Annotated in this window: 45 protein-coding genes and 4 pseudogenes; 18 read left to right on the top strand and 31 right to left on the bottom strand. The window is 63.3% G+C overall.

Going from position 1 to position 56452, the window contains the following annotated elements; all coding sequences use genetic code 11:
* Nucleotides 1–111: 111 nt before the first annotated feature.
* A pseudogene (locus tag C487_RS19250) lies at nt 112–615 on the top strand (glycosyltransferase); the annotation flags it as partial.
* Between the two features lie 10 nt (nt 616–625).
* Here C487_RS19250 and C487_RS03780 read toward each other — a convergent pair.
* Nucleotides 626–886, bottom strand: coding sequence for a winged-helix domain-containing protein (locus C487_RS03780; protein ID WP_006184347.1), 261 nt, complete (start codon nt 884–886; stop codon nt 626–628).
* Nucleotides 887–1124: 238 nt separating this feature from the next.
* On the opposite strand from C487_RS03780, the gene C487_RS03775 reads away from it, so the two are divergent.
* A complete protein-coding gene (locus tag C487_RS03775) occupies nt 1125–1538 on the top strand; it encodes a hypothetical protein (protein WP_241431060.1) in 414 nt (137 codons plus the stop codon).
* A gap of 13 nt (nt 1539–1551) precedes the next feature.
* Here C487_RS03775 and C487_RS03770 read toward each other — a convergent pair whose 3' ends face one another.
* The 7 genes from C487_RS03770 to C487_RS03740 form a co-directional block, all read right to left on the bottom strand.
* Nucleotides 1552–4008: a hypothetical protein gene (locus C487_RS03770; protein WP_006184345.1), complete on the bottom strand. Its 2457-nt coding sequence runs from the start codon at nt 4006–4008 to the stop codon at nt 1552–1554.
* 105 nt (nt 4009–4113) lie between these two features.
* A complete protein-coding gene (locus C487_RS03765) occupies nt 4114–4941 on the bottom strand; it encodes an undecaprenyl-diphosphate phosphatase (protein ID WP_006184344.1) in 828 nt (275 codons plus the stop codon).
* 77 nt (nt 4942–5018) lie between these two features.
* On the bottom strand, nt 5019–6821 hold the full coding sequence (glmS, locus tag C487_RS03760) for a glutamine--fructose-6-phosphate transaminase (isomerizing) (protein WP_006184343.1): 1803 nt from the start codon (nt 6819–6821) through the stop codon (nt 5019–5021).
* 2 nt (nt 6822–6823) lie between these two features.
* Complete coding sequence (locus C487_RS03755) at nt 6824–8002, bottom strand: sugar phosphate nucleotidyltransferase (RefSeq protein ID WP_006184342.1); 1179 nt, start codon at nt 8000–8002, stop codon at nt 6824–6826.
* A 270-nt stretch (nt 8003–8272) separates the two neighbouring features.
* Nucleotides 8273–9301, bottom strand: coding sequence for an NAD(P)H-dependent flavin oxidoreductase (locus C487_RS03750; RefSeq protein ID WP_006184341.1), 1029 nt, complete (start codon nt 9299–9301; stop codon nt 8273–8275).
* Nucleotides 9302–9314: 13 nt separating this feature from the next.
* A complete protein-coding gene (moaC, locus tag C487_RS03745) occupies nt 9315–9821 on the bottom strand; it encodes a cyclic pyranopterin monophosphate synthase MoaC (protein ID WP_152422463.1) in 507 nt (168 codons plus the stop codon).
* Nucleotides 9814–11241 (bottom strand): bifunctional ADP-dependent NAD(P)H-hydrate dehydratase/NAD(P)H-hydrate epimerase, encoded by a 1428-nt coding sequence (locus tag C487_RS03740; RefSeq protein ID WP_006184339.1) that lies wholly within the window; start codon nt 11239–11241, stop codon nt 9814–9816. Before C487_RS03740 ends, moaC begins: the two co-directional genes overlap by 8 nt.
* 99 nt (nt 11242–11340) lie before the next feature.
* Here C487_RS03740 and C487_RS03735 point away from each other — a divergent pair, with 99 nt between their 5' ends.
* Nucleotides 11341–11838, top strand: a complete 498-nt coding sequence (locus C487_RS03735) for a hypothetical protein (protein ID WP_006184338.1) — start codon at nt 11341–11343, stop codon at nt 11836–11838.
* A 219-nt stretch (nt 11839–12057) separates the two neighbouring features.
* On the opposite strand, the gene C487_RS03730 is transcribed toward C487_RS03735, so the two are convergent.
* Entirely contained in the window at nt 12058–12336 is a 279-nt protein-coding gene (locus C487_RS03730; protein ID WP_006184337.1) for an acylphosphatase, read from the bottom strand.
* A gap of 309 nt (nt 12337–12645) precedes the next feature.
* Here C487_RS03730 and C487_RS03725 point away from each other — a divergent pair, with 309 nt between their 5' ends.
* Entirely contained in the window at nt 12646–13860 is a 1215-nt protein-coding gene (locus C487_RS03725) for a COG1361 family protein (protein WP_006184336.1), read from the top strand.
* A gap of 40 nt (nt 13861–13900) precedes the next feature.
* On the opposite strand, the gene C487_RS03720 is transcribed toward C487_RS03725, so the two are convergent.
* Nucleotides 13901–14782 (bottom strand): DNA-3-methyladenine glycosylase family protein, encoded by an 882-nt coding sequence (locus tag C487_RS03720; protein WP_006184335.1) that lies wholly within the window; start codon nt 14780–14782, stop codon nt 13901–13903.
* Between the two features lie 142 nt (nt 14783–14924).
* On the opposite strand from C487_RS03720, the gene C487_RS03715 reads away from it, so the two are divergent.
* Nucleotides 14925–15395, top strand: a complete 471-nt coding sequence (locus C487_RS03715; protein WP_049907877.1) for a DUF555 domain-containing protein — start codon at nt 14925–14927, stop codon at nt 15393–15395.
* A 173-nt stretch (nt 15396–15568) separates the two neighbouring features.
* On the opposite strand, the gene C487_RS21960 is transcribed toward C487_RS03715, so the two are convergent.
* The 4 genes from C487_RS21960 to C487_RS03700 all read right to left on the bottom strand — a co-directional run bounded on the left by C487_RS21960 (nt 15569) and on the right by C487_RS03700 (nt 17874).
* Entirely contained in the window at nt 15569–15814 is a 246-nt protein-coding gene (locus C487_RS21960) for a UPF0058 family protein (RefSeq protein WP_006184333.1), read from the bottom strand.
* A 285-nt stretch (nt 15815–16099) separates the two neighbouring features.
* Nucleotides 16100–16279, bottom strand: coding sequence for a DUF7836 family putative zinc-binding protein (locus C487_RS03710; RefSeq protein ID WP_006184332.1), 180 nt, complete (start codon nt 16277–16279; stop codon nt 16100–16102).
* A 110-nt stretch (nt 16280–16389) separates the two neighbouring features.
* Nucleotides 16390–17370 (bottom strand): transcription initiation factor IIB, encoded by a 981-nt coding sequence (locus tag C487_RS03705; protein WP_006184331.1) that lies wholly within the window; start codon nt 17368–17370, stop codon nt 16390–16392.
* 216 nt (nt 17371–17586) lie between these two features.
* On the bottom strand, nt 17587–17874 hold the full coding sequence (locus C487_RS03700) for a DUF357 domain-containing protein (protein WP_006184330.1): 288 nt from the start codon (nt 17872–17874) through the stop codon (nt 17587–17589).
* Nucleotides 17875–17997: 123 nt separating this feature from the next.
* On the opposite strand from C487_RS03700, the gene C487_RS03695 reads away from it, so the two are divergent.
* The 3 genes from C487_RS03695 to C487_RS03685 all read left to right on the top strand — a co-directional run bounded on the left by C487_RS03695 (nt 17998) and on the right by C487_RS03685 (nt 23750).
* On the top strand, nt 17998–19323 hold the full coding sequence (locus C487_RS03695; protein WP_006184329.1) for an FAD-dependent oxidoreductase: 1326 nt from the start codon (nt 17998–18000) through the stop codon (nt 19321–19323).
* Between the two features lie 317 nt (nt 19324–19640).
* Nucleotides 19641–21263 (top strand): COG1361 S-layer family protein, encoded by a 1623-nt coding sequence (locus tag C487_RS03690; protein ID WP_006184328.1) that lies wholly within the window; start codon nt 19641–19643, stop codon nt 21261–21263.
* Nucleotides 21264–21266: 3 nt separating this feature from the next.
* A complete protein-coding gene (locus tag C487_RS03685; protein WP_006184327.1) occupies nt 21267–23750 on the top strand; it encodes an efflux RND transporter permease subunit in 2484 nt (827 codons plus the stop codon).
* A gap of 609 nt (nt 23751–24359) precedes the next feature.
* Here C487_RS03685 and C487_RS03680 read toward each other — a convergent pair.
* From C487_RS03680 to C487_RS03670, 3 genes are all read right to left on the bottom strand, one after another.
* Nucleotides 24360–25952, bottom strand: a complete 1593-nt coding sequence (locus tag C487_RS03680) for a DUF7827 domain-containing protein (RefSeq protein ID WP_241431059.1) — start codon at nt 25950–25952, stop codon at nt 24360–24362.
* 462 nt (nt 25953–26414) lie between these two features.
* Complete coding sequence (csg, locus tag C487_RS03675) at nt 26415–28892, bottom strand: HVO_2072 family ArtA-dependent S-layer glycoprotein (RefSeq protein WP_006184325.1); 2478 nt, start codon at nt 28890–28892, stop codon at nt 26415–26417.
* 468 nt (nt 28893–29360) lie between these two features.
* Nucleotides 29361–29966: a TetR/AcrR family transcriptional regulator gene (locus C487_RS03670; RefSeq protein WP_006184324.1), complete on the bottom strand. Its 606-nt coding sequence runs from the start codon at nt 29964–29966 to the stop codon at nt 29361–29363.
* Nucleotides 29967–30232: 266 nt separating this feature from the next.
* Here C487_RS03670 and C487_RS03665 point away from each other — a divergent pair, with 266 nt between their 5' ends.
* Nucleotides 30233–31843 carry a COG1361 S-layer family protein gene (locus C487_RS03665; RefSeq protein WP_049907873.1) on the top strand — a complete coding sequence of 537 codons (1611 nt, stop codon included), beginning with the start codon at nt 30233–30235 and terminating at the stop codon, nt 31841–31843.
* Between the two features lie 3 nt (nt 31844–31846).
* Nucleotides 31847–34384 carry an efflux RND transporter permease subunit gene (locus C487_RS03660; RefSeq protein WP_006184322.1) on the top strand — a complete coding sequence of 846 codons (2538 nt, stop codon included), beginning with the start codon at nt 31847–31849 and terminating at the stop codon, nt 34382–34384.
* A gap of 172 nt (nt 34385–34556) precedes the next feature.
* Here C487_RS03660 and C487_RS03655 read toward each other — a convergent pair whose 3' ends face one another.
* Nucleotides 34557–35366, bottom strand: a complete 810-nt coding sequence (locus C487_RS03655) for a hypothetical protein (RefSeq protein ID WP_006184321.1) — start codon at nt 35364–35366, stop codon at nt 34557–34559.
* A 106-nt stretch (nt 35367–35472) separates the two neighbouring features.
* Between C487_RS03655 and C487_RS03650 the strand changes: the two genes are divergently transcribed.
* Entirely contained in the window at nt 35473–35868 is a 396-nt protein-coding gene (locus C487_RS03650) for a CopG family ribbon-helix-helix protein (RefSeq protein ID WP_006184320.1), read from the top strand.
* 173 nt (nt 35869–36041) lie between these two features.
* Here C487_RS03650 and C487_RS03645 read toward each other — a convergent pair.
* Nucleotides 36042–36353, bottom strand: a pseudogene (locus C487_RS03645) (DapH/DapD/GlmU-related protein); the annotation flags it as partial.
* Nucleotides 36354–36897: 544 nt separating this feature from the next.
* Between C487_RS03645 and C487_RS03640 the strand changes: the two are divergent.
* On the top strand, nt 36898–37227 hold the full coding sequence (locus C487_RS03640; protein WP_006184318.1) for a hypothetical protein: 330 nt from the start codon (nt 36898–36900) through the stop codon (nt 37225–37227).
* Here C487_RS03640 and C487_RS03635 read toward each other — a convergent pair whose 3' ends face one another.
* From C487_RS03635 to C487_RS03620, 4 genes are all read right to left on the bottom strand, one after another.
* Complete coding sequence (locus C487_RS03635; RefSeq protein ID WP_049907871.1) at nt 37228–38442, bottom strand: inorganic phosphate transporter; 1215 nt, start codon at nt 38440–38442, stop codon at nt 37228–37230.
* A gap of 326 nt (nt 38443–38768) precedes the next feature.
* Entirely contained in the window at nt 38769–39104 is a 336-nt protein-coding gene (locus C487_RS03630; RefSeq protein WP_006184316.1) for a chorismate mutase, read from the bottom strand.
* Nucleotides 39101–39973, bottom strand: a complete 873-nt coding sequence (locus C487_RS03625; RefSeq protein ID WP_006184315.1) for a shikimate kinase — start codon at nt 39971–39973, stop codon at nt 39101–39103. The genes C487_RS03630 and C487_RS03625 overlap by 4 nt, the downstream gene beginning before the upstream one ends.
* Before the next feature lie 46 nt (nt 39974–40019).
* Entirely contained in the window at nt 40020–40250 is a 231-nt protein-coding gene (locus C487_RS03620) for a hypothetical protein (RefSeq protein ID WP_006184314.1), read from the bottom strand.
* Between the two features lie 34 nt (nt 40251–40284).
* Here C487_RS03620 and C487_RS03615 point away from each other — a divergent pair, with 34 nt between their 5' ends.
* Together C487_RS03615 and C487_RS03610 are read left to right on the top strand one after the other, a co-directional pair.
* Nucleotides 40285–40716 (top strand): DUF5796 family protein, encoded by a 432-nt coding sequence (locus C487_RS03615; RefSeq protein ID WP_006184313.1) that lies wholly within the window; start codon nt 40285–40287, stop codon nt 40714–40716.
* Nucleotides 40716–40961, top strand: coding sequence for a DUF7508 domain-containing protein (locus tag C487_RS03610; protein ID WP_006184312.1), 246 nt, complete (start codon nt 40716–40718; stop codon nt 40959–40961). Before C487_RS03615 ends, C487_RS03610 begins: the two co-directional genes overlap by 1 nt.
* Here C487_RS03610 and C487_RS22170 read toward each other — a convergent pair.
* Nucleotides 40863–41144, bottom strand: coding sequence for a DUF7128 family protein (locus C487_RS22170; protein ID WP_449406426.1), 282 nt, complete (start codon nt 41142–41144; stop codon nt 40863–40865). The genes C487_RS03610 and C487_RS22170 overlap by 99 nt on opposite strands.
* A gap of 40 nt (nt 41145–41184) precedes the next feature.
* Entirely contained in the window at nt 41185–42087 is a 903-nt protein-coding gene (locus C487_RS03605; RefSeq protein ID WP_006184311.1) for a ribonucleotide-diphosphate reductase subunit beta, read from the bottom strand.
* 86 nt (nt 42088–42173) lie between these two features.
* Between C487_RS03605 and C487_RS03600 the strand changes: the two genes are divergently transcribed.
* Nucleotides 42174–42812, top strand: coding sequence for a helix-turn-helix domain-containing protein (locus C487_RS03600; RefSeq protein ID WP_006184310.1), 639 nt, complete (start codon nt 42174–42176; stop codon nt 42810–42812).
* Between the two features lie 89 nt (nt 42813–42901).
* Nucleotides 42902–45136 carry an AAA family ATPase gene (locus tag C487_RS03595; protein WP_006184309.1) on the top strand — a complete coding sequence of 745 codons (2235 nt, stop codon included), beginning with the start codon at nt 42902–42904 and terminating at the stop codon, nt 45134–45136.
* A gap of 281 nt (nt 45137–45417) precedes the next feature.
* Here C487_RS03595 and C487_RS03590 read toward each other — a convergent pair whose 3' ends face one another.
* The 4 genes from C487_RS03590 to C487_RS03575 all read right to left on the bottom strand — a co-directional run bounded on the left by C487_RS03590 (nt 45418) and on the right by C487_RS03575 (nt 51270).
* Entirely contained in the window at nt 45418–47646 is a 2229-nt protein-coding gene (locus C487_RS03590) for a CDC48 family AAA ATPase (RefSeq protein ID WP_006184308.1), read from the bottom strand.
* Nucleotides 47647–48166: 520 nt separating this feature from the next.
* Complete coding sequence (locus C487_RS03585) at nt 48167–48787, bottom strand: hypothetical protein (protein ID WP_049907868.1); 621 nt, start codon at nt 48785–48787, stop codon at nt 48167–48169.
* A 1057-nt stretch (nt 48788–49844) separates the two neighbouring features.
* Nucleotides 49845–50060, bottom strand: coding sequence for a hypothetical protein (locus C487_RS03580; RefSeq protein WP_006184306.1), 216 nt, complete (start codon nt 50058–50060; stop codon nt 49845–49847).
* A 424-nt stretch (nt 50061–50484) separates the two neighbouring features.
* On the bottom strand, nt 50485–51270 hold the full coding sequence (locus C487_RS03575) for a hypothetical protein (RefSeq protein WP_049907867.1): 786 nt from the start codon (nt 51268–51270) through the stop codon (nt 50485–50487).
* A 435-nt stretch (nt 51271–51705) separates the two neighbouring features.
* On the opposite strand from C487_RS03575, the pseudogene C487_RS21405 reads away from it, so the two are divergent.
* Nucleotides 51706–52086: pseudogene (locus C487_RS21405) on the top strand (transposase); the annotation flags it as partial.
* A gap of 779 nt (nt 52087–52865) precedes the next feature.
* Here the strand turns inward: C487_RS21405 and C487_RS03565 are convergent.
* The gene (locus C487_RS03565; RefSeq protein ID WP_006184303.1) at nt 52866–53252 is read right to left on the bottom strand and encodes a hypothetical protein; all 387 of its coding nucleotides are present in this window, start codon (nt 53250–53252) and stop codon (nt 52866–52868) included.
* A gap of 742 nt (nt 53253–53994) precedes the next feature.
* Between C487_RS03565 and C487_RS03560 the strand changes: the two genes are divergently transcribed.
* Complete coding sequence (locus tag C487_RS03560) at nt 53995–55509, top strand: hypothetical protein (protein WP_006184302.1); 1515 nt, start codon at nt 53995–53997, stop codon at nt 55507–55509.
* A 156-nt stretch (nt 55510–55665) separates the two neighbouring features.
* Here C487_RS03560 and C487_RS03555 read toward each other — a convergent pair.
* Nucleotides 55666–56352: pseudogene (locus tag C487_RS03555) on the bottom strand (hypothetical protein); the annotation flags it as partial.
* Nucleotides 56353–56452 lie beyond the last annotated feature (100 nt).

The following is a 56452-nucleotide window of genomic DNA, read 5'->3' as shown; positions in this document are numbered from 1 at the left end:
GGAGCGAGGGTGGTGCACAGACTTCTCCTCCTCATTCCTCTCGAAAAGTAGCCTCGATAAGCCGTCGCTGTCACGCGGTTCTCGTCTTAGCTAAAGACGGATGCATGCGAGTATCTAATCGATGCAATGGGGGATGTCGATGCAACGCTGCTCATAGCTGGCGATGGTGAACGTCGAACGTCTCTCGAAAAGCGTGTTCGTAATCGTGGACTCGCCGATCAAATACAGTTTCTGGGATACGTGTCCGACGCAGAACTTGCAAGCGCCTATCGTACTGCAGATGTCTTTGCATTTCCATCCGTAGAACCAAGCGAGGCTTTTGGTATTGTCCAACTCGAGGCAATGGCCAGGGAAGTTCCAGTTGTGAATACTGCCTTGCCGACAGGCGTCCCGTGGGTTAGTCTGGATGGAGAAACGGGACTCACTGTCCCACCGCGCGACTCCTCAGCTTTGGCCGAGGCGATCAATACGTTGGTTAATAATAAAGACCTTCGGCAGCGATACGGCAAACAGGCCAGGGAACGCGTCGAGGAATTATTCACACGAGAACGTATGCTTCGCCGAGTTCAGGAAATCTATGAGGAGGCCGTGAAGAACGAGGCCGACAATATTTGAACGGGTAGTTTCAATCCTCTTCGACCGTCAATTCATCCATACTTACATTCCCGGCGAGGTACGCCTGACCTTTCTCAGTGATCGCATAGTAACCGGCTTCGTCGATCTTTTCGATAAGATCGTGTTCTTCGAGTTCGGAAAGCCGCTGTCTCACCGTTGAATAGCCGATTTCGTGGCCGTGTCGGTTGAGGTTCCGATAAAGCGGTTTTGCAGGCAATTCCAAATCATGCGTCTCGAGAAACTCGAGGATGAGTCCGTCTTTTAGTGACATCCACTCTGGCCGGGGGCGCATTCGAAGGGAGTGTCCGATAGACAGGCATTAACTTGGGTTGGTTCCGCAGAATTGTAGCCTATATACGCTACTATAGTAGCGGAAATGGGCTAAAATATAAGTTGTACGGATTCCTGAATGAATTTGAGGTGTACTGTGAACTCGAAACTATCCACTACACGATACCAGAGACGTACGGCACGAATCCACAACGGCTCCGTCTTTCCGTTCGCAAGCCATGCCAGATGACAATTCACGGAATCACACTGATTCCGACCGGTCGAACGAACCGCCGACAGACCAGCCTGACTGCCCTCCACGATCACCGTCGAGTGACCGCTCCGAGGACCGCGCGGCCCGCTACCGCATGGCGCTTACCCGGATCGATCGCCTGGTGAGCGGCTTACTCGCCTCCCTCGAGCGGGACGACGACCTCGGCGACGAGGCGACGAAGCGCTGCAAGCGCCACGTGCGTGAGATCAGGGCCGAGGCCGATGCGGTGCGCGTGCTGGTACCCGTCGAGCCGCGGCCGGAGAACGAAACCGTGCCGATGGTCGTCGATCGGGGACCGGGGACGGTCTCCCAGCGCGGACCCGAGCCGGACGCGTTCGAGCGACGACGGGAACGCTCCGAGTCCGACGACGGCGAGTGAGAAAGCGGATTGCTTACGCTCCAACTGCGACCGAGCGCCCGTCCAGTACGTCGGCCTCGGTGACGGTCGCCGTTCGGTCGCCGACCGTGTACTCGCCGGCGTACGGGACCGTCACCGTTGCCTGCCCGTCATCGCCGACCGTCGCCCGCCGTTCGTACGCGATCGTGTCGCCCGAGACGGAGACATCCGTCTCGACGGTCACGGTCGTCCCTGGCTCACCGGACACCGTGAGCGTCGCCCCGGGGACTACGGCGAACGCTGCGACGTCGTCGGCGACGGAGAGCGCCTGGTAGTGGGCGAGTCCGTCGGTGTCGGCCCCGCCTGCGCCCTGGGTCTCGAGCAATCGCGCCTGCGCGCTGTCGTCCGGGATGTCCCTGTCGTCGAACTCGGTTACGACGACGTAGCCGACCCGCCCATTGAACGTGTCGTACCAGTCGTCCGGATCGGGACTGGTGACGAACGCCTCGTAGTTGTTCTTGGCGTACCCGTAGCTCCGTGACTCGCCGTTGATGAAGTGGTTGTACATCCGGTTGTCACCCCACTCGCTCAGGACGTAGGTGTCCGGATAGGTGCGGTTCGCGGCCTCGGCGTGGTCGTCGATCGCGTCGACCGCCTCGAGCTGGGCCTCGCTGTAGGTCACGTCCGCCGTCAGACTGGGGACGTAGACGAGGCTCAGCCCAAAGACGAGCAGGCCGATGCCGAGCAGGTAGGCGAGCCGTCGGCCGTCCGGCATCGCGATCGCCGGCTCGAGGCCGCCATCGGCGGCCATGGCCGCTTCGTCGTCGGCGCGTCCCGGCCGAGCGGGTTCCGGATCGCGAACCGGGACGGGTGGCCTGGCTAGGTCGACGACGGCGAGCAGTCGAACGAGTCCCAGGCCGGTGAGGACGGCCAGCGGAATCGCGAGCTGGCCGGCGAACCGCACTTGGATGCCCGCGAGTACGAGGAGGGACCCCGCGTAGGTGCCGACGAGCAACCAGCCGGGTTCGTACCGCCGGGAGACGAGCCAGGCGACCCAGCCGAGCACCGCCAGCGCGATGTAAAACCCCATTCCGAGTTGGTAGAGCGGCCCGAAGATGACGAAATACTCCGTCGAGAACAGCGAGGCCGTCTCGGTCGCGCCCTCGCGGGCGAACAGGTCCTGAGCGCGAGCCATCGCTGCCGCCCAGTCGGCCGGCTGTAGCTGTCGGAACGCGAGCAGCCCCGCGGCTGCGACGCCCCCTTCGAGGGCGAGCAACCCGCCGAGATGAACGGATAGCCGCTGCCACAGTTCACCGAGCGCGGCCACGGCGATCGAGCCGGCGAGCACCAGCGCGGGCGTCGTTGCGACGAACTCCGCGTGCCAGCCCCAGCGGTGGTGCAGGGCAAGCGAGAGTGCGCTGCCGACGGCCAGGCCGGCGAACAGCGGTAGGTTCGCGCGCATCGGTGACAGACCGGCTCGAGCGTCCATCGCGACCCGTAACGCGACGTAGCCCGCGAGCGGGACCAACAGGAGCGGTGAGCCGCCCCAGGCGTGTACCCCGGCGGTCACCGAGAGCCCGAAGGCCGCGGCGACGAGCCACGTCGCGGGTGCCCTGAGGTGGTCGCGAACGGCCGCCCGCCCGTCACCGCCGGTCTCGAGTCGCCGCTGGAGATCGACGGCGAGTCGCGTCAGCGTCAGGAGCGTGATGCCGAGCCAGAAGTACTGGTGGAACTGGTGATCGAGGAAGCCAAGCCCCGTGTACACCGCGTTGATCGGCGTGACGGCGAAGACGAGGACGGATGCGACCCCGACGCGCGCGTCTCGAGTCAGCGAGACGGCACACGCGTAGATCGCGACTCCGAGCGCGACCGACGCGACGACGGGGAGCCACGCCGCGACGGTCGCGGTCGCTCCCTGCCCGCCGCCGAGCAACTCGGCGACGACCCAGTTCGTCGCGTGTGCGAAGGGGCGCGTTCCGAAGACGCCGGCCGGCGTATCCACGAGGACGCCGTAGTCCAGCGGTCCCGAGGCGTCCTCGACCAGCGTTTCCATCCAGTAGCGGAAGTAGTAGGGATCGTTGCCGGGTGAGACGACGCGTCCGTGCCGAAAAACGGCCCGAACCGCCGTCGATCTGGCACCGGCGACGACGACCAGCGCCCCGAGCAGCGCGATCAGCGCTCGCGGATCGACGCCCCTTCGAACCCGCTCGAGTCCGCCCGCGCGGTCGGCCGACTCCGTCTCGTGGTCCGCCTCGAGGTCGTCCCCCGTCAGGGCTGCCTCGACGACTGCCGGGTCCGCAACGCGATACTCGCCGTCGGCGTTTTCGACGATGCCACTCGAAACGAGTTCGCCGAACGTCCCCGAGTCAAGTTCGATGTCGTCGAACGTCCAGGTGGCGTGTTCGCCGTCGGTCGCGAGGACGGTCTCGAGCACGCGGTCACCGTCTTCCCGGTCCGCCAAGAAGGATGTCGTCGCGTCGGCGATCGCTCCCGAGTCGCTGTCCTCGGCCATTGGCAGTCAAATTCGGGCAGGAGGCCATGATAGTTACGCTCTCTCCGAACGGCCGACCGACGGATCGGACGGCCCCTCGATCCGTCGCCGGTTACGGGCCGGTCCTCAGACGAACGCGGAGACGACACCGCCGCCGACGATCGCGAGTCCGCCGAGACCGAAACAGACGACCCAGAAGGGGACCCGGTCGACGACCCGCATGAGGGCGTCGATCGTCCAGTAGCCGACGACCGAACTGACGCCGAGCGCTACGAGGGCTGCCCCCGGTGAAATGCCCGGCAGGCCGCCGGCTTCCGCGACGGTCAGCGCGGCCGCGCCGAGGGTCGCGGGGATCGACAACAGGAAGGAAAGCCGGAACGCCGCCGGCGGATCGTAGCTCCGGAACAGCAACGCGCTCGTCGTCGTCCCCGAGCGGGAGATTCCCGGCAGGATCGCGACGCCCTGGACGGCCCCGACCAGGATCGAGTCGAGCAGCGTCGGGGCGTCCCGGCCGCCCATCGAGACCGACTTCGAAACCAGTTGGAGGAGTCCCGTGAGGATTAGCAGGACGCCGATGAGCGCGATGAAGACGCCGCCCGAGACCCGGCCGGCCAGATCGACCGCGGTCAGGTACAACGGGATACCGACTAGTCCCGTCATGAACGACGCCACGACGACGTACGAGGGGATGGCGTTGTCCCCCTGGTAGGCCGTCCCGGGCCGCCAACCGGGCACCGCTCGGAGGGCCGTCGCGATATCGTCCCGGTAGTAGAGCGTCGCCGAGAGCGTCGTCCCGACTTGCAGGAACAGCGCCAACTGCACCGCGTTCGCGGGGTCGGTCCCCGCGAGCGTCAGAAACAGCGAGAGGTTCCCCTGGCTCGAGACGGGAAGCCACTCGACGATTCCCTGGACGATGCCGGCGAGTATCGCGACGACGAACTCCGCGCGGGTCACTGGTGGAAGTGGGAGAACGCGACTACATAAATCGGACTCATTCGACGTGGGGCTCGGCGACCACACGCTCGCACGGTTCACTCGACGGTGACGCTCTTCGCCAGATTCCGCGGTTTGTCGATCGAGCGGCCGAGCAGGTTCGCGACCCAGTAGGCGACGAGTTGGAGTTGGACGTTCGCGAGCACCGACGCCCCGAGGTCGTCGACGGCCGGGAGTTCGAGGACGTGGTCCGCGTACCGCGCAACGTCGGACGCGCCGTCGGTAATCGCCACGACGGGCGCGTCGCGAGCCTCGACCTCCTTGACGTTCCCGATCGTCTTCCGCGCGGTCTCGCCATTGCCGGTGACGACGGCGAACACGGGCGTCTGCTCGGTTACGAGCGCGAGCGGCCCGTGTTTCAGTTCCCCAGCGGCGAACCCTTCCGCGTGCCGATAGGTGATCTCCTTCATCTTCAGCGCGCCCTCGAGCGCGACCGGATAGTGATAGCCCCGACCGATGAAGAAGTAGGCGTCCGCGTCGACGAACGTCTCGGCGATCGCCCGGGCGTCCGTCGTCTCGAGGACCGTCTGGACCTGGCCGGGGATGTCCCGAAGCGCCTCGAGTTCCCCCCGCGTCGGCTCGTCGCCGAGTTCGAACGCCAGCAGCGCGAGGGCGAGTTGCTGGCTCGCGAACGTCTTCGTCGCCGCGACGCCGATTTCGGGGCCGGCGCGGATGTAGAGGGTGTGGTCACACTCCCGTGCGGCGGAACTCGCGACGGTGTTCGTCACTGCGAGCGTCGTCGCGCCGGCGCGGTCGGCCTCGCGCAGTGCACGCAGCGTGTCGGCGGTCTCGCCGCTCTGGGTGACGCCGACGACGAGCGTGTCCTCGTCGACCGGGACGCGATCGCTCGCGTACTCGCTTGCGAGAAACGCGTGTGCGTCCACACCGCCGCTTCGCAGTCGCTCCGCCCCGAACAGCGCCGCGTGATACGACGTTCCACACGCGACGAACTGCATCGGACCGTCGTGATCGATGGCCTCGAGTTCCGGGAGATCGACCGTCCCCTCGAGTTCGTCGATCCGACCGCGGAGACACTGACGCAGGGCGGACGGCTGCTCGTGGATCTCCTTGAGCATGTAGTGGTCGTAGCCGCTTTTCTCCGCGTCTTCGGCATCCCACGCGACCGTTTCCGTCGGCCGATCGACGGGACGGCCCTCGATGTCGGTGACGACCGCTGAATCGGCACTCAGCCGGGCGATGTCGCCGTCCTCCAGGTAGCGGACCCGGTCGGTGTGCTCGACGAACGCGGGGACGTCGCTCGCGAGATACGTCCCGCGGTCGCCGAGGCCGACGACGAGCGGGGAGTCCTGGCGCGCCGCGTACACCGTCTCCGACCCCTCGATAACCGCGGCGATCGCGTAACTCCCCTCGAGATGATCGACCGCCAGCCGGAACGCCTCCTCGGGGTCCGCGCCGCGATCGAGATAGCGCCCGATCAGGTGGGGGACGACTTCGGTGTCGGTTTCGCTGCGGAACGTGACACCCGCGTCGACGAGATCGTCGTGCAGTCGCTGGTAGTTCTCGATGATCCCGTTGTGGACGACGGCGACCCGACCCGCCTCGTCACAGTGGGGATGGGCGTTGCCGTCCGACGGCGCGCCGTGCGTGCTCCAGCGCGTATGCCCGATCCCGACGGATTCGCCCGCGAGTTCGTCCCGCGATACCGTTTCCTCGAGTGCCGACAGTTCGCCGGCGGCCTTGGAGACCGTCATCTCGGGGGTTGGGATGGCCACGCCGGCGGAATCGTAACCGCGATACTCGAGCGCCGAGAGCCCGTCGAGGACGACATCGATGGCGTCGTGTCCGTCGGTCGTGCCGACGTAGCCGACGATTCCGCACATCGTTACTGCACCTCGGTCCCGGTTTCGATCGTCCCCCGAACGGTCGTTCCGGCGTTGACGACGGCATCGGAGCCGACGACCGTTCCCGGCGCGTAGGTCACGCCGCCGCCGTCGCGAACGCGGTCGGCGAGCAACGCGCCCAGTCGCTCGGCTTCGTGGACGCGGTCACCGACGCGGACGTCTCCAGGCCCGCCGACGACGGTCGAGCCGGGGCCGACCCGAACGTTGCGACCGGTAACGCAGTCGACGAGCGTCGCTCCCGACCCCACGCGCGTATCGGCGTCGACGACGCTGTCCTCGACGACGGCGTTCGCACCGACCGTCGCGTTCTCGCCGAGTGCGACGTTCGGGCCGACGACGGAGCCGGGGCCGACGACGCAGTCCGCCGAGATCGCGACCGGGTCGACGATCGTCGCCGACTCGTGGACCCGCGCATCCGCCGAGACCGAACTCTCGACGCCGTCCGCGTGCTCGAGGAGCGTCGCCGTCACCTCGAGGAGGTCCCACGGGTACGTCGCATCGATCCAGATGCCGTCGGAGGTGACGCCGCGGACGGTTTCCCCGGCGTCGATCGCGTTCGCGATGCCGTCGACGAGCGAGTACTCGCGCAACTGCGGTTCCGGGCCGCGGAGGTACTCGAACATGGCCGGCTCGAACGCGTAGACGCCCGCGTTGAGTTGATAGGTGCGGTCGTCGTGGGGGTGCTCGACGATCTCGGCGACGTGGCCGTCGTCCTCACAGATCACGCCGCCGTACTCGGCGACGTTCTCGTCCCGAATGAGTCCGAGCGTGGCGACCGCATCGCCGTCGTCGTGAGCAGTGCGGACGTCCTCGACGATTCGCGGGGCCACGAGCTGATCGCCGTTGAGGACGAGTCGCGGCTCCGAGACGTCGGACTCGGCCGCCAACAGGGCGTGCCCGCTGCCGAGTTGCTTGTCCTGTCCGACGTACTCGAGGCTCGCGTCGCGGTACGTCGATCCGAAATGGGACTGGACGTGCGTCCGTCCGTAGCCGACGACGACGGTGATCTCCGTGATGCCGGCCTCGACGAGCGCATCGAAGACGTATTCGATGATGGGCTTGGTCGCTGCGGGAAGCATCGGCTTCGGCCGATACTTCGTCAGCGGCCGGAGGCGGGCCCCCTCTCCCGCCGCGAGAACTACCGCAGAACAGATCGTCATAGCGAGATTGAGAGTAATCGAGGCTTATGAGTCTTGTGTCTCAATCGGCGGCGTCCGTCGCTAGCGCGTCTCTCGCGACCCGACGACAGCCGTGACTGACGGCGCGGCGGTGCCGCCGATTCCGAACGCGTCGAGTCGGCGTTCGAGCCGTGCGGGCGGCTCGTCACGCGTGGAGTCGCGCCCTGGACACCGCGTAGGCCGGACCGGCGAGCGCAGGAGGAAAACGGAACCCAACGCCCAGTGGACACCGGCTATCCTGCAGGTATCGACTTAGCTGTCCTCCCGTCCCCGACCGGGGAATGCATCGATCGTGTCCCGCGTTTCCGCGGCGAGCGTCGCGACGACGCTATCGGCGGGGCGGACGGCCTCGGTCAGTCCGACGCTCTGTCCCGCAAACAGCGCCATCGCCTCGATATCGCCGTCGATGTCCGGCGTCGCGAGCGCCTCGTCGTAGCGCTCGATCCGGTCGCCGGCCCCGGTGGTCGCGACGATGTCGGTTTCGCCCGGCCGCTCTCCCGCGGGCGGACGGCCGTCCCCGTCCCACCGCTCGAGCGTCTCGTTTCGCAGGACGCGATGCGGCGTGTCGGGCCAGCCCTTGTCGAAGAGGGTCGTGTACTCGGTGTCGGTCTCGTTGCTCTCACGGAGACGGCGCTGGTAGGTGTCGTGGACGGCCGCTTCCTCGGTCGCCACGAACCGCGTTCCCAGCCACGCGCCGTCGGCACCGAGCGCGAGCGCGGCCGCGATTCCCCGGCCGTCGGCGATCCCACCAGCCGCGACGATCGGGACGTCGTCCCCGACGGCGTCGGCGACGCGGGGAACCAGCGCCGTCGTCGCGACTTCGCTCTGGACGTGGCCGCCGGCCTCGAGCCCCTGCGTGACTACGATGTCGACGCCCGCGTCGACCGCCACGCGGGCCGCCTCGGCGCTGCCGACGGTCTGTGCGACGAGCGCGCCCCCCTCGTGAACCCGGTCGACGTAGGGGGCGGCATCACCGAACGAGAGGCTGACGACATCGACACCGGCTTCGAGGATCGTCTCGAGGTGGGCCGCGGTGTCCACGACGGTCGTCGCGCCGTCCAGCACGAGGTTGACCGCGAACGGCTCGTCGGTCAGTTCGCGCGTGTCGCGGATCGCTGCGCGCGTTTCCACTGTGTCCCGCCACGTAACCGCGAGATGGCCGAGGCCGCCGGCGTTCGAGACGGCGGCCGCGAGTTCGGGAGTCGTCGCGCTCCCGATCGGTGCCTGGACGATTGGATACTCGATCTCGAGCAGTTCGGAGAGTGGGGTCTGCAGCGTCATCGTTGCCGACGGATCAGGCCCGTCGCTTCTCCTTCTCGAGGACGCGGACGTTCTCGATCCCCGTATCCGGATACTGCCCGTCGTCGTCCTTCTCGATGGCCTTCACCATGTCCCAGACGACGTTCAGGCCGGTCGTCACGCCCTCGAGAGCCTCCATCTCGCAGCCCGTTTTGCCGGTGGTCTCGACGGCGACGCGGAGTTCGATCCAGTCCTCGGCCAGCGAGAAGTCGGTGTCGACGTTCGTGATCGGGATCTGGTGACACATCGGGATCGTCTCCCAGGTGTGCTTGACCGCCTGAATCGCGCCGACGCGGGCGGTCGCGAGTACGTCGCCCTTGCCCACCCGATCGTCCCGGATCGCTTCGATCGTCGACGGTCGGAGGTGAATCTCCCCGACGGCGACGGCACGGCGTTCGCTGTCCGGTTTGTCGCCGACGTCGACCATCTGGACGTCGCCGTCGGCCGTGGTATGGGTCAGTTCGTCGGCGGTCGCCGACTCGTCCTCGGATTCCTCACGCATCGCGATCACCCCAGAGGGCCGCCGGCAGTTCCTCGGCGACCTCCGACGCGAGGAACCCGAACTCCTGGGTCTCCGCGAGGCGTTCGCCCGCGATACCGTTGACCTGTGCGCCCGCCGCGGCGGCGTCGAGCGGTTCGGCGTGTTCCAGCAGCGCCGCGACGACGCCGGCGAGCGTATCGCCGGTCCCCCCGACTGCCATCCCGGGAGTTCCGGACCGGCTGATTCGCGTCCGCTCCCCGTCGGTAATGACGTCGTTTGCGCCCTTCGCGAGGACGACGTGGCCCAACTCGGCCGCAAACGACGCGATCTCGTCGGCCGCCGCGGCCAGATCGTCCGCGTCCGGGCCGCCCATCCGCGCCAGTTCGGCCCGGTTGGGCGTACAGACCAGCGTCGCGTCGGTTTCGACCGACGGCACGATCTCGAGGGCGTCCGCGTCGACGACTGCCCGCCCCGTGTACGAGGCGAGGAACTGCCGGACGGCCTGGCGGGTCTCGTCGGCGGTGCCGAGTCCGGGGCCGATGACGACGACGTCGTCGTAGCGCTCGGCGGTCTCGAGGAGGTCGTCGGCCACCGCGGGCGTGAGCACGTCGCTCTCGTAGGGCTGGACGATCAGGTCCTCGCCGTAGCCCTGTATCTCGCCGGCGACGGCGTCGGGTGCGGCGACGAAGGCGAGTTCCGCGCTGGCACGCAGCGCAGCCTGGGCGGCCAACGCCGGCGCGCCGGTGTAGGGACCGCCGCCGATGACGTACGGCCGCCCCTCGCGACCGTCGGGCCGCGCGAGGGCGATATCGCCGGGCCCGACGAACCGCTCCGCCGCGGCCGGGATGCCGATGTCCGCGACGGTAACGTCCGCGTCGAGGTCCTCGAGTCCCGGTTTCGCGTCGTGGAAAGTGACGACGCGGTCCGCCTCGACGCCGTTGGCCGCGTGGTCGCCCCCGTCGGCGTCGAAGCCGGAAGGGACGTCGACTGCCACGACGGTCGCGTCGGCCGCGTTGATTTCCGCGGCCGCGGTCGCCGCTGGCTCTCGGAGATCGCCGCTGAGTCCCGTCCCCAACATCGCGTCGACGACGACGTCGCAGTCGGGGAGATCGAAGCCGCTCGAGTCGGTGGTTTCCCGGGTGTCGTAGCCGGCTCGCTCGAGGGCAGCCCAGTTCTCGCGAGCGATCTCGGTTCCGATCAGTTCCGCGCGGCCGAGCAGCAGCGTCGTCACGTCGTAGTCGTCCAGAAAGCGGGCCGCAACGAAGGCGTCGCCGCCGTTGTTTCCACGACCCGCGACGATAACGACCCGAGCGCCGGGATCAGCGCTCGCACGGATCGCTCGAGCTACCGCGTGCCCGCTCGACTCCATCAACTGCTTTCGCGGCACACCCAGCGCCGCGGCGTTCGCGTCGACGGCGGCCATTCGCTCGCCTGTGATCATGGCTGGGGGTTCGACGGGCCGTCCGTTCAACGTTGCGGACATCACCGGCAAACATCGGTAGGCAGCAGACTCAATCCCTTTCGGAGCCCGCGCTCCGGTATGAACGTCTTCTGGCTCGACGAGGACCCGCGACTCGCCGCGCGCTATCACTGCGACCAGCACGTCAACAAACTGTTGCTCGAGGCCGCGCAGGTCCTCTGTACCGCGGCCCGGGAGAACGGCTACGAGGCCGACTTCCTCTACCGAGCGACCCACGTCGACCACCCCGTCACGAGGTGGGCCACCGAATCCAGCGCGAACTGGCTCCGCCTGCGGGAGCACGCCGCGGCGCTGAACGAGGAGTTCGTCGAGCGCTACGGGAAAGACGACGACCACGCCTCCTGGCAGGTGATCGAGCGTATCGACCCCGCCGCGATTTCGTTTCCCGCCGACGAGCCGACACCCCGTCCGCAGGCGATGCCCGACGAGTACAGGCAGGCCGACGACCCCGTGGCCGCCTACCGCGCCTACTACGCCGGCGAGAAGGCCGACTGGGCCGAGTGGAAATACACCGACGAACCGCCGTGGCTCGAGGCCTTGCTTCCGGAGCACGAGTGAGAGCCACCCACACCCACGGTTTCTCGCCCGATCACGGCCGTGCGCGGGGGCACCGATCCCTCGGTGTATGCCACAGCGGCCGGTCCGATAGTCGGATAGCCCGCCCGAACCCGAAATCGCCGTGGAAACGCCGACCACCTCGTTTCCGATTGCCGTCGACATCGGCCTCAGGTGGTTGTTCCGCCGAGGTGACGACGGTCGTCCCGAGCGACGGCTGACTCAGTACCTGATCTCGAACCCGTCCTCGCCACGGGGGTCCTCGTACTCGACCGTGACGTCGTCGACGTCGGCCGCGGGACTGCCCGTGTAACACCACTCGACCATCCCTTCGACGGCATCCTTCGGCCCCTCGAAGATCGCCTCCACCCGTCCGTCGTCCAGGTTCTTTACCCAGCCGTCGACGCCCATCTCCGCGGCCGTATCACGGGTGTTCGCGCGGTAGTAGACGCCCTGTACCGTCCCCGAAACGAAAACGTGTGCACGGGTTCGTGTCGCCATATGAGTGGCATTGACCGCGACCGTAAAAAAGCCGCTTCCGATCACTACATGGCGGAAGTAACGGCGATGCCTCGACCGCCCATTTCGGTAGCTGGACGGCATCGTGAGGGGATTGTTTCGACCGATACGGTCGACGGGAGTTCCTCGTCTTTGTGCTCACTCCCGTCTCGGCCCCTCAGAATCCGGATGCGAGGGTCCGACGAGTCTCGTCCGCTCGGGAGTTGACCCGTCGCAAAAGACGGACGCGCTGTCTTTTAGGCTGGCCTAAATAGTAAGACGTAAGTAGTTTTAGGTGGGCCTAAAAGTCGTATGCCACGATCGAAACGAAGCGGTTCGACCCGATTACTGACGCTGCTCGTTGCTGGACTGCTCTGCTGTTCGCTGCTCGGCGGGGCGGGAGCCGTCACCGCCTCCTCCTCGAACGTCTACGTCACCGTGTCGGACATCGCCGTCTCGGACGACGAGCCGACGACTGACGATGCCATCACGGTCACACCGACGATTCGACACTCGAGCGGACACGACGGCGGGTTCCAGGTCACACAGGTCGTTCTCGAGGCTCCCGACCGAGGCAAGGTCGACGAAGCCGACGATCTCGGCTCGATCGCCTCCGGGGAGACCATCGACGTGCCCCTCCAGACGACGTTCGACACGGCGGGCGAAAAACGACTCATCGTCAAAGTACGCGGCATCAAGGAAGACGCCGACGGGAACACCGAGCAGGTCGGTGTCATCGAGCGGCCCGTGTACGTCAGCGTCTCCGAACCGTCATCGGACTCGACGACGGACCCGCGGCTCCGGATCGACGCCGACCGCGCAGTCGCCGGCACCGAGGTCCCGGTGACGGTCACGGTTTCGAACGGCGATGACGAGGCCCTGACCGACCTCGTCGCACACCTCGACAGCGAGGGGGCCGTCGAAGAACCGACTCGAATCCACCCGACGCTCGAGGGTGGGAACATGACGACCTTCGATTTCCGGTTCCGAGCCGATGAACCCGGTCCAGACCGCCTCGAAGCCGCATTGGAATACGACGATGGCAACCGAGTGGAAGCCGTCCAACCGATTCGAGTCGAACCGCTGCGTGAGGACGTCGATCTGTACGCCTCGGTTCTCGAGCGCAACGAATCGACGGTGCTGCAGTATCGCGTCACCAACCGGGGGAACGCTCCGATCGACGACGTAAGCATCTCGGGACAAACGGATAGCGAGCAGTTGCCGGGCGCGACGATCGAGACCGTCGACGCCGCTTCGGCCGAAACGGTGTCCATTCCCATCGACGAGGCGCTGACCGGGACTGCTGAGATCGAGGCGGCGTACACGATCGACGACCGCAGGAATCGGTCGACCCGGACGATCGAAATCACCGGCGCGACTGCGACCGAGTCCGATATCGCTTCCATCGGCGGACAGTCGATTATCGCCGCCGGCGCGTCGGGCGCGGGATCGGTGTTCGGGGCGGTAATCGTCCTTCTCGGCCTCGGTGGGATCTCGTTCCTCGGCTATCGCCAGTGGAATCGATAAGTGATCCAGGGCGGTAACGACGGCCCCTCGCCGTCCCGTGTTATGTACCCGTTCTGAGGTGGTGAAAGACGTACGTCTGTGCGTAGCCGGCGTACTCACCGCCGAGGCGGTCGCGAAGCGCCCGCGAGGTCTCGGCGTAGGAGCCGCGATCGCACTCGGGATAGTACTCCTCGACCGCCGACTTGATCCACGTATCCAGCGGGACGGCCTCGTCGAACCCCAGCGAGAACAGGAGCACGCAGTCGGCTACCTTGTCGCCGACCCCGACGAACTGCGTCAGGAACTCCCGCGCGGCTTCGTACTCGAGGTCGCGGGCGTCGGCCGGATGGGCTTTGCCGCCCGCGACCATCTCGGCGGTCCGGACGACGTAGGGAGCACGATACCCCAACCCGAGGTCGCGGAGTTCGGCCTCGGTCGCAGTCGCGAGCTGGTCCGGCGTCGGAAACGCGTGATAGGTCGCCCCGTCGAACGTGATCGGACTGCCGTATTCCCGAGCCAGCGCCGTGACCATGGTATGAATGCGGCCGACCCGCATTTGTGCCGAGCAGATAAACGAGATCAGACAGCCAAACGGCGGGTCCCGAACGAGTCGCATTCCGGGATGGGCCTCGTAGGCCTCCCGAAGCAACGGATCGTCCGGCCCGGCCGCGGCGATCGCCTCGAGATCGTCCTCGAGGCGCAATAGGCGACGCACGGTCGGCTCGGCGTCGGCCGTCGATTCCCACTCGAGGCGACCGTCGCGGGTCCGAACGCGGATCACCTCGCCGTCGACGACCGTCGCGTACCACGCGCCGGGGGCCGGCGTGTCGGTATACATCTCGCCGTCCCCGCGCCGCCAGAGGTAGCTCTGGCCGCTCTCGAGCGTTCGATACAGGTCGAGTCCGCCACCGAGATCGTCGATCGGGATGGTCCCCGTCTCCATTCGGACGCCCCTTCGGGCGTGTGGGTCCTTTGCCTTTCGAAGCGATCCGCCGTGGGGCAGCCGCCGAACGGAGACGGCCCGTAGCGACGGCCCGGCCGCCACGAGGCGAACCTTCTTACTGTATGCGATACAACGTCTATACATGAATTGCAGGGTCGTCGTCGAAGCTGCCGTGCCGGTATTCGACGTTGAAACGGAGGACGAGGCGATCCGTATCGCCATCTCGAAGACGGGCGAGATGCTGAACCCTGACCTCAATTACGTCGAGATCAACATGGGCGAGCGGACCTCGCCGTCGGGCGAGGAACTGCCGCCCGCGTTCATCGCGGCCGACGAAGCGCTCGTCGCGCTCGAACTGGAGATGACCGTCTTCAACGTCGAGCGCGAGGAACACGCCTCGCGTATTGCCCGGAAAGAGATCGGCCAGCTCCTCGAGAATATCCCACTCGAGGTCGAACGGGTCGATGTCCTGGAAGACGAGGACGGCGACGAGGCGTCGGAGACGGGGGACGCCGAGCACGCGGACGAGCAAGTCGACGCGGCCGGTGCCTCGGACGCCGACGGGGAAGACGACGAGGAGATCCTTCCCGAGTTCGAGGACCTCGTCGAGTAAGTCCGCCCGTCAGCCCCGTCGATCGGATAGTCGGCCCGTCCGAACGAGTTCTGACGCCTCGTAGCAGCCACCTACTGAACGGCGAGTACGGTGCCCCCGGTCGATAGCGTCGGCTCGTCGTGGTCGGCGGTCGCCGCCAACCGAGACGGCTGGACGAGTGACGGCGATACGTCTCACTGGTCAGTATAGCGATCTATCGGAGGATGCGACGAGTTGCTCAGTCTGCAGTTGCGGCGACTGCTTCCTGCTCCCCTTCCCNCAGCGGCTTTGTGGTCGGTTTTCGATTTATGGATCGATGTCGGCCGAATACCCCGCGACTCGTACTCTTCGAGATCGATCTGACAGTCTTCCCACGCTGCACACTGATTGGATACCTCCGCGAGAAGGCCGTGAAGGTGAATGAGCTCCTGCTTCTTCATAACCATCTCGTCCTATCCACTGCAGGGTTATATTATTATCTTGAGTCGCGTTAACACACATACAATGTCATATGTGTGGTGTGTCATCCGTGAAGAAGATTCGAATGCCGTCCCTAAAGGAGTGAAACCACGGGACTCCGTGGGGTTATAACTCTATTTATGTGTGTAATATTTTCTTTCTCTCCAGCTTCCGATACGCTGCGTTCGGAGAGTTAAACCGTGGCTACTACTGGAACGACGGTGTGAAAATATCTGTTAGGTATCAGATCGGGGGTGATTTCGACACTACCCGAGCTGTTTCAGCGTCTGTAGATCACGGTCGGTTCGCATGAACTCAGCGGTCCGACGGGAGGCATGACAGTTCGGACAGTGAAACATCTCGGCGGCCGCAGGGAGGTCGTCCGGAGACGTCCGCCAGTCCTTCGTACACTCGGGACACAACAGTTGGACGGTCGTTCTATCCATGTCACATTCTTTCACATGAGTGGTGAAAAACGTTGCCGCGGTTCCATACAACCGAAAAAGACCCCCCGCGTCATCGCGACGCGACAGACACGACCGCAGACTCGGCCGATTTAGGCAGGTGCGGCCGTGTCCGAGGCCTCGAGCAGTTCCTTGTACCGGTTCCGGATGGTCACTTCGGAGATGCTCGCGACCTCGCTGACCTCGTTTTGGGTAACCTTCTCGTTGGTCAGCAGGGCGGCGGCGTACACCGCTGCTGCGGCGAGGCCGACCGGGGACTTCCCGCTGTGGACGCCCTCCTGACGGGCCGATTCGAGCAGTTCGCGGGCCATGCGCTCGGTCTCGTCGGAGAGGTCGAGATCGCTGACGAACCGCGGTACGTAGTGTTCGGGATCGGCCGGTTTAACCTCGAGACCGAGTTCCCGGATGATATAGCGGTACGTACGGGTCAGTTCCATCTTCTCGACGCGGGAAACCGCGGAGATTTCGTCGAGACTGCGCGGCGTCCCGGCCTGGCGAGCGGCGGCGTACAACGAGGACGTCGCGACGCCCTCGATCGAGCGCCCCGGAAGCAAGTCCTCCTCGAGTGCGCGTCGATAGATGACCGACGCGGTCTCGCGGACGTTCTCCGGGAGACCGAGCGCGCTGGCCATCCGATCGATCTCGCCGAGCGCTTGCTTCAGGTTCCGTTCCTTGGAGTCGCGAGTGCGGAAGCGCTCGTTCCACGTGCGTAGGCGCTGCATCTTCTGGCGCTGGCGACTCGAGAGCGACCGGCCGTAGGCGTCCTTGTCCTGCCAGCCGATGTTCGTCGAGAGTCCCTGGTCGTGCATCATGTTCGTCGTCGGTGCACCGACGCGGGACTTCTCGTCTTTCTCGGCGGCGTCGAACGCACGCCACTCGGGGCCGCGGTCGATCTCGTCTTCCTCGACGACGAGACCACAGTCCGTACAGACCGTCTCCGCGTGTTCATCGTCCGAGATCAGGCGTCCGCCACATTCGGGGCAGTGTTCCTGTTCGTCGGATACCGCCGTGTTTTCCTCCTCGATTTCGGTCTCCCGCTCGTTCGTATAGGTTCGGATGCTTGTGTCTGTCATAGTGTATCGGGTGGGTTACTCGGGGCTCCCGGGTGGGGTAACCAGAAGAAACCCGGTCGCCTCGCCTAACATAGGGTAAGGCCGTAAGGCATATAAAGGTTTCGGCTATTTTATAAATTGCCCGAATTTTCTGTTATATAGGTTCCGGTTATATACTCATTAATCGTTTGAAATAGTGCAGTGAGAGGTCGGCCCTTTCCCGGCGAACGGGCCGCGCTACTCGACGGTAAAAAGGTGGCCATCCTTCGGTACGTCGAACAACCCGATGCGGGCCCCGGCGTCGAGCCACGCGTGCCCGTACGAAAACGATGCGAGTGCATTGACGGGATCGTCCTGCTCCCGGAAGTGATTGCCGTCCTCCAGATAGGACGCCGCCATCTCGTAGCAGTCGGCGGCAGCGTCCGCCATCGGAGTCCCCTCGGGCGGCGCGATCGTCGCCGCCTCGAGCGCGTCAGTGAGCAGTTCGCCATAGCGGTTCGTCTTCTCCTCGAGATCGGCAGCCATGGTCGACTCTCGTCGCTCTGCCCCGTAAGTGCGTCGGCGTCGGTGGCGATCGGCCCGGCACAGTAAGGGGGAGAGATTGCTGAGAGCGCAAGGCGTTTAGGCGCTCTATCCGAAATAAGGGACATGAGCGACCAGCCACGCGTCGAGATTTATACCAAGACGGACTGTCCATACTGTGAGAAGGCCACGGACCTCTTCGATAGCAAAGGCATCGAGTACGAGACCTACAACGTCACCGACGACGACGACCGCTTCGAGGAGATGGTCGAGCGTGCGAACGGCCGCAAGACGGCCCCCGAAGTGTTCATCGACGACGAACTCATCGGCGGCTGGGACGACACCAGCGCGCTCAACGAGACCGGCGAACTCGACGAAAAGCTGGGCATCGCCGAGGACAACGACGATGGGATCGTCGAACACCGCAAACTCGTCATCGCCGGTACCGGCATCGCCGGCCTCACCGCCGCCATCTACGCCGGGCGCTCGAACAACGAGCCGCTCGTTATCGAGGGCGATGAGCCCGGTGGCCAACTCACCCTGACTACCGATGTCGCCAACTACCCCGGCTTCCCCGAGGGGATCGGCGGTCCGGAACTCGTCAACAACATGAAAGAGCAGGCCACACAGTTCGGGGCCGAATTGAAAAACGGGATCATCGAATCCGTCGATGACTCGAGCCGACCGTTCCGCGTCGAGATGAAAGACGGCGATGTCTACACCGCCGATGCCGTCATCGCCGCCTCGGGTGCGAGCGCCCGCACGCTCGGTATCCCCGGGGAAGACGAGCTCATGGGCTACGGCCTCTCGACGTGTGCGACCTGTGACGGCGCGTTCTTCCGCGGCGAGGATATGCTGGTCGTCGGCGGCGGCGATGCCGCCATGGAGGAAGCGACCTTCCTGACGAAGTTCGCCGACACCGTCTACATCGCCCACCGCCGCGAGGAGTTCCGCGCCGAGGACTACTGGGTCGATCGCGTCCACGAGAAGGTCGAGGACGGTGAGATCGAAATCATGAAAAACACCGAACTGACCGAGATCCACGGCTCCCAGGAGGACGGCGTCGATCACGTCACTCTCGTCGAGAACGACAAAGGTCATCCCACCGACCGCCTCGACGACCCCGGGACCGAGGAGTTCGACTTCGACGTTGGGGCGGTCTTCTTCGCGATCGGACACACGCCGAACACCGACTATCTCGAGGACACCGGCGTCGAAACCGACGACGACGGATACCTGAAGACCAACGGCGGCGACGGCGGCAACCAGACCGAAACCGACGTCTCCGGTATCTTCGGCGCGGGCGATGTCGTCGACTACCACTACCAGCAGGCTGTGACCGCCGCCGGCATGGGCTCGAAGGCGGCCCTCGACGCCGACGAGTACCTCGACGACCTCGAGCGAGCCGACTCGAGTGGGGAAGAAGTCGAGCCGGCCGCGGCGGACGACTGAGGGCGGGTCCGCTCGGCGCAGTCGTCGACTATTATCCGTCACCGTACGAACTGATTCCCGTCGGTTTCGGCTCCTCCTCCGTTCTGCCGATCGCCGTCCGGTTCCCGTGTGGTCTCGCTCGCGGTCCGTCGTCGAAACGACAGCGCGCTCGATAGCCCCCTATCCAGCGAGCACACTGTCGGGACACGGTGAGAAACCAATACCCCTATATGAGACGATCACTGTATTCTCTCTTGAATGAGTATTCAAGACCGCTTAGTACGTCGACATAGCGGACAGGACGGGAACCGAATTCCGTACTCGAGACGGGCAGACCAATGAGGGCGGGTCGCACACTCGGCTGCCTCCTCGTCGTCGTCTTGGTCACCACCGCGGGTATCGGTCCCGCACTCGCCCAGTCGGGGCAACGGTCGGGCCAAGTCGTCGGACAGCCGGATATCACCATCGAATCGTCGGCCGGTGAGCTGACCCCCGGGACGTCGGTCGAACTCCCGCTTTCGATCACGAACCGCGGGCAGATCGACCGCGCCGGCCCGTCACAGTACGAGCAACGGGTCACGACGGCACGCGGCCTGTCGCTCGATTTCCAGGACGAGAACTCGCCGATCGATGTGGATAGCGGGCCGATCTCCGTCGGCAACGTTCCGACGGGGACGAGAGGCGTCTCGCCGGTTCGGGTCACGATTCCCGACCACCTCGAGCCGGGAAGTTACGAACTCCCGGTCGAATACGAGTACTCGTACACGCGCGTCGTCGAATTCAATCAAGCGAGCGCGGAGTACAACGACCTGACGCGGACGCGGACGGCGACGCTGACGATCGAAGTCGAAGACAAACCGCAGTTCGAAGTCGTCGATGTCGAATCGAACGCCCAAGTCGGCGATCGAAACGACGTCTCGGTGACGCTCCGGAACACGGGAACCAAGACGGCACGTGACGCGAGCGTGACCGCACAGTCCAAGACGGCGGAAATGTCCTTCGGTGCCGGTCCGGAGACGTCGACGGGCTACGTCGGCGAGTGGAAACCCGAGGAGACGAAAACGGTCACCTACAGCGTCGCATTGTCGGACGATGCCCCACACCGCGGCTACTCGCTCGGTCTGTCCGTCGGATACACCGATAGCGACGGTATCGAGCGAACGTCACCCCCGTTGGAGGCCGGCGTCCCGACTGCCGCCGAACAGTCGTTCGCCCTCGAGAACGTCTCCTCGACGCTGCGGGTCGGCGAGGACGGGAGCATCTCGGGAACCGTCACCAACACGGGTCCGAAACGGGTCAACAGCACCGTCGTCCGGTTCGCCGACGAGGGTTCGCCGAACGTGATTCCCATCGAGCGGTCCGTCGCCGTCGGGGCCCTCGAGCCCGGTGACTCGGCGTCGTTCCGACTGCCGATCGAAATGAGTAGCGAGGCCGAAGCCGGAGCGAAATCGCTGGACTTCGCCGTCCGCTATCGGAACTCCGAGGCGGAGATTCGTCAGTACACCAAACTCGATGTGACCGCCGATATCGCTCGCGAACGTGATCAGTTCGATGTCGATATACAGGAGTCGACGATCACGGCCGGCGGCGAGCAAGCGATCACCGTCTCGGTCACGAACGAACTCAATCAGACCGTGACCGACGTCGAGGCGCGTATCTTCGCCGACGACCCGCTCGACACCGGTGACGACGACACGGGTTACGTCGAGTCGCTCGAGCCCGGCGAGTCGGTCACCATGACGTTCGAACTGAGCGCGTCGGAGTCGGCGACAGAAAAGACGTACCCGGTCTCCTTTGACTTCCGATACGACGACGAACGGAACAAGAGCCAGCTTTCGAACACGATTCGCGTGCCGATGTCCGTTACGACCGACGACGGCGGCTTCCCGCTATCGCTGGTCCTCATCACGGGCTCGCTTCTCATCGGCGCGGTCGGCGTGTTCTGGTATCGGAGGGACTAATCGATGACAGCGGGCGAGCGAATCGAGACTGCGACCGAAACCCTCAATGACGTGATCATCGCCCGATCACGAACAGTCGTGATCGGGTTTCTGGTCCTCACCGTCGTCTTCGCCGGTGGATTCGGACTGGTCACCACCGATACGGATTCGACGGACTCGTTTACCGAAGACCTCCCGGAGCAGGACGCGCTTGACTCCGTCAACGAGGAGTTCGAGGGCCCGTTCCAGACCTCGGACGAGACGACACAGCTCGTCCATACCGGAGATAACGTTCTGACCAAGGAAGGCCTCATCCGGAGTCTGCTGGTCCTCGAACGCGTCGAACAGCGCGAGGACCTCCGCATGGAGTCGGCGAACGGACCCGCACCGCTTATCGCTCAGGCCATCGATCCGACGGCGACCACACCGGCCGAACAGCGGCGGGTGATCGAATCCGCGACGACTACCGAGATTCGACAGGCGATCCGGGAGCAGAGCGACGATCCCACGTTTAAGCGTACCCTGTCCACGGATTTCAACCCGACGGCGGCGTCGGCGTCGGCCTCGATCACGGTGATCTCCCACGACATCCCGAACGAGTTCACCGACGACGACTTGACCGACATTCAGCTGTCGATCAAGTCGATCGCGAGCGACCAGCCGGGCGACATTCGTGCGTTCGGGAGCGGTATCACCGACGCGGAGACCGCGAACGTCATCGGTGACTCGATGACGCTCGTCATGCCCGTAGTCGTCCTCCTGTTGCTTGCCTTCCTTGCGATCTCGTACCGGGACCCGATCGACCTCGCGCTGGGGCTCCTGGCGCTGTTGATGACGGTCATCTGGACGTTCGGTTTCCTCGGATACTCCGGGATTCCGTTCAACCAGCAGATGGTCTCCGTTCCCGTCTTGTTGTTGGCCGTCGGGGTCGACTTCGGGATTCACATCGTCAACCGGTATCGTGAGGAAACCGTCCAAGGGTACGAACCGCTCGAGGCGATGCGGACCGCGAACAATCAGCTTATGATCGCGTTCGTCATCGTCACGGTGACGACCGTCTTCGGGTTCGGGGCGAACGTGATCTCGGACCTCGGCCCCATCCGGAACATGGGAATCGCCTCGAGTGTCGGGATCATCTTCACGTTCTTCATCTTCGGAATCTTCCTTCCGGCAGCCAAGCTGGAGGTCGACCAACTTCGCGAGCGGTTCGGCGTCCCCGAGTTCGGCTCGGACCCGATCGCATCCGAGGACTCGTCCCTCGGACGCCTCCTTGCGATGCCCGCCAGGGCGAGTCGTCACGCACCGCTCGTGTTCGTCGTCGTGCTCATCGTCATAGGCGGCGCGGCAGCCGGGTACGGGGCGGGAGTTGATACCTCGTTCGACACTGAGGACTTCCTACCTCCCGAAGAGCAACCCGCGTACGTCTCATACGTCCCGGCCCCGCTCGCCCCCAACGAGTACACGGTAACGGAAACGATCAACCTCCTCGAAGACAAGTTCGCGACTGACCAAGACGAATCCGTCAAGATATACGTCGAAGGATCGTTCGAGGACGACCACGCGCTCGAGGCTCTGGCCGACCCGAACGACGATCCGCCGAGCAACCTCGCAGTCGGCTCCGGCGGCGAAGCGGAGGCACGGAGTATCATCACGGTCATCCAGGCCCACGCCGCCGAGGATCCCGAGTTCGCCGCGCTCGTCGATCGGAACGATCGGAACGACAACGACATCCCCGATCGGAACCTCGATCTGATCTACGACGAACTGTTCGCGTCGCCGGCCGGCTCGCAGGCGGAACAGTATCTGACCGAAGACCGACGCAAGGCCCAGGTCGAGTACGCCATCGACGGCGATGCGTCCCAGCAGGCGGTGGCCGCGGACGCCGCCGAGTTCGCCACCGACTTCCGCTACGAAGCGACGGCAACGGGGAATATCGTCGTCTTCGCAGCGGTGACCGACCTGATCTTCTCGTCGTCGGTCCAAGGGCTGATCCTCGCAATCGGCTTGACCGCCGTGTTCCTCGTCATCACGTACGCCGCACTCGAGCGAAAGCCGTTACTCGGGATCGTCAACGTGTTCCCGATCCTGATCGCGATCGCGCTCTTGATTGCCACAATGCGGTCCCTCGGCATGTCGCTGAACGCGCTGACGGGGACGATCCTATCGATCTCTATCGGGCTCGGGATCGCGTACTCGGTCCACGCCACGCACCGGTTCATCGACGAGTTCAAATCGGCTGACGCGTTCACCGCGCTCATGACGACGCTCTCGGGAACCGGCGGCGCGCTCATGGGGAGCATGCTCACGACGGCTCTCGGAACGGGTGCACTCGCACTCGCGATTACCCCCGTATTGGGTGACTTCGGCCTGCTGATGGCGCTGAGCGTCGTCTACTCGTTTGTGACGGCGATCGTCGCACTTCCACCCGCGATGCTCCTCTGGGCCAGCTATAACGAATCCCCATCGTTGTGGCACCGCGTGACCACTGCGGTCGGCATCCGTCACTGACCGCCTCCCCATCGAACGCCCGGTTTCGACTCGCGGACGGTCGGACGGTAAGGCGGTCCGAGTCAGTCACACGGTTGCCCCTTCGTCGTCTCTCTTCGCGCATCTCGACTCAGTACGTGGCTGCCCAGATAGACGACACGTGACTCTCGAGATTACGGCCCTCGATGCCGACGGTCCGGTCGAATAACCTCTCGCGCCTCGATACACGAGCGTCACGTGCGCATGTGTGGAGCCGTGCCCATCACACGTCAGGGCCACGTTCCGACGGCCATGACGACTGTTGGGGCACGGAATCGCCGCAGCTATCATCGCACAGAAAGGACCCGCACACCTGCTCGCACGACGGCTGTGCGATGAGTATGTCACTCGTTCCAGGTGGTGCTATCGCAACGCGTCGCCGAGATACCCTCCGGCCGGCCGCGAAATCACGTGCCGATTTCGCGCTGTGACCATCGTCGATCGGATTTTGAACGACTGTGGACCCGCCGCTCTCGGTTGACCGCTTCGGACTCGAGACCCGTGCTCTCGAAACGAGAGTCCCCACGTCGGGGTGTTCGCAGACTGCGTGACGAGCGAACGGTGGTCCGGAGTAGTGTGGACCGCGACGAACTAGCGGTTCGTTGCGTCCGGCAGTTCGTACTGTACCGGCTCCGCGAGTTGCGTCCCGTCTCGTCTAATCGTGACGTTCAGCGGCGATTCGGTATCCGGCAACTCGTATTCGCATGTCACCGTCCCATCTCTTTCGACGGTCGTGTTACACTCGAGCAGGTATCCTTTTCGTAACGGATCCGTTTGCACTCGCATCGCGACATCGTTCCCCGGGGCGAGGTTCGTCGTTGCGTTCACGACGAGCGTCGATTCGTTCATCAGCGTTGGCTCCGACACGCTCGTGGACTGGGGAACGACAACGAACCGTTCGGTCACGACGCTCCCGTCGTCGGAAACGGGAGCGTCGTCGTAGATCTGGAACCTGACAGTGTACGTTCCGGGCTCGAGGTGGGTAGTATCGACATCGGCAACGAGCGTGTCCGTCGTCGAGTTATACGTGGTCGTCAGCGACCGGAGTGGTGCCCCGATCCGTGATCGGTCGTCGGCGGATTGGAGGCGTAGATCGACGCCGTGGGTGAGCGTTCCGAGACTCTCCACCCCATAGGAGATGTCGCCCGTCTCGACGTATTGATCCGCTCCGAAGCGAACACGAACGTCAGCGGTCCCCGTCCTGCTCGGATTCGTCGCCGCATACGCCGCAACGAACGTTTCGGACTCGGCAATCGACACCGGATCGTCGAACCGAATCGTAATCTCACCGGCGGATGTCGTCCGAACGCCCGACACGGACCCCGTCACGGACCGGTCGATGTGTCCGTCGTTGTCCGTGTCGACGCCGAGGATTTCGATATCGTTCCAGGAGAGGCTTTGAATGTTCGGGGCGACGCCGCCCGCTTCATCGTAGTCGATCGATATCGTGTCCACGTCCTCGATATCCCGATCGGGGGTCTGTTGGAGGCGATGCGTCGTTTGGGCTCCCGGCCGACTATCGGTTGCAGTTACTAGCTGGTCACGTGCTGTCTGGTCCTGTAGTAGTCCTTCGATACCTCCAACGTCGAACTCGGCGCGGCCGATATCACCCTTTGCGACCGTCGTTTTCTCCGCAGTGGCGTGCATATCGACCCCACTGGCAGCGACGGTCTTTACATCAGTTCCGGGTGCGATCGCCCTGCTTCGACTCTCACCGACCGTTGGCTCTTCGATCTGTAACACGCCCGCGATACGGGACGTCTCGGTCGCTGCGATCATATTGTACCGACCGGCCTCGAGCATCGGCAGTGATTGGGTCGTCGCGTGCGTGCGAACGGTCACGCTGTCGTCCCCACCGGCAGTGAAGGCCGGTCGGCCCTGCTGCTCGACTCCGTAAAACGTATTGAATCGGACGCGGACCGTCCCGTCACCGTCCTCGTCCCGAACCCGGAGGTCCGCTTTGAAGTCCCGTTGTGCGGACCGAACCAAGAGACTTGCCTCGTCGGTGTTTGCCAGCTCGAGCTGGATCGTCGCGACGTTCCCCCGTTGCTCGACGACGTTCGAATCGGCAAATTCGACGGTCCCGTCGACCGGTTGGGGCCCGATCTCGGCCCCGGTATCGACCTCGGTTCCGGACCCGGCACCCACGACTGATATCGAGAGAAGCAGACAGAGAGAGAGCACGGCGGTTGTTGTCCATAGCAGCGTACGATGCGTCATAGTAGTTGTAGACTACTTCTTTTCTTCCGGTAAGTACTTTCTGGACAGTTTCTCGTTCGGTGTCATTATGCGAGACTCGCTTCACAACGCCAACACAGGATGGGGCCACCAGTCGATAGTAGGGCGATCAATTTTGAAATACGGCACAGTATGCATCTGAATTAACGAGTCGGACACGCCCGAATACGGGTGCAGTATCGAAACGCCTGATCACTAGTGGCCGTCTCGAGGGCGTGGAAGTCGGTGATCGCCCACCAGTACTGTTCGCGTCACTCGCCAGGACGATCAGATTCGGTCGCTGGCAACCGGATATTCGCTGCGGTCCGATGAACAGGCAGCGTCGTCACTATCCGGTCAGCATTGCAAAAGAAAGGAACGTTCGGCAAGAACTGGGTGAAGGCCCAGTTACCGGTTACCGCTCAGTGCTTAGTTGTCGCGTCGGAGTGCGACCAGCGCAGCGCCGAGCAGTGCGACCAGCGCGACACCGACACCGAAGCCGGGCGTGCTGTCGTCTTCGTCGGAGTTCTCGTCGGAGTTCTCGTCGGAGTTCTCGTCGGAGTTCTCATCCGAATTGTCGTCGGAGTTCTCGTCGGAGTTCTCGTCGGAGTTCTCGTCAGAGTTGTCGTCGGAGTTGTCGTCGGAGTTGTCGTCGGAGTTGTCGTCGGAGTCACCCTCTCCGGGGTCCTCGCCGCCCGTATCGATCTCGTCAACGATTTCGATGTCCGCACGGTCGGTAGTTTCACCGTCGTCGGACTCGATCGTGTAGGAGCCGACATCGAGGTTGTCAGTGCTGACCTCAACGGTCCACTGGCCGTCAGTGTCCCACACGTCCGTGCTGTTAATTTCTTTCGATTCGTCGTTCTCGTCCAGAGCCTCTACCGTGATCGTGTTGTCGTTCGGCTGGAGGTTGGTCGAACCTTCGACGATGATCGTGCCGTCGTCCGAAACGGGGTTGATGCCGTCGGCCTCATGCCCCTTGGGGTAGATCGACTCGATCGTGGTCGAAGCGTCAGTGTAGCGGAACGTTTCCGTGACCATACGGTCGTCACTTGCCGACTCGTCGACCGTCTTGTCAGCGAGCTGACTGCGGATCTGTTCGCCGCTCAGGGAGGAGCTACGGGTATCGAACCAGTTGACCATGTCTTCGATATCGCCGTTGCCCCACGTCTCGTCACGTCCATCGGAGAGAACGTGTGCGGAGACGGTACCCTGCGAGAGGTCACCAAGCGAGATGTCCTCTTCATCGAACGTGTAGTCGTCACTGTCGACAGTGGCCGTGGTCGCATACGTGCGGCCACGGTCGTCGACGAACGCGATGACGACTTCATCTTCACCGCGTGCAGCACCGTTCACGTCGATGTCTCCGTCGACGTCCTCGGCGATTTCGCCGTTGATCGTAACGAACTCAGCGGTCAGGTCACCTTCGACGACTCGGAGCGAGGAACTGGTACTGGTTCCCTGGTTGAAGTCCGAAGTGCCGATGGTGTAGAAGTTCCCTTCATCGATGCCGGCCTCGTTCCGCACTTCGTCGGCATCGGACTGGTCAATGACACCGAAGCGGTAGGTGCCGGGGAGACTGAAGACGTCCGAACCCTCGTACTCCGTATCAGAGAGCGTGATGTCTTCTTCCTCGAACGTGTCGTCCGAGTCAACGTTGATGTTCTCTGCGACTAGTTCCCAGTCACTGTTGTCACGAGCGAAGATTGCGACTTCGTCGGAGCCGGTCGCAGTACCGTTCACGTCGATTTCAGAGCCAACGACGTAGGTGCCGTCCGGACTCTCGATCGTGATGTCTCCCGTTTCCACATCGAGGGAGACATCGTCCACACTCTCTGCGTCGCCGCTGACGATATCAGCTATCTGATCAGTGCGGCTGTCTCCAGCAGTGTACGACTCGTACACGTCGATGTCGATCGAGGAGTCATCGAGGTACTGGGTCTCGATCGAGCCGACAGCAGTGGTGCCGTCCATCTCGACTTCAGCCCAGGCGAACTCGCCTTCCTCGTATCCAACTGCGTTCGTATCGTCAACGTATCGGAAGATTCCCTTAGCGTTTTCCTTGTCGAGGTTGTCACGGAATTCGGACTCCTCGATCACGACGAGGTGGTATGCGCCGTCGGTCCCACCGGTGACGGTGTACTGAACATTGTCACCGCGAGTTGCGGAGTCGTCGCTCAGTTCGAGACCAACATCGTCATCGGTAGTCAGTTCAACCGTCGTAGTTTTGACGGCATCACCGAAGTCGAGGTTTTCCGAACCCTGAGCGGTGATCGTGTATTCGCCAGCGTCCTCATCCGAAAGGTCGATCAGGACACTTTCACCGGAGTCGTCGATCGTGTCGGACTCGCCGTCCTGAAGGACCTGGTTCGTGATGTCGGAACCGTCCTCGTCCTCAACGACGACTTCGAGGAGTTCGGCCTTATCGAAGTTGTAGTCGACGACGACTTCCATTTCGCCTGCGTCATCGGTCGAGATGCTGGAGCCGTCAACGTCGGAGATGATTTCCTCGTTCTCGTCGAGGTTGTTGACGGTCAGATCCGTAACGCGAGCGGTCTGAACGTACACGTAGTCAGCGTCGGAGCCTCCACCCTTGGAATAGCGACCCGGAGTCTGACTTTCCGGAATCGAGGTCTGGAGATCAAGGAGTTCGCCCTCAGCGTTACCGCTCACACCTTCGAGGGAAGGCCTATTTTCGAAGTCATCGCCCTCAAGGACGAAGTCATCTTCGCCCTGGAAGAGCGTGTCTTCCGATACAACCGGACTGTCTGGATTATCGTACCGCTCGTTCACCGCCGCTGCTCCGCCCACGAACGCCGCGGACATCGCAACGACAGAGAGTACCATCATCGCGGTCAGGAGCACTGCGCGTCCCTTCTCGCGATAGGTTATGTTGTCTGTTGTCATATTATATCGTAGTCGTGTGTTCTGCACGGCCACGCTTGCGTTCCGATCGGGCGCTCGGTAATCGGATATTACATCCGACCCCGACTCGGCCGTCGATCCTACTTGCTTGCATGACCATGGGTAGGGGTACAGTACAACCGTTGCGAGGCTCACCATATATGCTTTGTTGTCCACCCCCGGTATTTCGCTATAATTGATCGGAAAAATAGGTCTGATTTATAGTATATTACCGGATCGCGTCGTCCGCCGAATCCGGTCTCGAGCGATGACGTCCCCGTCCGGGACTTCGATTCGACTCGCGGGCCACACCCGTACTCCGGTAATACTATCCCTGGAGTTCGTTTCGACCTCGTCCCTCGTCTCGGGCTGGTAATTAGATTTTACCGCAGGAGGGAAATCGAGATCACTGCATCCCAACGGGGAAGAACTGTTTTCGATCGCTCACCATACTCGGCCGATCGAGAAATTCTATTCCGCGTACACGCGTGAATCAAGATAGTGTTCGACTTCGTTCGAGACGGCGTCGGCCCACGCATCAGCATCGGTACTGAACAGGCGACTGATCATCCCGAAGAAGACCGTCTGTAGCGTCTCGGCGACCGCATTCGGGTCACAGTCCCGGAAGTCGCCTGTTTCGATGCCCACGCGGATGATCGCTGCGATCGTCTCGGTGAACACCCGATCGCTCCGCGTGAAGTGGGCCCGGTAGGCCGGATCGTGAATCGCCTGTACGCGGAGTTCGAGCACCGTCCTGACGAACGGTTGCCGATCGTCGTCGGCATCGGCCGTTCCGAAACACCAGTCGACCACCTCCTCGAGTCGCTCGCGCGGATCGTCGATCGTCTCGTAGCTGTACTCGTCCCGAAAGTGCTCGAGGAGGTACTCGAGACACGCACGCACCAGTGCGTCCTTGTCCTCGTAGTGGTGGTAGACCAACGAGGGGCTTTGGTCGAGTTCCTCGCCGATCGCCTGCATCGTCAGATCGGCGTAGCCGCGATCCCTGAGCGTTCGATAGGTCGCCGCGAGGATTTCTTCGCGGGTATTGACCGGGTTTTCGAAGACATCGCTGCTCACGGCGACTCACCTCGATCACGAGCCGGTCGTGGTGCCGTCTCCGCGATGAGTCCGGACGAATTCTGATCGGGCACGTTCATACTCGAATGGAGCGCGTCGCGCCGGCATAACCGGTTTGATTCGATTTCGACGTAAGAAAAGTTATAACGATCGCCTTCGCGTCATCGAATAATGTGTGACAGTCCGCCCGCTGGACGCGTCGATCACGTGGCCCCGATGGCGATCGGACCGACGGTCACGCTCGGGGCTCGCTCGAGGTGGATGCCGTGAGGGATCGCCGCGCTGCAGCCCTCGTACTTGCCATTGTGACGAGTCTCGGATTGTTGCTGTCGCTCGCCGGCCCGGCAGCACTGGCTCAGCAGGCCACCGGTGAGGAGACGAGCGGTGAGCCGATCCTCGAAGTCGTCGATTCCAACCCCGACGTGACGCCCGGGACGGAAACCACGCTCGAGGTCCAACTCAAAAACGAGGGGCAACTGGGGACCGGTGCCCAGAGCGATCGCGTCCTGACCGCCCGCGGTGTGACCGCGAGGATCGACGATGCTGGCCCCTTCGAGTCCGAATCCGGCGAAGTCGGCGTCGGTCCGATCCGGGACGGCGAGATCGCAACCGCCCCGCTCGATCTAACGATCCCCGAACACACCGATCCCGGCGAGTACGAGATCGAAATCGAGGTCGAATACGCGTATACGGCATGGGTTTCCGACGCGTCGGAGTTACAGAAACGCTTCACGAAGACCGAAACGCTCGAGATGACGGTCACGGTTCCCGACGAGCCCCGGTTTTCTATCTCGAACGTCAATACGGACGTCGCACCGGGCGGGAGCGGCGACATGACGCTCGAGATCGAAAACACCGGAACCGAGGCCGCAACCGCGACGCGCGTCGCCGTGACCGGATTCGGCGGCGTGACGATCGACGGTGGGACGAGCGAGACCGCCGTCGGCGACCTCGAGCCGGGGGAGACGACGACCACGACGGTTGAGGCGGCGATCGCGAATTCCACCAGCGCGGCGGCCAAGTCGATCGAGGCAACAGTTACGTACGAGGATCGATCGGGTGTCGAACGGACATCGACGCCCGTTCGGTCGACGTTCGCGCCCGCAGGCGAGCAGACGTTCTCGCTGCGAACGCTCGAGGGGTCCCTCTCGGTCGGCTACGAGGGAACCGTGACGGGTGAGATCGTCAACGACGGCCCGCGACCGGTCGACGACGCGGTGTTGGTCGTCGAACCGATGAGCGACTCGCTGTTCGTCGAAGACACCCGCTACGCGCTCCCCGAACTGAAGTCGGGTGAGGCCGCGACGTTTACCTACCCGATGGAAGTAAGCGGCCAGGCCGACCCGGGTGCCCGGCAGCTCCGATTTACCGTCGAATACACCGGCAGCGGGGACGCGACCCTGCGGGACGGCCCGATCTCCGAGCGGGTCGTGGTCGACGACCGGACCGACGAGTTCTCGATCAGCGACGACAACGCGTCGGTCCGGCAGGGCGAGACGAGCGATCTCGTCCTCGAGATCACGAATCAGCGCCCGGAGACGGTGACGAACATCGACGCCAGACTCTACACCGAAGGGGATCTCGACACGTCGGACGACGAAGCCTTCGTCAAGGAACTCGAGCCCGGGGAGTCGGCCACGATTCCGTTCGATATCTCGGCGTCGATGGCTGCGACCGTCGAGACGCATCCGGTCGAACTCGACTTCGAGTACGACACCGCACGCGGTGAGACGGTCCTCTCGGACGTTTATACCCACCCGATCGACGTCGAACCCGGTACAGACGGCGGTGGCGGGTTCCCGTCGCTGATCGTCGGCATGCTCGGTGTCCTCGCCGTGACCGGAATCGGGATCGGCCTCTGGTTGCGACGGGACTGACCGATGCCGGACCTCGATGAAATCTGCGGCGGGACCGACTCAACGGAGCACGAGTCGTCGCTCGGACGGCGGGTCAATGCAGTGATCACCGACCGACCCTGGCAGGTCGTTCTCGCGTTCGTCATCGTTACCGTGCTGTTCGTCGGTGGTATGGGTGGCGGTGGCGAACAACAGGCCGGAACCGACCAGTTTACCGACGGGCTCGAAGAACAGGAGGCGCTCGAGGACATGCAGGACGATTTCCAGGCCGAGGGCCGCGAGAGCGGCAACTCGAGCGCGAACCTCTTCATCACCGACGAGCGAAACACCCTCTCGAAGTCGAGTCTCCGTCGGATGCTCGTGTTCCAGGAGCGTGCGGAACACGCGGACGGACTCAGGATCGCATCGACGACGAGTCCGGCCTCGTTGGTCGCTCGCCAACTCGATCCGGACGCTGAAACACGCGAGGAACAGCGACGTGCCGTCGAGCGGGCTACCCAACGGGACCTGGAAGCGGCGATCGCGGATGCCGACGAAGCCGCGGGGTTGCCGGTGAGTACGGACTTCACCCGGGAGTCGGCACAGGCCGACGTCGCGCAGATCGCGGTCACGTACGAGACGCCCCCGAAGGCTGATTCGGACGACAGAGCCGAATTACAGACTGGGACCGTCGAGTTAGCGAACGAGATCGAGGGCTACGAGACGGGTGAAAACGTCGAGGTGTTCGGTGACGCAATCATTCAGGAAGAGACGCTGCAGTTGCTCGGCGACACCGCGATCGTCGTGTTCCCGGCGGCGCTGGTGTTGATCATGTTTTTCCTGTTGGTCGCGTACCGCGACCCGATCGATCTCGCGCTCGGATTGGTCGCGCTGGTCATGACGTTGATCTGGACGTTCGGATTCATGGGCTATGCGAACATCCCGTTCTCGGACTCGCTGATCACGGTCTTTCCGCTGTTGCTCGCCGTCGGGATCGACTTCGGAATCCACATCATCAACCGGTATCGCGAAGAGCGGGCGGCGGGAGCGGAGATCGGCGACGCAATGGCCATCACGTCGCGACAGCTCTCGGGTGCATTTTTGATCGTCACGCTCACGACCGTCATCGGGTTCGCCGCGAACCTGACGAGTTCGCTCTCCCAACTTCGTGATTTCGGTATCGTCGCCGCCGTCGGTATTAGCTTCACCTTCCTCATCTTCGGTTTCTTCCTGCCGGCCGGGAAGGTCGGCCTGGACGGACTCCGTGAGGGGACCCGTATGCCGAGTTTCGGAACGAGACCCCTCGGAAGCGAGGACTCGATCCTCGGACGCGTTCTCCCCGTGGGAACGAAAGCGGCACGGATCGCTCCCGTCATCGTCCTCGTGAGCGCGCTCGTCTTCGGTGCGGCAGCGGCCGGCTACGGGACGGGCGTCGACACGGAGTTCTCACAGGAGGCGTTCTTCCCGGACGAGGAGCGGATCGCCCAGTACGAACGGCTTCCCGAGCCGTTTGCACCCGGCGAGTATACGTTCATGACTGTCCTCGACTACCTCGAGGAGGACTTCGATCAGGGGTTCGTGGGCTCGGTTACCGTCTACGTCGACGACCCCGACGTCAGATCGGCCGCCGCATTCCGCGAGGTCGACCGTGCAGTCACGGAGCCGCCCGACGCGTTCGTCGAAACCGACCGGCGGGCAGAAGCGGACAGTCTCGTAAGCGCTCTTAAAGAACGGCAATCGACCGATCCCGAGTTCGCAGCGACGGTCACGCGAGCCGATTCGAACGGCGACGAACTGCCGAACCGAAACGTCGATCACGTCTACGACGAACTGCTCGAGTCGGACGCCGCTCACCAGTACGTCACGAGCGACCGGAGCGCGACCCGGATCGTCTACCAGGTGGATGTCGATGCCGATCAGACCGATGCGACGAACGCCGCCGAGGCGGTCGCCGTCAACATGTCCATGGACGCGACGGCCACGGGGAGTCTGGTGGTCAATCAGGCCGTCATCGACCGCATCAGCGACTCGGCGATCAGGAGCCTCATCGTCGCGTTCATCCTCACCGCGGGCTTCCTGATGCTGTCCTACTGGTGGCTCGAGGGCCGGATGATCTACGGTGTGATCAACCTCGTGCCGGTCCTCGTGACGGTCGCGATGCTCGCGGCGTCGATGCGGCTGTTCGATGTCCCGCTGTCGCCGTTTAATGCCCCCATCCTTTCGGTCTCGATCGGACTGGGCGTCGACTACACGGTCCACTTCATGCACCGATTCGTCGACGAGTACGAGGCCGGGGCCGACGTCCACGAGGCGCTGGCGGTTACCGTTCGCGGAACCGGCGGTGCCCTGACGGGCAGCATGCTCACGACCGTCTGCGGACTCGGCGTGTTGTATCTCGCCTTGATCCCCCTGATCATGGAGTTCGGACTCCTGCTCGCGCTGGGGGTCTTCTATGCCTACCTCACGTCGATCCTCCTCCTGCCCTCGACGATCGTCGTCTGGGACCGCCTCGAGCGGCGATTCGGTCCACTCGATGACGTGCAGTGGCGGGCGTCGGTTCGCTCACTGACCGGGAAGTACTAGACGGCCCGAGCCGGGGCGAGACGTGCTTTGCGACGTGTTCGTTCCCGGACGGGAATGCAGAACGGCGACAGATCGTTCTACCGATCGTCACCGACCCCAGTTCGGGGATGACGACGTTCAGCCGAGATGGCCCACGAAGTCCTCGAGGCGGAACGAGTCGCGCTAAAACTGATTAAAAGAGTCCCGTAATGAATCCGAGTCCCATGAAGATGAGGACCGACGCCGAAAATGCCGGGAGATACGGTGTGTACTGCTCGATTTCGTGTTCGAAGTTTTGATAGCCTGCGATCAGTAGCAGCGTCAGCCCGACGATACCGATGACGACCGTGATGGCGTATGCGCCCATCAGTTCGAGACAGTAATTCGAGCCGGCGCACAGCGCGATAATCTCGAACTCCTCCTCGTGAGCGAACCCGAGGACGAACGCAAACCATGCGATTCCGAGAAGGCCACGGGCAGCGGTATCGTCGGGTTCATCGTGCGAATGAGTGTGTGAGGAATTTCCTCCGAACGGGAGGCGTCGCTTCAGCCGAGCCAGTCCCCCATCCGACGAACCGATGTCGTGCTCGTGGCCGTGCTCTGCGGGGGAGTGATCGTGGCTGTGGTCGCCGTGAATGTGTCCGGCCTCTCCGTGCGAGTGGCCGTGAGTGTATTCGCGAATCCCGAGTGCGAGAAGCAGTAGCCCGGCGACGAGACTCACAGGGCCGCCGATTTGGATGCCACCGAAAACCGTGAGTGGGTCATTGAGTCGTGTGAGGTCGAAGTAGTCCGTCGCGTAGAAGAAGACGGCCACCATTGCGAGGCTGCTGATGAGATGGCCGATTCCGATGAGCAGACTCGCCGCAAGCCCGTACACCCATTTGTTCGTTTGATCGAGCGCGTACGAGGCGGCGACCGGCCAGCCGTGGCCCGGTTCGATCCCATGGATCGCACCGAGCACGACAGCACCGACGAGCGGACCAAGTATCTCGTGTGGAACCATCGACTCACTCGACACGCAGAAACTAGCAAGCTTAGGGATTGTTAATACCGGATCGGGGGATTCGTCATAACGACCCTCTTGTATCTGCGCGAGTCAGTTGAACCCGATGCGAACGAGTTTCAACATTCCCGACGAAGTGATCGAGGAGTTCGACCGGGTGTGGCAGGACGAGGGACTCGAGAATCGGTCCCGAGCCGTCAGAGAAGCGATGCTGGAATTCATCGAAGCCCACGCTCGACTCGAGGATACGATCGGTGAGATCGTCGCGCTCGTGGGATTCGACTACCGTCATCACGACGTGATTCAGGAACTCCACGGCGTCCAACACGAGTATCAGGACGTGATTCTCAATACGAGCCACACGCATCAAGGCGAGTGGTGTCTCGAATCGCTGTTTTGTCGCGGTTCTGCCGAACGGGTGCGCGAACTCACATATCGACTACGTGATTTCGACGGGGTGCGCCGAGTGAAAGTGATGGTCATCCGCGATAGTGAACTGTGATCGAAGAACCAGCTGAACAGCAATCGGAAGCGTCCCAACCGAACAGACCGGTACACGCCCTCCGATATTCCTGTTGTGCTATCTCTCGTCCCGTTGTTCGACCTTGTTCCGGTCAATAACTCGCGTTACAAATTTCGCTCAGTTTGCCGCTTTCTGCCCCCGTACCGGCGGGTTCAGTTCGTCTTTAGTTGTTTAACCACCGCGGCAGGATTCCCTTGAACGACGACCTCGTCAGGAACGTCCTCGGTTACGACTTCGCCGGACGCGATGACGGCGTCATCTCCAACCGTCACGCCGGGGTTGAGAATCGCCTGGCCACCAATCCAGACGTTGTCACCGATCGTGACCGGTTTTCCGTACTCCGGCCCCTTGATTCGCTCAGTTGCATCGAGCGGATGAGTCGCCGTGTAGATGTGGACGCCCGGTCCGAGTCGGCAGTTCTTCCCGATGTCCACTCGGCACACGTCCAAGACGACGCAGTCGAAGGTCGTCGGCGTCGTAGAGGTCTCCGTTCAGCATCTTCTCCTTCGAGATCATCGGTCTTCGTGTTCTCTTTCTGCCGAAAAAAGAGACGGGAGTGTCCGGGGCGAGCGAATGCCGAGCTATCCTACTCGCTACCGACTCTCCCGTTGCTCAACTTTGTTCAGGTCGCTGCAATCCACCATGGATTCTCGTGGAAAATTAAGCGGTCATGCATTCAAGGTCGCCGATATCAGTCGTCAGAGACCTCGAACCACAACCCTATATAAAGAAACAACGATGGTGATATGAGGCCCTTGTTGAATCCCTCGGTCGGTGATATGTTTCAGGATTTGTGCTGCATACACGTCGCGAGTCTCGCACGATCCGGCGCGAGAACGTAGGCGTCGGGATCGTTCAGGACAGACTCAGAAAGAATCAACGGTCGTCTCATACTCGAGATTCGATACGCCATCGACAGCATCCACGACAACCTCGGGTGCGGTCGCCTGCTCCTCGTGTTCGGGTGCCCCGTACCAGATTTAATGGATTTCAGAGGAATACATCCGTATGGTTCTTGACCTTCAGGTCAAGACAGACGACCCGGTTTCCACCCGTGTCAGGGCGGTAATTGAACAGGCTATCGCACCGGAGACGCGCAATTCGTACGACGCGGATGCGTTCTTTGCGGACTCGTTTATCCAGCGCTATACCGAGTTTGAATCATTCGACGCGTTTTGCCAAGCTAGCCCCTGCGAGCGTGATTCCATCGCTGGCATCCGACGATTGTCTGCCAATGAGCGCAACGACTTTGTGGAACGGACGACCGATTTCGAGAGGTGGTCAGAAATGAAAGAAAGCTCCGCTGTGGCAGACCTCATCACACTGACTCACGTCTGATTACCCTGAACCGACAACAGCGGCGAGGGCGTGGTACAGCGCGAAACTGATCGCTGCACCGCCGACCATCGAACCGATCCACGCACCGACTGTATAGCCCGTCTTCTTGGCAGATACGCCACCTGACTCGGACGACCCACCGACGAGACCAGCCCCAACGATACTCGAAATCATCACCTTGTTGAACGAGATAGGGAAGCCGAGGACGATCGCGGTCTGCGCGACGAGGAACGCAGGGATGAACGCGGCAATCGACCGCTTGGGCCCAAGAGACGCGTACTCGCGGGACACAGCCTGAATGAGCCGCGGCGACCGAATCCAGCCGCCCAACAGGATACCGAGGCCGCCGAGCGCGAGCAAGTACAGCCCCGGCAGCCCGAGTGCGGACGAGAAGACCGGCTCCAGCGGCCCGGTTGCGAGGCCGACCTGCGTCCCGCCGCTCGTAAACACGACGACGAGGGCGAGCGCAATCAGGATGCGATTGATCCCCGTCGTCACGTCCTTGTCCAACTGTCTGTAGGTCACCCCGACCGCGGCGAGTGCCATGACGACGCTGACGAGGACGACCACGAGTCCGTCGATCCCGAAGAGCCCAAACTGCCCCGCCAGGTGATGAGCAAGGAAGCCGGCGATCGAACCCTGCTCACCGCGTGGCGTCGAGACGAACGAGAGTTGGACGTTGGCCAGCGCATACCCGACACCGGCGACCAGCAACGGGATGGAGATCGTGTCGGGAATCCGGTCGCCAAGCAAGAGTCGTGCAAGACCGTAGGCGAGTACCCCCTCAACGACCGGGATTGCGAACCAGAACCCGAGAATCTGGAGGTACGTTCCGACCGCGAGGCCACCGCCGAGTGCGAGGCCCGCGCCGACGGCGGCCCCGCTCACGGTGAACGCGGAGGGGATCGGATAGCCGTAGGTATTGCCGATCGTGATGAGCGTGGCTGCCGTGAGCAACGTCGCGGCAGCGGCGAGGGGTGTGATCGTGACCCCTGTAATCAGCCCATGCCCGATAGTCTTCGAGATACTGCCGCCCTGTGCGACGGCCCCGAGACCGGCGACGATACCGACCACTAACGCTCCCTTGAGGGTCGAGATCGCGTTCGCGCCGACAGCAGGCGCAATGGGTGCGGAGTTGCTGTTCGCTCCGACGGTAAACGCCATGAATAGCGACGTGCCGAGTGCGATAGCTACGATTCCAATGACAGATGACATACGAGGTGGAGAACCCGTTACGTGGCCGGTGAGTACTCATCGATTAATGCCTTTCTGTTCGTTCCCGTTGGTGATCACGATTCACGATCGTGGCCTTTCAGATTACAAGAAACACACGCGTTCCTCGCAGTTGATCCAGCCTACTCCCGAGTCGAACACAGTCAACGTGCTGCATTCATGCTCTATATTCAGCACGCACCACCTGTCACTTCCCGAGTGGTTTAACAAAGCCGAACATCCAATTATATTGGCTGTCTGTCTCGTTGATTTATGTCCTACTTAAAGAGTATTCTCCACGAATCGAAATCACCGCGCCGTCCGGCGATTTACCGGTTTTGTCTTTGTTCTACCTTGTTCAGTTCGATCAGGAGTCGGAAAATCGCCTTGACGAGGTTCGCGTCGACGTCGAACCGTTCGGCGTTCTCCCCCGCCCGCTCCATGACCTGCTGTTCCTGTGTTTCGTCGGTCGTCGGCAACCCCTGTTCGTCTTTGACCGCGGCGATGGTATCCGCGACGTAGGTTCGCTGGGCGATCAACTCGACGAGTTCCCGGTCGATCGTCCGGATCTCCGCGCGCAGTTCGTCGAGGTCCATCTCCTCGGGGGTCCGTTCCGCTTCGTCGATTCCGCCGTCCGTCGCCGCATCAGTTGGGTCTCGAGTCATATCCGTCGTGTGCCGTCCGTTCGCGTTCGCAGTAACCGTGTCGTTCCGTCCCGCTCGCTCCACCGTTCCTGAACCGTCTCGAGCGCGTCCCGCTCCCCGACGGCGACGTAGCTCGGGCCGGTGCCCGACAGCGAAACGCCGGTCACGTCAGGCAAGGCGTCGATCATCGGCCCCGTCGGGAACTCGAGTGCAGCCGAGAAGGCGAAGCCGTTGACGGTCATCGCCTCGCCGTAGCGGCCGTCGAGCGCGAGTTCTTCGACGAGGGCGGCCATCGGGGCGACGCGTTCGCAGGCCGATACGTCGGCGTCGGCGCTGTAGGCCTGTTCGGGCGGCGTGTAGACCAGCGCGTTCCAATCGATCTCCTCGCGAGCGAGGAGCGCGTCGGCCGTGTTGTCGGTCACCGTCACGCCGCCGAGCATGCTCGCGCTGGCGTCGTCGAACGCCCCGGTCGCCGTCACGCCGGCGTCGCGGGCGGCCCGAACGCCCAGTCGGCAGGCGTCGATCCGCTCGACCGCGTCGGCGACTGCGAGGGCGTCCAGCGTCGCGAGCACCGTCGCGTTGGCGGCGGCGCTGGAACTCTTCAGCCCGGCGGCCATGGGCACCTCGCTTTCGGTGCGGACTCGAGCGCCGACCGTCGAGTCGTCCAGCCCGGCCTGCTCGGCGTACTCACCGATCGCCATCGCCACACAGCGTTCGATGAGCGTCGTATCGGCCTCGGGTTGGCCGGCGACCTCGCCGACGACCTCGCCGTCCTCGGTGAGTTCGACGGTCGCGGTCGTCTCGAGATCGATCGCGAACGCCGACCCGGTGCCGGTCGCAAGCGCGTTGAGTACCGTCCCGGCTGCGGGGGCGACAGCACGGCCATCCATACCCGGACACTCTCAGAGCGCGTACTTACGGCTGACGGTCTCGTGACTACGCGGCGACCGGTCGGTAGCGCTCCGCTTCGGAATCCGGCCACTGGCCGAGCAAGGCGCTGCCCAGTCCGTCGCGACCGGCGTGAAAGTCGAGTTGCTCCATGATACGCATCGAGGCGTCGATGTCCTCGAAGATGTAGGCGACGGCTCCCGCGTCCGGCCGACGTGTTCGATATTTCGCGTTCGAAACGAGAGCAGTGTGACTCGAGATGACGGATTGGGAGAGCACACTGCTTTTCCCCGATCCGATCCAACGAGTCGATATGAGTGCACGCAACGACGTCGCCCCCAGCACGATCGGCGTCGATTTCGTCGACGGTGGCGTGGTCGTCGAGTACCACGACGGTCGAGAGGTGTTCTACCACGGCCCTCCCGAACCCGTCGAGGGGCCGCTAACGACCCCCCCGGGGAAGGAGGTCCACGTCCTCGTCACCGATCCCGACGGCGTCGAGGGCGTCATGACCTACGTTAACGACCGGAACACGCACGACGACATCCTCGAGACGACCGGCGTCGGTCGCGTCATGCTCGACCGCGATGACGAGACGGAACTGTTCCCGGGCGTCACCGTCGCGACGGAGGCGTATTCGATCCGCGTCGACGCCGACCGCTCGGTCGTCGACGGGCGGGTGTTCGTCTTCGCCGAGGACGAGATGAGCGAACACGCCTACGAACTCGTCGAGGGGACGGACTAATGCCGCTGCAAAAACCCTGGCGCGACCTCGAGCGAGAAACGGTCGCCGCCGCGCCGGATCGGCCCGGCGTCTACGAACTCGGCGACGGGTCGGGGACGGTACTGGCGATCGATCACGGCGTCCTCCGGGACGAACTCAAGAGCGCGCTAGCCTATGGGGACGGCGACCGCGTCCGCTGGACGGAGACCCACACGCTCGAGGGGGCCGGCGAACTCGCGGCCGAGCACCGCGACCGACTCGAGTAACCGCTGCCGGATGTCCGTCGGACCGGAGCCGTCACACTGCTTTTCGTGTGCCGCAGCATCGGACTGCTCGTCGAAGAGACGCCGGCAGGTTTCACAACTCGTCCCAGGTGGTGTCGTCGTGCTCCGTCTGGACAACCATGGGAGACGGTGGATACGGACGAGAACAGGCGTTTCTCCGGGCACCGTCGCCGTCGGTTGGGGCGTCGGATCGGACCGCTCGCGATCAGGCGTCGAGTTCGGTTAGCTCTTCGACGGCCGGGATCTGCTCGCTCGCGGAGGTGATCTGTTGCATTCGCTGTTCGTGTTTCGTGTACGCGTAGTCGGCCAGATCGGCGGGGTTCGGGCCGGGTCCGTCTTCGGAACTGGCCCCCTCGTCGCCCGCGATACTCTCTTGGACGAGCGGCACCAGTTCGTCGATCGTCTCGCGGAGGAGGGCCGGCTCGACCGCGCCGTCGCTGACGAGTCCCTTGAGTTTCGCCATCCCGAAGCCGACGTGACGGCCCTCGTCGCTGCGAATCAGTTTGAGCCCCTCGACCAGCCCCGGCAGATCGGGCAGGTCGGGCTCGTTCTCACCGTAGGCGAGGGTGAGCCCGTAGTAGCCGGTCTGGGCCAGAATCCCCTCGATCGTCAGGTGATAGTGACAGTATGCGCGCGCTCGAGTTTCGGCCGTATCCTCCTCGAGCAGCCGTGCCATCGCCCGCTCGTTGCGCTCGAACAGTTCGTCGTAGGGTTCGTTGAACCACCGCTCGTCGGTCGGCGAGGAGCGTTCCTGCCCGCGTCGGTCCTCTTCGGCGTGGATCACGTCGCGCCAGTAGCGATCGAAGAAGTCGGTGTGTTTCGACTCCTCGTAGAGCTGGGTCGTGATGAACATCTGATCGTCGATGTCCCCCAGCACGATCGCCAGCGGCGCGAGGTCCTCGGTCACCGACTGCTCGCCCGCACCGAACAGCGCGAGCGACTGCTTGAGGCCCGTGAAAGCGGAATCGGGGAGCTCGGCGACGCCCTCGAGATCCGCCTCGAGATCGATCTCGTGGGGGTCCCAGTGTTTCTCGACCGCGTTTCGGTAGTAGTTGTGCGATCGAATCGTCGTATCGAGTTGCATCGCGGGGTGGTCGTTGACGGCCATACTCACCCGAACATATGCGTCGCAGTCCGATGAGCTTATATCTCATCCAGTAGGGCCATTATATACTCTCCCATCGAAGGACCGCTATGGGACTCATCGCCGAGTTTCAGCTCAACTCCCCCGACCTCCCGTTGACGGACGCGGTAGCGGCCGTCCCGGACGTCACGCTCTACATCGAGCGGATACTCGTCATCGATCCCGATCGACCGGTCGTCCTCTGCCGTGCGGTCGAGGCCGACGACGGGTTTCTCGAGGCGCTCGCGGCGGACCCGACGGTCGACACGTACACGACGATAGACGACGGTAACGGGGAGGGAAGTGCGATGTACCGCATCAAATTGCGGAACCCGCCGCTCCCGATCTACCGGAAGTACGTCGAACTGGGGACTACCCCGCTGGGAGGCATCGTTACTGTCGACGGTTGGTGGGGGCGGGCCCGGTTTCCCGACCGGGACGCGCTCGCGGAGTATCGCGCGTTCTGTACGGACCGCGGCGGGACGTTCAAACTCGAGCGACTCACCCGCGAGTCGTCGACCGATGACCCGCCGTTCGGTCTCACCGACGAACAGTACGAGGCGCTCGTCACGGCCCACGAAGCGGGCTACTTCGCGGTCCCGCGGGAGGCCTCGACCGAAGTCGTCGGCGATCGACTCGGTATTTCGGCACCGTCGGCCTCCGAGCGATTGCGACGCGGGATCGATCGCTTACTCGAGAACGCCCTGTAACCCGTGGCCGGTTCCTGTCCCGAACGGGCGGCGACGGGAAACTGCCGGAGAGGGCAATTCTCAAGGCGACTGGCCCGAAAGGAACGCGTATGAGTTCGTCGGAATCGGACGGCGTGACGCTGTCGGTCCGCGCTGCGGAGAAAGGTGACGCCGGCCGGGGAGTCGCACGGATTCCCGAACCGACGCGTCGCCAGCTCGGTATCCTGAGCGGCGACACCGTCGTGATCGAGGGCGCGGAGACGACGGTCGCAAAGATGTGGCCCGCCGACCAGTCGGTCCCCGAGACCGCCATCCAGATCGACGGGGACACGCGTGCGAACGCCGGCGTCCACGTCGGGGACACGGTTGCCGTCCGTGCGAAGGACAAGTCGACCATTACCGACGCCGACCGGGTCACGCTGATCGCGCCACCGGGACTGCCCGACCGCCAACGACGAGCCGCCGAGAACGAAGCGACGGAAAAACTACGAAACCGACCGGTCCGTGCCGGTGAACAGGTACGGATCGAAGGGATCGACCAACAGCCGTTCAGGGTCACCGACACCGATCCCGACGGCGACGTTCGAATCACGACCGCGACGACGGTTCGGATCGTCGATGCCGAGGCGGGACCGGGCGGCATCGCGAGTTCGAGCGGCTCCGGGACGATCGATCGCGGTCGCGGCTCGACCGATTCGTCGGGGACGGCAGTCACCGCCGACGCCGGTTCCGAGGGCGGCATCGACGGCCCCGGGCCGAGTTCCGGCGTCACCTACGAGGACATCGGCGGATTGGACGAGGAACTCGAACTCGTCCGCGAGATGATCGAGCTTCCGCTGTCCGAGCCGGACCTGTTCCGCCGGCTCGGCGTCGAGCCCCCGTCGGGCGTCCTGCTGTACGGCCCGCCTGGGACTGGCAAGACGCTGATCGCCCGCGCGGTGGCCAACGAGGTCGACGCCAATTTCGAGACGATCTCCGGGCCGGAGATCATGTCGAAGTACAAAGGCGAAAGCGAGGAGCGGCTCCGCGACGTGTTCGAGACCGCCGAGGCGAACGCACCGACGATCGTCTTCTTCGACGAGATCGACTCGATCGCCGGCACGCGCGACGACGATGGCGACGCCGAAAATCGGATCGTCGGCCAGCTGTTGACCCTGATGGACGGCCTCGACGCCCGCGGCGAGGTGATCGTCATCGGCGCGACCAATCGCGTCGATACGATCGATCCCGCGCTCCGGCGGGGCGGCCGCTTCGACCGCGAGATTCAGATCGGCGTCCCCGACGAGGACGGTCGCCGCGAGATCCTCCAGGTCCACACCCGCGGCATGCCCCTCGCCGACGACGTCGATGTCGATACGATCGCGCGACGGACTCACGGCTTCGTCGGTGCGGACCTGGACGCCGTCGCGAGCGAGGCCGCGATGGCCGCGATCCGCGACCGGCCGACCGAGACCGACGAGCGTCGTGACTGGAGCCGGAACCCGACGGTCCGGAAAACGCACTTCGATGCCGCGCTCGCGTCCGTCGAGCCGTCCGCGATGCGCGAGTACGTCGCCGAGTCGCCGACCACCGACTTCTCCGATGTCGGCGGGCTTTCGGAGGCGAAACAGACGCTCCGGGAGTCCGTCGAGTGGCCGCTGACCTACGACCGACTCTTCGAAGAGACCAACACCGAGCCGCCCTCCGGCGTCCTGCTGTACGGCCCGCCGGGGACCGGCAAGACGCTGCTCGCCCGCGCGCTGGCGGGCGAAACGGACGTCAACTTCGTCCGCGTCGACGGTCCCGAGATCGTCGATCGCTACGTCGGCGAGTCGGAAAAGGCGATCCGCGAGGTGTTCGAACGCGCCCGCCAGTCGGCCCCGTCGATCGTCTTCTTCGACGAGATCGACGCGATCACGGCCGCCCGCGGCGAGGGCCACGAGGTCACCGAACGCGTCGTCTCACAGCTGTTGACCGAACTCGACGGGATGCGGGAAAACCCCAACCTCGTCGTGCTGGCCGCGACCAACCGCAAGGACCAGATCGATCCCGCCCTGTTGCGCCCCGGCCGGCTCGACACCCACGTCTTCGTCGGCGAGCCCGATCTCGAGGCTCGAGAGAAGATCCTCGGGGTCCACACCGAAGGGAAACCGCTGGCCGACGACATCGATCTCGGCGATCTCGCGGCCGAACTCGAGGGGTACACCGGTGCCGATCTCGAGGCGCTGGTCAGGAACGCCTCGATGCGAGCGATCCGCGAGGTCGCCGACGAGTACGGACCCGAGGCGGCGAACGAACGGGCGTCGGAGGTCGTCGTCGACCGCCGGCACCTCGAGGCCGCGCGGGAGGAAATGGACACAGTATAAGCCGGTGGTAAGCCGGTGGTGGATGGTGGGCGACCGGATCGGCGTCGAAGGACCGATCACGTTCCCGTGACACCAACTGCTGCGAGGACGTCCGTTGGACGCCACGCGAACGCTCAGCCGAGGGTGATCGACTCGGCTGGGCCAGCGAACACAGTGGCCGCCGTCGTTGACGATCGTGACGCTACCGAGTCGGACGCGGATCGCCGATCATCGGCGCTCAAGAGAAGTCCCCGCCGAAAACGAAACGCACCACCCAGGGCCGGGGTGGTCGACGACTGCGACTACTGGAATCCGATGCGACTCCCGCGACGACCCGTCGGATCGGGGCCGCTCGTGCCGCCCTGGAACTCCTCTTCGATCTGCTCGTAGTAGTCGAGGATATCGTCGGTGATCGTCGGCCGGACGTTCTCCATAGCCTGCCGGAAGTGACGCATCTCGACGATATCGGCCTCCTCGTCCTCGCGCAGGGCTTCGATCGCCGCCTCGCGGGCGATCGACTCGAGGTCGCTGCCGACGTAGCCGTCCGTGATCTCGGCGATCTCGCGCAGCGTGACGTCCGCGGCCAGCGGCGTGTTCTCGGTGTGGATCTCGAGGATGCGTTCGCGGCCGTCGACGTCGGGTTCGCCGATCATGACGAGTCGATCGAAGCGCCCCGAGCGCAGTAGTGCGGGGTCGATCATGTCTGGGCGGTTGGTCGCGCCGATGACCATCACGTCGCCCATCTCCTCTAACCCGTCGAGTTCGGTCAGGAGTTGGTTGACGACCCGTTCGGAGACGTTCGAACCGGTTTCACCGCCCCGGCCCGGCGCGAGCGCGTCGAGTTCGTCGAAGAAGATCACCGTCGGCGAGACCTGGCGGGCCTTGCGGAAGGTCTGGCGGATGGCTTTCTCCGACTCGCCGACCCACTTGCTGAGGAGCTGCGGGCCGCGCACCGAGATGAAGTTCGCGTTGGTCTCGTTGGCGACGGCTTTCGCCATCAGCGTCTTCCCGGTCCCCGGCGGGCCGTACAGCAACACCCCGGCCGGCGGATCGACGCCCAGCCGGTCGAACCGCTCGGGGCTCGAGAGGGGCCACTCGACGGATTCCTGGACCTGATCCTTGGCGTCCTGGAGTCCGCCGACGTCGTCCCACGAGATCTTCGGGAGTTCGACCAGCACCTCCCGCATCGCGCTCGGTTCGACCTCGTTGAGCGCGCCCCGGAAGTCCTCACGTTTGACGATCATCCGGTCGATCAGGCTCGGCGGGATATCCTCCTCGTCGAGATCGATTTCGGGGAGGTAGCGCCGGAGCGCCTTCATCGCGGCCTCCTTGGTGAGGCTCTCGATGTCGGCCCCGACGAAGCCGTGGGTCTCGTCGGCGAGGTGGCCGAGACTGACATCGTCCGAGAGGGGCATGCCGCGGGTGTGGATCTGGAGGATCTCCTCGCGGCCCGTTTCGTCGGGGACGCCGATCTCGATCTCGCGGTCGAAGCGGCCGGGACGGCGCAGCGCCGGATCGACGCTGTCGACGCGGTTGGTCGCCGCGATGACGATGACCTGGCCCCGGGACTCGAGGCCGTCCATCATCGTCAGCAGCTGGGCGACGACCCGTCGCTCGACCTCGCCGGTGACGTCTTCGCGTTTCGGCGCGATGGAGTCGAGTTCGTCGATGAAGATGATCGACGGCGACTCCTCGGTGGCGTCCTCGAAGATCTCCCGGAGTTGCTGTTCGGACTCGCCGTAGTACTTCGAGATGATCTCCGGTCCGGCGATAGAGAAGAAACTGGCGGAGGTCTCGTTGGCGACCGCTTTGGCCAGCAGGGTCTTCCCGGTGCCCGGCGGCCCGTGGAGGAGCACGCCCTGTGGCGGCTCGATGCCGAGCTTCTTGAAGATCTGCGGGTGTTTCATCGGGAGCTCCACCATCTCCCTGACCCGTTGGATCTCGTTTTGGAGGCCGCCGATGTCCTCGTAGGTGATGCCGCCGCCGGTCTTCTCGAAGCCCGAGATGGGCTCCTCGCGGAGTTCGACGTCGGTATCTTCAGTGATGAGGACTACTCCCTCGGGTTCGGTCTCGACGGCGATCAGCGGGATCGCCTGGCCCGGCGACCGCATGAACGGATGGTTCGTCGAGGACATCACCGGGACGATGTCGCGACCGACGACCGGCCGCTTGAGGATCTGGCGTTTCACCATGCCGGCGGCGTCGGAGCCGAACTGGACCGACGCCTCCTCGGGCGGTGCGAGCACCAGTTTGTCGGCTTTCGTCGCTTCCGCCTTCCGGATGGTCACCCGTTCGCCGATACCGACATCGGCGTTCTGTCGGGTGAACCCGTCGATACGGACGGTGTCCGTGTTCCAGTCCTGCCGGTCTGCACGCCAGACTTTCGCAGCAGTCGTATCTGCACCCTCGATCTCGATGATGTCGCCCGGACTCAGCTTCAGATGCAACAGCGTGTCCGGGTCGAGTCGGGCGATACCACGACCCGAGTCGTTCGGGTACGCCTTCGCAACCTCCAGTTGAACTTCGTTCATATTTTAGGGACGGCGATGTCAATGACTCCGATTCGTGCGCGGATAGGCTTTTTGCTAGTGTGAGTCATTTCCTGTGCTAGTAGCTATCACACACAGGTAGGACCGGACGTTACAAAGATGTACCGGCCTCGGTTGGTTTTGGCCCTTTCGGGACCGGCCGAATGCGACGGGGAGAGTGGCTTTTGGGTCTTCACGAACGGAGCGACACACGACTCCTCGCTTTCGACGGTCGAATGGGTACCAGCGGCGACATGCTCATCGCCGGGTTTCTCGACGCCGGTGCCGACCCCTTGCCCTCGAGACCACCCTCGATGACGCATTCCCCGAGGTGCTGAACGGACGGGACGGTCGCGGACGCGGGCACACAGGACGTAGTACCGATGCAGAAGCCACGGCTCGGCCACTCGTGACGGGTATCTGTGAGCCTGCCGATCGAGAGCACGGAAGCGGCCGTCGAGCGCGGGCCGACCGACTCGTCTCGTCGGCGGTCGAAAAAGCGATATCGCGATGGAGGGGCTCCTCAGCCGAGGAGGAGTCCGACCAGGTCGGCAATCGCGGACGACGTCTGAGTTTCCGAGTCGGTCGTCGAGTCGACGATTCCGTCGACGGCCTCGTCGATCGTCTCGTCGTCGGGGACCTCGTACTCGTCGTCGCCATCAGTTTCCTCACCGTCGTCAGCGTTGTCGTCTTCGCCGTCCTCGCCATTGCCGTCCTCGCTATCGCCGTCGTCATCGGCGAAGTCACACGCCGTCGCCGTGCCGGTGAACGGATAGGTGCTCGAGTCGACCGCGTAGTCGCACGTCTCACCGCCGGCGGTGACGCGGACCAGATCCGGGTGGTCGCTGCCGACGTACCCTTCGTACGTCCACTCGACTTCGACCGGGCCGTCGTCGGTGTACTCCGTGGGGGTCAGGGAGACGTCGTCGTTGCCGTCCAGTTTTTCGATCACGAACTCGTCGCCGGTCCACGTCGCCTTGGCGAACTGCTCGAGATCGCCATCGTCGTTGTAAAACGTGATGGAGTCGATCGCGTCCGCGTCGGTGTTTTCGTTCTGGCCTGCGGTTGCCGTGCCGGCAACACCTGCAACCATCATGCTTCCGACGAGGGCGACTGTCAACAGTGCAGTGAATATCCGTTTCATAGTTTCCTGAAGCTCGGATGATCACACACGGAGTCGAACGCTGCCCGATGGGACACGGGTTGTCACGGTTCACCGCATCGCGCGTCGGCCGTGACTCGCTTTTCCATGCGGATCACCCGTCGAAATCGACCGTGTACGGCCATATGAAGGCGAAACACCGTTCAAACGGATAGTCGATATCTAAATTGTGTGGCTGAGAAGATTGTATAAAATCGGCGAAACTAAATCGTTCCAACGTGTAAGAATCAGTATTGTAGAACGGAGTTAAGGGGGTGATATACCGCTGCGACCGAATTACAGCGCTCGTATCAGCTTCGCCGATCATATCACGAATATCATAATTCAGGAAGGCGGAGAGCGAGTCGGTCGCTTGCCGATCGGACGGCTCCCGACGGAACGACCACGTACCCCCGGCAACGGCCGCCGTTGTTACGGTTTTCGACCGATTCGAAGCGAGGGCTCGAGACGAAAATCGTCGTCTCGCCGTCGCCATCGGGACCCGCTGGTCGATCGCGGCGAGCCGAACGCCGACCTACTACCGACAGTCCCTAACGACGACCTTCCGTTTCGTCGGCCGGTCTACTCCCGGGGCGGACCGGTGGCGGACTGGGATCGCGGTGTGCCTACCGACGGCCGCGACCGTTCGGTAGGAGCGACCGCTTCGAGTGTCCTGGCGGCCGGGCTGGGGCCACCAGCGCTCCGATTCGTGAGATCGGCGTCATCGAACCGCTCTGTACAGGGGGTCTACGAATCACTCCCGACTGGTGGCACGCGGTGGCGCGCGTTGTCGACTACCCGGGGGAGACCGAGGGCAGTCGACGACAGCGTGCGAGGCGTTGGCAGCGCGTGCTCCGGCGGTGGCTGAGCGAGCGAATCGGCTGGGAAGGGGAAGGACGCGGTCACTCCCTGCCCCGAGGGTCGGACGCTTCGCTCCCGTCAGTCCCAGTTACACACCACGCTCGAGACGCTGGCAGTTCGCCACGCGATCCACTGCTGGTTCCGCCGTGGAGGACGGTGTGCCGATCGGAGACGACTGGACTCGAGCGCCGAGCCCCGATTACTCGTCGCTGCGGTCGGTCTCGCGGTGGCTGCCGCTGTCAGTCTCGCGGTGGAGCAGCCCAGGTGCGACCGAACAGCCACAGGGCCTGACGACGCCAGTATGGGGGCCGGTCGATGTCAGCGCGGTAATGGGCTGCCCGCAACTGGGACACGAGAGCAGTGCCGAGTCGTCCATTCGGCCGTCGTCGCCATCTCCCGTCCCCTCGCTACACATCGCGAGCGCACCTCCCGATCGAGCGCGGCGTCGACACTGGTCGCGTCGGGCGGTTCTGCCGTCGTGCGGGACGTTTATATCCCGGTAGAATCAACGTAATCATGCTTCGGAACCCTCGCGGGTTTGGAAGCGAGTCTCGGGTGCTATGACCACCCGGGGCATTTCGATACGCCCCCTTGCCGCTGGAGACCGGCTTCCGGTTTTCAGTTTGATGGGTTGTCACTTATATCTACTGTTAACGCCCCGTAAGGATACTCTCTCGAGCGGCAGGGCTCGATGCGACTCCGTGACCGCGAACATGGCATCCGGAGTCGCCGTCACTCGGCCTCGAGTCGGGCCAGTCGTCTGGTCGATACGGTCGCCTAATCGACTCGAGCACAACGTATAAAAAAGCGAACGTGGAATCGGCCGGAGAGCGACCCTCTCAGCCAGCGATGAGTGCGGCCAGATTGCCGCTGAATGCGGACCCGTTGGCGGTCTGCCCGTTATTGTTGGACGCGTCGACCGACTGTTCCAGCGTCTGATTGATCGTTTGGTCGCCGGTAGAGCCGTCGATGGTGACGCCACCAGTGCCACCGTTATCGCCGTTGCCGTCGGTCGAACACACGGACACCGTTCCGCTAACGGGGAGATCAGGTGCACCGGTCACCTCAGGGACAGTGAAGTCACACGTCTGCCCGTTCGACGCGACAGTTGCAGTGGTCGGGGCCTGTCCAGGCGGCAGCCCATCGTTGAGGGTATACGTCGCTTCGATCGGTTCTCCCTGCTCGTTGAACGCAGTCGCGGTCACGGTGATATCACCCACTTCGACCGACTGGATGGAGTCGATAAGGACGAACTCGTCTCCGTCCCATTCGAACACGGCGACTGGGTTCGGTCCTTCCGATTGGGTGAACGTGACGGTCTGAATACCCGGCTGGGTCCCGTCAGCACCGTTATCGCCGCCATCCATCACGCGCTCGTTGAAGTCAACGTCGACCCCGGTCGCGTTCTGATCGGCGAACTGGAGCGCGTTCTGTTCGATCTGGTTCACCTGGGAAACGTCTTGTCCCTGCTCGATGTTCGTCTCTGCGATCCCCAGGTCACCGATCCGCTTGTCGTCGTCGTCGTCGTGATGCTCACCACCTGCAGCTGCCGTTCCTGCAAAGCCCATGACCGCCAGGCTTCCAATTAACGCGAGCGTCAGTAGTACCGTGGATGTTCGTCTCATAGTTAGGTTGCTGTGTTCGTCTGGGCGAGCGCACCGTGTACAAGCGGGCCCTTCGATAGGACACGGATCGTTTCGATCACTCCACCACTCCGTCGTTCTTTGACTGCGAATGCCCGCGTATCACGATGCGTCACCTGGTCGATCACGACCGCAGTGTTCCATATGAAGGCTGAATACCGTTCAGAACCCTACTCCTGCCCTACAGTGTACCGCTCGAGCGTTCTCCGAAACTACTGCCAGTAGCTGTTTTTTAGTAGCCGATACGGAATATCAACTCGTTGTCCCCAATCCGATGGGGGCAGAGACGGATATAACCTGTCTCTGCGTCCGAATTTGAGCACAACGTACTTGCTGGCCATATTCGCCACCGGCGAATAGCATCTCACTACTGCTGTTCGAGATCAACGGTACAACCCGTCAGAACACCACGGAACGGAAACCAGTACGACCCTGGATATGTACTGTTCGATGAAGCAGCCTCACGATACCCGAGTTGGGCGGCAGGGGACTCACGCGGAATCGCAACCGATTACGGACCGGTACCGCTGACAACGGATATGACTGGGGCGATTTGCGTGAAGAACTTCGGGAAGCCGGCGTTCGGCTACTGATCAAATATCGTGAATGCCATCTTCTTTATATGAAATACAATGATCGACATAATAATAAAATCCATCATCGCCGAGCAGTAGTTGAGGCCGTCTTCGTTGCGCTCAAGCAGCGGGACAGTGACACGCTCCGGGCTCGGGCATGGTTCGGACAGTTCCGGACCGTATTCTAAAAGCGGCTGTGAGGAATATCGAACCGCCTTCCTGATTTCGGTTAGCATCGACTGAACCGATCAAGACGAAGCCTGCTGATCTGTAACCGTTCTGTAGAGTACGAAATAGCAGGCTGGAATCAGAACACCTGTCAGAACCAGTCCGAGGAGTATCGGAGTGATTCCCGTCGGATCCGGACTCAGCATGAATGAGATTGAAACCCCGAGAAACAACGCAAGCACGACCGAGATCGCTCCTCTCACGATAGTCTTCATAGTTGGCAGTCTTGTTGAAAATTCAATAAGCGTGGTGATTTCTGCGCCGGTAATCCAATTAACCCGACAGTCCGATTCGTCGGGTCAAGTGCGTGGAACGCATTGTTGTTCCGCGTCTAAACAAGCCGCCACGGAACTATCGGAGCCACTGCACAACTGTCGTGCAATCGGGTGTGCAGTGGCTCCGATAGACCACTCGAGGCGGTCACCAGGTCGCGGCTCGAGAGTCCGTCACCCGAATACGGACCGAGGAGACCGGAACGGTGAGCGATCTGATGCACTCGAGATCAAGGCGGCGAGTACGAGGGCACCGTGACGATCGTGGGCAGGACGGCCGACGAGGGCGACGGCGGAAGCGCGTCGTACGACGGTGGGTGGTCGGTTCGAGACGGGTTGCACGGCGAACGCGCAGTCATCGCCTGTAATACGCAGTAGTGATCGACGCCGCAGCTCGCCGCCGATATCTTCGCTCCTCGCTCTCTCGAGGTGGACAACAGTAGTCTCTCCGCTAGACTCCAAAAATAAAAGCGTACGCTGTTGCTAACGTGGGCTGCTATCCTTAAGTGATGAGATTTGCCGGGAAGTCAACGTCGACGTCGATCCCGGTCGCATTGGCGTCGTTGTCGTTGGCCTGGTTCGCGGAGATCGTGTACACGTCGTCAACGACGTTGACGTTGTTCTGGTCGACGTCTTGGTTCTGGAGCGCAACAGTCTTCGAGTAGCTCTCGTCCGAACTGGCGAACGATGCTGCGATCTGGGTCTGTGAGTTGCTGTTACTCTGATCGTTGTTTATGGTCGTCGTCGCGTCCGAGTCCTGATCGATATCCACGGAGGAATTAACGTCTTGATTGAACTCCGGCTGTGCCGCTGCTGTTCCGGCGAACCCCATGAAAGCGAGGCCGCCGATCAGTGCTACCGTCAGTGCGAGCGTGAGTGTGCGTTTCATAGTGGATTGCGGTCACCGCTGTGCAGTCGGGCACCACGCGTCTAACCACACCGGAGCGCATCCATACGGGAGGACACTCCTCGTCAGGCGGCGCTGTCGCTGGTCGCGAACAGGCAGCCTTCTCCCGGTAGCGTCCCGATATGGCGCGTTGCCCGGTCGCTACTCATCACAGGGACCCATTTGAACCCGGCAAACGGTTTCGGACCGAATAGCGGCATTAGAGCACCTGATTGGGGTGGCTATCGTCTCAGGCGGACCGTTCAGCGGCCGGCGGTCGAGTACTTGTCCTCGTTTCGAGGACGCTATCGGGTGTGTCTCCTCTCCGTCGCGTTCGACCGCCTCGGGACCGAGATCACTCCCTGTGAAACGATCGGTACGCGACTCTTGTGCGCTAATATTCGAATTCGGCGGCCGAAACGGTCCACGTATCGTGAGCGTTCGCTTCGGTTTGATTCGGCACGGTTACGACCGCCTTCGTTTGCGATAAGATGCTTTCGGTTGCGGAACCGTGGGCCGGTATCCGATCGAGAAGCCGCCGATTTCCACGGATAAGCAGCGGCCTTCGAATCCATAGGCCGCTTCATACTGCCGCCAACCTGTCGATAACAAAGGGACTCATGCGGATAGGATGGTTTGCATCGCAGAGATTCAGAAACAAACGACCATCACGATACAGATCACACGATCAATGACAACCACTACAACGAGACGCTCACGAACTACGACACTCTTTCTGTCCTGTATGATCGCCCTGTCGATGGTCGCGGCCGGCGTGCCGGCTGCGACCGCAGGCGGAGAGGGTGAGTTGGATGCCGGAACGGTACACGCACTCGAGGAGGGTGAGGAACTCTATCTCGTGTTCGGTGCCGATTTGAGCGACCAGTCGCTCGAGGAGTACGTCGACGAACACGCGGACGACTCGAGTAATGCCGATACCGAGATCGTTCAATACCAGGACGTCGATCAGGTCAACATCAACGAGCAAGGCTCTGCGGTGTCGATCGCGATCGACGGCGGCGAGGCAACCGCCATCCAGGAATCGAACCAGGAGAACGATAACGTCCAGAGCGGCGAGGCGATCTCCAAGAGCGGGAGCGTAGAGACCGCGACAACCCAGTTCGAGAACGTCGGCGATGTCAACATCATTATCGGCAACGGCGGCGACCAGCAGTTCGATGGCTGGGGGGTCAAGGACAAGAAGGGCGATGAGACGATCACACAGGAAGCGGTTGCCAGCGTTGCCCAGTCCCAGACGGTCGGGCAGGTCAACTACAACAACCAGAGCACCGCCTTCGCCTTCGCGATGGACGACAGCGATGCGACCGCGCTCCAGCAGTCCTACCAGCGAAACGAGAACCTCCAGGAGGGGATGGCCAACGCCTCGAACGTCTACCTCGGTGACGGCAAAGTCGGGCACAAGAAGGACAAGTCGGGTGACCACGGCGCTGGCTCGAGCACGGGCCAGGACGCCGACGCGCTGCTCGAGCAGTCACAGGACGTCGTCCAGGAGAACGTCAACGAACAGGGCGGTGCGGTCGCCATCGCCATCGGCGAGAACAGTACCGCCACGGCGATCCAGTTCACCGACCAGAGCAACCTCAACGAACAGATCGGGAGCGCCGACGCCTCGAACCTGATGGCGACGGCCACCGGAATGAACGTCGCGACCGCGGGCAATGTCAGCGGTGACATCCTCTCGACCGAGACCGACGTCGGCGAACCGGACAAGGAGGACAAGAAAGACGGGATCGACGGCGAACAGGTCGCGACCGCCGGCGTCGCTCAGGAGCAGGCGGTCGAACAGCGAAACATCAACCTGCAAAACACCGCACTGGCCATCGCACAGAACGGTAGCGAATCCACCGCGATTCAGCTGGCCTACCAGCAAAACTACAACGCACAGGTCGGCTACGCCGACGCCATCAACGTCTACGCGAGCCCCGGCTACGTCACCGACGACGTTACCCGGACCTCGAGTACGACCGTGACGGTCGACGGCAACGCGGGCGAGGCTATCCCCGGCGCGTCGTACGACTACGCCGGTACCGCGAACCAGACGAACGACGCCGAGCAGACCGCGAGCGCGGCGATCGTGCAGAGCCAACTCATCACGCAGGAGAACCTCAACGAGCAACACACCGCCGTCGCAGTCGCCGAAGACGGCGGCAGTGCCGGTAGCTCACAGATCAGCCTGCAGGAGAACGAGAACGTCCAGCTCACGTCCGTCGCGTCGACGAACGTCTGGGCCGGCGCGTAACGCATTCCAGTCCGTCACACGGCCGACGTTCGGCCACCGTGACCGACGACCTTCGTTTCTTTCGACCTCACCCGACGTCATCGAGCGGCGCGTCCCGTCGTGCGACGGATGCGAGTCTATCATCGAGAACGGCCGCGCAGCCGGGACGGGACCCGACTACGACTCGTCCGGGTCGTCCGGTGGTGCCGATCCGTCCCCGTCGTCTCGATGTTCGGCGAGGGCTTCGTCGACGGTCAGGTCACCGGCGGCGACACGCCGGGCGAGCACCTCGTCGATCGCCCGGTTGTGTTCGCTTCGCTCGCGCGAGCGGTCCTTGATGACCTGCAGTTCCCCCTCCGTCGGTTCGATCTCGCGTGCGTCGACGACCTCCCCCTCGAGCCGGGCGATGTTGACCGCCGCCAGCACGTCGCCCATGCCCCGCGCGCCCGTGCCGAGATAGGGGGTCGTCCCCGTCTCGTCGACGAGTTCGACCTGCACGGTATCGAGTTCGTTGACCAGTTTCGCGCTCTCGAGGCGGGAGCCGTCGCCGATCCGGACGAGGGGCGACGGGGCCTCGGCGGCCTCGCGCTGGATCACGTCGACCGCGTCGCCGAGGGGGACCTGAAACGTCGCGACGATGGTCTCGCCGGTCAGGACGGCGATCCCGGGTTCCTTTCCCGGATCGACGCCGATGACCGTGCGGCCGCCGTTGCCGCGAACCGCCGCCAGCGCCCGGTCGACAGTCCGCCGAGGGTCGTCGGGGTCGGCGACGATCGTCGGTACGTCCGCGAAGGCGTCGGCGTTATCCGCGCCGGTGACGACGACGGTTGCCTGCTCGGGAAGCGCCGTGTCGGGCTTGATAGTCGGTATGTGTTTACCCCCAGAAATCGCAGGAGGACAGTAGGTTCAAAATCGGGGAATTCAATTAGAAATCCGGTATGTGTTTACCCCCAGAAATCGCAGG

Source organism: Natrinema pallidum DSM 3751 (assembly GCF_000337615.1).
Taxonomy (GTDB): domain Archaea; phylum Halobacteriota; class Halobacteria; order Halobacteriales; family Natrialbaceae; genus Natrinema; species Natrinema pallidum.
Note: the sequence above shows the minus strand (reverse complement) of the source record. Positions and strands in the feature narration are given on the sequence as shown.

Bases quoted from the DNA above. Each gene is read 5' to 3' on its own strand.
- C487_RS03735 (WP_006184338.1), top strand. From the start codon at position 11,341: ATGAACGTCTTCTGGCTCGACGAGGACCCGCGACTCGCCGCGCGCTAT.
- C487_RS03565 (WP_006184303.1), bottom strand. From the start codon at position 53,252: ATGAAACGCACACTCACGCTCGCACTGACGGTAGCACTGATCGGCGGC.
- C487_RS03725 (WP_006184336.1), top strand. From the start codon at position 12,646: ATGCCACGATCGAAACGAAGCGGTTCGACCCGATTACTGACGCTGCTC.
- C487_RS03715 (WP_049907877.1), top strand. From the start codon at position 14,925: ATGAATTGCAGGGTCGTCGTCGAAGCTGCCGTGCCGGTATTCGACGTT.
- C487_RS03660 (WP_006184322.1), top strand. From the start codon at position 31,847: ATGCCGGACCTCGATGAAATCTGCGGCGGGACCGACTCAACGGAGCAC.
- C487_RS03770 (WP_006184345.1), bottom strand. From the start codon at position 4,008: ATGGCCGAGGACAGCGACTCGGGAGCGATCGCCGACGCGACGACATCC.
- C487_RS03585 (WP_049907868.1), bottom strand. From the start codon at position 48,787: ATGAAACGGATATTCACTGCACTGTTGACAGTCGCCCTCGTCGGAAGC.
- C487_RS03625 (WP_006184315.1), bottom strand. From the start codon at position 39,973: ATGGATGGCCGTGCTGTCGCCCCCGCAGCCGGGACGGTACTCAACGCG.
- csg (WP_006184325.1), bottom strand. From the start codon at position 28,892: ATGACAACAGACAACATAACCTATCGCGAGAAGGGACGCGCAGTGCTC.
- moaC (WP_152422463.1), bottom strand. From the start codon at position 9,821: ATGCGTGAGGAATCCGAGGACGAGTCGGCGACCGCCGACGAACTGACC.
- C487_RS03560 (WP_006184302.1), top strand. From the start codon at position 53,995: ATGATCGCCCTGTCGATGGTCGCGGCCGGCGTGCCGGCTGCGACCGCA.
- C487_RS03775 (WP_241431060.1), top strand. From the start codon at position 1,125: ATGCCAGATGACAATTCACGGAATCACACTGATTCCGACCGGTCGAAC.
- glmS (WP_006184343.1), bottom strand. From the start codon at position 6,821: ATGTGCGGAATCGTCGGCTACGTCGGCACGACCGACGGACACGACGCC.
- C487_RS03710 (WP_006184332.1), bottom strand. From the start codon at position 16,279: ATGGATAGAACGACCGTCCAACTGTTGTGTCCCGAGTGTACGAAGGAC.
- C487_RS03650 (WP_006184320.1), top strand. From the start codon at position 35,473: ATGCGAACGAGTTTCAACATTCCCGACGAAGTGATCGAGGAGTTCGAC.
- C487_RS03610 (WP_006184312.1), top strand. From the start codon at position 40,716: ATGCCGCTGCAAAAACCCTGGCGCGACCTCGAGCGAGAAACGGTCGCC.
- C487_RS03695 (WP_006184329.1), top strand. From the start codon at position 17,998: ATGAGCGACCAGCCACGCGTCGAGATTTATACCAAGACGGACTGTCCA.
- C487_RS03580 (WP_006184306.1), bottom strand. From the start codon at position 50,060: ATGTGTAGCGAGGGGACGGGAGATGGCGACGACGGCCGAATGGACGAC.
- C487_RS03740 (WP_006184339.1), bottom strand. From the start codon at position 11,241: ATGATCACAGGCGAGCGAATGGCCGCCGTCGACGCGAACGCCGCGGCG.
- C487_RS03780 (WP_006184347.1), bottom strand. From the start codon at position 886: ATGTCACTAAAAGACGGACTCATCCTCGAGTTTCTCGAGACGCATGAT.
- C487_RS03640 (WP_006184318.1), top strand. From the start codon at position 36,898: ATGGTTCTTGACCTTCAGGTCAAGACAGACGACCCGGTTTCCACCCGT.
- C487_RS03730 (WP_006184337.1), bottom strand. From the start codon at position 12,336: ATGGCGACACGAACCCGTGCACACGTTTTCGTTTCGGGGACGGTACAG.
- C487_RS03600 (WP_006184310.1), top strand. From the start codon at position 42,174: ATGGGACTCATCGCCGAGTTTCAGCTCAACTCCCCCGACCTCCCGTTG.
- C487_RS03750 (WP_006184341.1), bottom strand. From the start codon at position 9,301: ATGACGCTGCAGACCCCACTCTCCGAACTGCTCGAGATCGAGTATCCA.
- C487_RS03705 (WP_006184331.1), bottom strand. From the start codon at position 17,370: ATGACAGACACAAGCATCCGAACCTATACGAACGAGCGGGAGACCGAA.
- C487_RS03635 (WP_049907871.1), bottom strand. From the start codon at position 38,442: ATGTCATCTGTCATTGGAATCGTAGCTATCGCACTCGGCACGTCGCTA.
- C487_RS03590 (WP_006184308.1), bottom strand. From the start codon at position 47,646: ATGAACGAAGTTCAACTGGAGGTTGCGAAGGCGTACCCGAACGACTCG.
- C487_RS03605 (WP_006184311.1), bottom strand. From the start codon at position 42,087: ATGGCCGTCAACGACCACCCCGCGATGCAACTCGATACGACGATTCGA.
- C487_RS03700 (WP_006184330.1), bottom strand. From the start codon at position 17,874: ATGGCTGCCGATCTCGAGGAGAAGACGAACCGCTATGGCGAACTGCTC.
- C487_RS03630 (WP_006184316.1), bottom strand. From the start codon at position 39,104: ATGACTCGAGACCCAACTGATGCGGCGACGGACGGCGGAATCGACGAA.
- C487_RS03595 (WP_006184309.1), top strand. From the start codon at position 42,902: ATGAGTTCGTCGGAATCGGACGGCGTGACGCTGTCGGTCCGCGCTGCG.
- C487_RS03690 (WP_006184328.1), top strand. From the start codon at position 19,641: ATGAGGGCGGGTCGCACACTCGGCTGCCTCCTCGTCGTCGTCTTGGTC.
- C487_RS03575 (WP_049907867.1), bottom strand. From the start codon at position 51,270: ATGAGACGAACATCCACGGTACTACTGACGCTCGCGTTAATTGGAAGC.
- C487_RS03655 (WP_006184321.1), bottom strand. From the start codon at position 35,366: ATGGTTCCACACGAGATACTTGGTCCGCTCGTCGGTGCTGTCGTGCTC.
- C487_RS03755 (WP_006184342.1), bottom strand. From the start codon at position 8,002: ATGACGATCTGTTCTGCGGTAGTTCTCGCGGCGGGAGAGGGGGCCCGC.
- C487_RS03720 (WP_006184335.1), bottom strand. From the start codon at position 14,782: ATGGAGACGGGGACCATCCCGATCGACGATCTCGGTGGCGGACTCGAC.
- C487_RS03615 (WP_006184313.1), top strand. From the start codon at position 40,285: ATGAGTGCACGCAACGACGTCGCCCCCAGCACGATCGGCGTCGATTTC.
- C487_RS03685 (WP_006184327.1), top strand. From the start codon at position 21,267: ATGACAGCGGGCGAGCGAATCGAGACTGCGACCGAAACCCTCAATGAC.